General features: G+C 45.8%; 48 protein-coding genes (1 of these 48 running past the window's edge). 14 read left to right on the forward strand and 34 right to left on the reverse strand.

Annotation, left to right across the window (positions count from 1 at the left end; all coding sequences use genetic code 11):
• The 3 genes from C8D73_RS05110 to C8D73_RS05120 all read left to right on the forward strand — a co-directional run.
• Positions 1 to 285 (forward strand): DUF1659 domain-containing protein (locus C8D73_RS05110; protein WP_146739221.1); only part of this gene is annotated, 285 nt, incomplete at its 5' end.
• 42 nt (positions 286 to 327) lie between these two features.
• The gene (locus C8D73_RS05115) at positions 328 to 540 is read left to right on the forward strand and encodes a DUF2922 domain-containing protein (protein ID WP_021718644.1); all 213 of its coding nucleotides are present in this window, start codon (positions 328 to 330) and stop codon (positions 538 to 540) included.
• 5 nt (positions 541 to 545) lie between these two features.
• Positions 546 to 704, forward strand: a complete 159-nt coding sequence (locus tag C8D73_RS05120) for a YvrJ family protein (RefSeq protein ID WP_113077527.1) — start codon at positions 546 to 548, stop codon at positions 702 to 704.
• Between the two features lie 286 nt (positions 705 to 990).
• On the opposite strand, the gene C8D73_RS05125 is transcribed toward C8D73_RS05120, so the two are convergent.
• From C8D73_RS05125 to C8D73_RS05190, 14 genes are all read right to left on the reverse strand, one after another.
• A complete protein-coding gene (locus C8D73_RS05125; protein ID WP_170123173.1) occupies positions 991 to 3606 on the reverse strand; it encodes an autotransporter outer membrane beta-barrel domain-containing protein in 2616 nt (871 codons plus the stop codon).
• Positions 3607 to 4264: 658 nt separating this feature from the next.
• A complete protein-coding gene (locus C8D73_RS05130) occupies positions 4265 to 4768 on the reverse strand; it encodes a hypothetical protein (protein WP_113077529.1) in 504 nt (167 codons plus the stop codon).
• A 167-nt stretch (positions 4769 to 4935) separates the two neighbouring features.
• Positions 4936 to 5256 (reverse strand): helix-turn-helix domain-containing protein, encoded by a 321-nt coding sequence (locus C8D73_RS05135; RefSeq protein ID WP_049896948.1) that lies wholly within the window; start codon positions 5254 to 5256, stop codon positions 4936 to 4938.
• Between the two features lie 3 nt (positions 5257 to 5259).
• Positions 5260 to 6075, reverse strand: a complete 816-nt coding sequence (locus C8D73_RS05140) for a YadA C-terminal domain-containing protein (RefSeq protein ID WP_113077530.1) — start codon at positions 6073 to 6075, stop codon at positions 5260 to 5262.
• 586 nt (positions 6076 to 6661) lie between these two features.
• Positions 6662 to 7165 carry a PepSY domain-containing protein gene (locus C8D73_RS05145; RefSeq protein WP_021718649.1) on the reverse strand — a complete coding sequence of 168 codons (504 nt, stop codon included), beginning with the start codon at positions 7163 to 7165 and terminating at the stop codon, positions 6662 to 6664.
• A gap of 307 nt (positions 7166 to 7472) precedes the next feature.
• On the reverse strand, positions 7473 to 9917 hold the full coding sequence (locus tag C8D73_RS05150; protein ID WP_113077531.1) for a YadA-like family protein: 2445 nt from the start codon (positions 9915 to 9917) through the stop codon (positions 7473 to 7475).
• A 449-nt stretch (positions 9918 to 10366) separates the two neighbouring features.
• Positions 10367 to 10786 carry a hypothetical protein gene (locus C8D73_RS05155; RefSeq protein WP_113077532.1) on the reverse strand — a complete coding sequence of 140 codons (420 nt, stop codon included), beginning with the start codon at positions 10784 to 10786 and terminating at the stop codon, positions 10367 to 10369.
• A 71-nt stretch (positions 10787 to 10857) separates the two neighbouring features.
• Positions 10858 to 14508 carry a hypothetical protein gene (locus C8D73_RS05160; protein WP_113077533.1) on the reverse strand — a complete coding sequence of 1217 codons (3651 nt, stop codon included), beginning with the start codon at positions 14506 to 14508 and terminating at the stop codon, positions 10858 to 10860.
• A 695-nt stretch (positions 14509 to 15203) separates the two neighbouring features.
• Positions 15204 to 17246 (reverse strand): hybrid sensor histidine kinase/response regulator, encoded by a 2043-nt coding sequence (locus C8D73_RS05165; protein WP_113077534.1) that lies wholly within the window; start codon positions 17244 to 17246, stop codon positions 15204 to 15206.
• Positions 17247 to 17589: 343 nt separating this feature from the next.
• A complete protein-coding gene (locus C8D73_RS05170) occupies positions 17590 to 17811 on the reverse strand; it encodes a hypothetical protein (RefSeq protein WP_021718653.1) in 222 nt (73 codons plus the stop codon).
• 160 nt (positions 17812 to 17971) lie between these two features.
• On the reverse strand, positions 17972 to 19114 hold the full coding sequence (locus C8D73_RS05175) for a YibE/F family protein (protein ID WP_113077535.1): 1143 nt from the start codon (positions 19112 to 19114) through the stop codon (positions 17972 to 17974).
• Between the two features lie 43 nt (positions 19115 to 19157).
• A complete protein-coding gene (locus tag C8D73_RS05180) occupies positions 19158 to 19463 on the reverse strand; it encodes a hypothetical protein (RefSeq protein ID WP_113077536.1) in 306 nt (101 codons plus the stop codon).
• A 177-nt stretch (positions 19464 to 19640) separates the two neighbouring features.
• Positions 19641 to 19931: a helix-turn-helix transcriptional regulator gene (locus C8D73_RS05185; RefSeq protein WP_113077537.1), complete on the reverse strand. Its 291-nt coding sequence runs from the start codon at positions 19929 to 19931 to the stop codon at positions 19641 to 19643.
• A 41-nt stretch (positions 19932 to 19972) separates the two neighbouring features.
• Positions 19973 to 20239 carry a helix-turn-helix domain-containing protein gene (locus tag C8D73_RS05190; RefSeq protein WP_021718658.1) on the reverse strand — a complete coding sequence of 89 codons (267 nt, stop codon included), beginning with the start codon at positions 20237 to 20239 and terminating at the stop codon, positions 19973 to 19975.
• A 456-nt stretch (positions 20240 to 20695) separates the two neighbouring features.
• On the opposite strand from C8D73_RS05190, the gene C8D73_RS05195 reads away from it, so the two are divergent.
• Positions 20696 to 22168 carry a GntR family transcriptional regulator gene (locus tag C8D73_RS05195; protein WP_113077538.1) on the forward strand — a complete coding sequence of 491 codons (1473 nt, stop codon included), beginning with the start codon at positions 20696 to 20698 and terminating at the stop codon, positions 22166 to 22168.
• 273 nt (positions 22169 to 22441) lie between these two features.
• Here C8D73_RS05195 and C8D73_RS05200 read toward each other — a convergent pair whose 3' ends face one another.
• From C8D73_RS05200 to C8D73_RS05220, 5 genes are all read right to left on the reverse strand, one after another.
• The gene (locus tag C8D73_RS05200; RefSeq protein WP_113077539.1) at positions 22442 to 24322 is read right to left on the reverse strand and encodes a sensor domain-containing diguanylate cyclase; all 1881 of its coding nucleotides are present in this window, start codon (positions 24320 to 24322) and stop codon (positions 22442 to 22444) included.
• Positions 24323 to 24578: 256 nt separating this feature from the next.
• Entirely contained in the window at positions 24579 to 25013 is a 435-nt protein-coding gene (locus C8D73_RS05205) for a stalk domain-containing protein (protein WP_046430522.1), read from the reverse strand.
• 269 nt (positions 25014 to 25282) lie between these two features.
• Complete coding sequence (locus C8D73_RS05210; protein WP_021718662.1) at positions 25283 to 25552, reverse strand: hypothetical protein; 270 nt, start codon at positions 25550 to 25552, stop codon at positions 25283 to 25285.
• A gap of 206 nt (positions 25553 to 25758) precedes the next feature.
• On the reverse strand, positions 25759 to 27450 hold the full coding sequence (locus tag C8D73_RS11425; RefSeq protein WP_044492061.1) for an ammonium transporter: 1692 nt from the start codon (positions 27448 to 27450) through the stop codon (positions 25759 to 25761).
• A 105-nt stretch (positions 27451 to 27555) separates the two neighbouring features.
• Positions 27556 to 29643 carry a glutamine synthetase III family protein gene (locus C8D73_RS05220; protein WP_113077541.1) on the reverse strand — a complete coding sequence of 696 codons (2088 nt, stop codon included), beginning with the start codon at positions 29641 to 29643 and terminating at the stop codon, positions 27556 to 27558.
• 371 nt (positions 29644 to 30014) lie between these two features.
• Here C8D73_RS05220 and purC point away from each other — a divergent pair, with 371 nt between their 5' ends.
• Positions 30015 to 30719 (forward strand): phosphoribosylaminoimidazolesuccinocarboxamide synthase, encoded by a 705-nt coding sequence (purC, locus tag C8D73_RS05225; protein ID WP_021718665.1) that lies wholly within the window; start codon positions 30015 to 30017, stop codon positions 30717 to 30719.
• A 99-nt stretch (positions 30720 to 30818) separates the two neighbouring features.
• Positions 30819 to 31181 carry an MmcQ/YjbR family DNA-binding protein gene (locus C8D73_RS05230; RefSeq protein WP_113077635.1) on the forward strand — a complete coding sequence of 121 codons (363 nt, stop codon included), beginning with the start codon at positions 30819 to 30821 and terminating at the stop codon, positions 31179 to 31181.
• Between the two features lie 60 nt (positions 31182 to 31241).
• Here C8D73_RS05230 and C8D73_RS05235 read toward each other — a convergent pair whose 3' ends face one another.
• The 8 genes from C8D73_RS05235 to C8D73_RS05270 all read right to left on the reverse strand — a co-directional run bounded on the left by C8D73_RS05235 (position 31242) and on the right by C8D73_RS05270 (position 39329).
• A complete protein-coding gene (locus C8D73_RS05235) occupies positions 31242 to 33575 on the reverse strand; it encodes an autotransporter outer membrane beta-barrel domain-containing protein (RefSeq protein ID WP_113077542.1) in 2334 nt (777 codons plus the stop codon).
• A 414-nt stretch (positions 33576 to 33989) separates the two neighbouring features.
• The gene (locus tag C8D73_RS05240; RefSeq protein ID WP_021718668.1) at positions 33990 to 34310 is read right to left on the reverse strand and encodes a heavy metal-binding domain-containing protein; all 321 of its coding nucleotides are present in this window, start codon (positions 34308 to 34310) and stop codon (positions 33990 to 33992) included.
• Between the two features lie 14 nt (positions 34311 to 34324).
• The gene (locus C8D73_RS05245; RefSeq protein WP_113077543.1) at positions 34325 to 35458 is read right to left on the reverse strand and encodes a DUF362 domain-containing protein; all 1134 of its coding nucleotides are present in this window, start codon (positions 35456 to 35458) and stop codon (positions 34325 to 34327) included.
• Positions 35459 to 35472: 14 nt separating this feature from the next.
• Positions 35473 to 36288: a PHP domain-containing protein gene (locus tag C8D73_RS05250; RefSeq protein WP_113077544.1), complete on the reverse strand. Its 816-nt coding sequence runs from the start codon at positions 36286 to 36288 to the stop codon at positions 35473 to 35475.
• Positions 36278 to 37162, reverse strand: a complete 885-nt coding sequence (locus tag C8D73_RS05255) for a metal ABC transporter permease (protein WP_170123174.1) — start codon at positions 37160 to 37162, stop codon at positions 36278 to 36280. The genes C8D73_RS05250 and C8D73_RS05255 overlap by 11 nt, the downstream gene beginning before the upstream one ends.
• A gap of 11 nt (positions 37163 to 37173) precedes the next feature.
• Positions 37174 to 37893: a metal ABC transporter ATP-binding protein gene (locus tag C8D73_RS05260; protein WP_113077545.1), complete on the reverse strand. Its 720-nt coding sequence runs from the start codon at positions 37891 to 37893 to the stop codon at positions 37174 to 37176.
• Between the two features lie 11 nt (positions 37894 to 37904).
• A complete protein-coding gene (locus C8D73_RS05265; RefSeq protein ID WP_113077546.1) occupies positions 37905 to 38789 on the reverse strand; it encodes a metal ABC transporter solute-binding protein, Zn/Mn family in 885 nt (294 codons plus the stop codon).
• 132 nt (positions 38790 to 38921) lie between these two features.
• Positions 38922 to 39329: a Fur family transcriptional regulator gene (locus tag C8D73_RS05270; protein ID WP_021718674.1), complete on the reverse strand. Its 408-nt coding sequence runs from the start codon at positions 39327 to 39329 to the stop codon at positions 38922 to 38924.
• 168 nt (positions 39330 to 39497) lie between these two features.
• Here C8D73_RS05270 and C8D73_RS05275 point away from each other — a divergent pair, with 168 nt between their 5' ends.
• Positions 39498 to 40148 carry a nicotinamidase gene (locus C8D73_RS05275; protein WP_113077547.1) on the forward strand — a complete coding sequence of 217 codons (651 nt, stop codon included), beginning with the start codon at positions 39498 to 39500 and terminating at the stop codon, positions 40146 to 40148.
• Positions 40149 to 40200: 52 nt separating this feature from the next.
• Here C8D73_RS05275 and C8D73_RS05280 read toward each other — a convergent pair whose 3' ends face one another.
• A complete protein-coding gene (locus C8D73_RS05280; protein ID WP_046430537.1) occupies positions 40201 to 41607 on the reverse strand; it encodes an alanine/glycine:cation symporter family protein in 1407 nt (468 codons plus the stop codon).
• Between the two features lie 30 nt (positions 41608 to 41637).
• The gene (locus C8D73_RS05285) at positions 41638 to 42267 is read right to left on the reverse strand and encodes a YigZ family protein (protein WP_021718677.1); all 630 of its coding nucleotides are present in this window, start codon (positions 42265 to 42267) and stop codon (positions 41638 to 41640) included.
• Positions 42268 to 42490: 223 nt separating this feature from the next.
• Here C8D73_RS05285 and C8D73_RS05290 point away from each other — a divergent pair, with 223 nt between their 5' ends.
• Positions 42491 to 43480, forward strand: coding sequence for a bile acid:sodium symporter family protein (locus C8D73_RS05290; RefSeq protein ID WP_046430541.1), 990 nt, complete (start codon positions 42491 to 42493; stop codon positions 43478 to 43480).
• 182 nt (positions 43481 to 43662) lie between these two features.
• Complete coding sequence (locus tag C8D73_RS05295) at positions 43663 to 45963, forward strand: monovalent cation:proton antiporter family protein (RefSeq protein WP_113077548.1); 2301 nt, start codon at positions 43663 to 43665, stop codon at positions 45961 to 45963.
• Positions 45964 to 45994: 31 nt separating this feature from the next.
• Here the strand turns inward: C8D73_RS05295 and C8D73_RS05300 are convergent, their stop codons facing one another.
• A complete protein-coding gene (locus C8D73_RS05300) occupies positions 45995 to 46909 on the reverse strand; it encodes a GGDEF domain-containing protein (protein ID WP_113077549.1) in 915 nt (304 codons plus the stop codon).
• Positions 46910 to 47050: 141 nt separating this feature from the next.
• On the opposite strand from C8D73_RS05300, the gene hydE reads away from it, so the two are divergent.
• The 5 genes from hydE (at position 47051) to hcp (ending at position 52868) form a co-directional block, all read left to right on the forward strand.
• Positions 47051 to 48103: a [FeFe] hydrogenase H-cluster radical SAM maturase HydE gene (gene hydE, locus C8D73_RS05305; RefSeq protein WP_113077550.1), complete on the forward strand. Its 1053-nt coding sequence runs from the start codon at positions 47051 to 47053 to the stop codon at positions 48101 to 48103.
• Between the two features lie 2 nt (positions 48104 to 48105).
• Positions 48106 to 49668 (forward strand): ClC family H(+)/Cl(-) exchange transporter, encoded by a 1563-nt coding sequence (locus tag C8D73_RS05310; RefSeq protein WP_113077551.1) that lies wholly within the window; start codon positions 48106 to 48108, stop codon positions 49666 to 49668.
• 150 nt (positions 49669 to 49818) lie between these two features.
• Positions 49819 to 50457, forward strand: coding sequence for a nucleoside recognition domain-containing protein (locus tag C8D73_RS05315; RefSeq protein ID WP_021718683.1), 639 nt, complete (start codon positions 49819 to 49821; stop codon positions 50455 to 50457).
• Positions 50458 to 50459: 2 nt separating this feature from the next.
• Positions 50460 to 50987, forward strand: coding sequence for a YjiG family protein (locus C8D73_RS05320; RefSeq protein WP_021718684.1), 528 nt, complete (start codon positions 50460 to 50462; stop codon positions 50985 to 50987).
• A 237-nt stretch (positions 50988 to 51224) separates the two neighbouring features.
• Positions 51225 to 52868: a hydroxylamine reductase gene (hcp, locus tag C8D73_RS05325; protein ID WP_113077552.1), complete on the forward strand. Its 1644-nt coding sequence runs from the start codon at positions 51225 to 51227 to the stop codon at positions 52866 to 52868.
• A gap of 43 nt (positions 52869 to 52911) precedes the next feature.
• Here the strand turns inward: hcp and C8D73_RS05330 are convergent, their stop codons facing one another.
• The 4 genes from C8D73_RS05330 to C8D73_RS05345 all read right to left on the reverse strand — a co-directional run.
• Positions 52912 to 54069, reverse strand: coding sequence for a M20 family metallopeptidase (locus C8D73_RS05330; RefSeq protein WP_046430552.1), 1158 nt, complete (start codon positions 54067 to 54069; stop codon positions 52912 to 52914).
• Positions 54070 to 54245: 176 nt separating this feature from the next.
• A complete protein-coding gene (locus C8D73_RS05335) occupies positions 54246 to 55406 on the reverse strand; it encodes a M20 family metallopeptidase (RefSeq protein ID WP_113077554.1) in 1161 nt (386 codons plus the stop codon).
• 74 nt (positions 55407 to 55480) lie between these two features.
• Complete coding sequence (locus tag C8D73_RS05340) at positions 55481 to 56707, reverse strand: M24 family metallopeptidase (protein WP_113077555.1); 1227 nt, start codon at positions 56705 to 56707, stop codon at positions 55481 to 55483.
• A 96-nt stretch (positions 56708 to 56803) separates the two neighbouring features.
• On the reverse strand, positions 56804 to 57671 hold the 3' portion of the coding sequence (locus tag C8D73_RS05345) for a diaminopimelate decarboxylase (RefSeq protein WP_046430558.1). Its footprint extends 395 nt past the window's final position; the window shows 868 of its 1263 coding nt (coding positions 396–1263); the start codon falls outside the window, past its right edge; its stop codon occupies positions 56804 to 56806.

A 57671-nucleotide genomic window follows, 5' to 3' on the forward strand; every position in this document is an offset into this window, starting at 1 on the left:
GTAACCTCTGGTTACAAACCACAAAAACAAAACCAAATTATGAAAGGAGCTGAAAATATGACTGTCAGCAAAAATCCTACTTCCCTCAAACTTTCCATGGACGTAGAAAACGGCACCAACGCCCTTGGCGCCATGCAAACCAAAAGCACCTCTGTCGGCAGTGTCCGCCTGGACGCCGAAGCCGCCAAATGCCTCGCAGTTACCGAAGCCATCGGCGAACTTATGAGCCACGCCGTCGTTAACGTCTACGTTACCGAAAAAGCCGAACTCGACAAAGCAGAATAACACCCACCTGCAAACAAAAATCTAATGTAAAGGAGAACAAACATGGAAAAAACTTTAGAACTCATCTTCACCAAAAGCGACGGCGCTAAAAAAACTTTAAGCATCGCCGACCCGCGTGAAGACGTTACCTTAGCCGAAGCGCAGGCAGCAGCCGCCAAGATCATCGAAGCAGGCGTGCTGACCAGCGGCGGCCTGGGGCTGAATGAATTCGTCGAAGCCCGCATCAAGGTCGTTACCGTTACCGTGCTGGCTTAACCGCCATGGATACCAAAGAGATCTTCAGCGCTGTCGGCAACTTCGGCTTCCCGATGGTACTGAGCTGGTATCTGCTGCTGCGTATGGAGCAGCGGCTGGATAAGCTGACCAGCTGCCTGAACGAGCTGAGCCGGGCCATCATCAGCAAACACAGAGAACTGTAAAATAAACAGAGAAACTAGGTACGACATCAATAGCAAATACACAAAGCTCCTGCACTGGTTACGCCTTTTGGCTTACATCATAAGCAGAAAATAACAAACCAAATCAGCGATATGAAACTTACTTCATATCGCTGATTTTTTATATTGCTGAGCTTATTACTGTCGATTGCAACTAATTACAGAGAGGTTCACAGAAACAGCTCCCTATCCAGTCGTTATTTCTGCGGGCTTTCGGCAGTCCTGTTCTATGCTGCGCTGTCACTCGCACGTAACAGTGCCTCAATGTCTAGAAACTGCATCTCAACCCGGCGTTGACTTGCCATTTTTTCTGGAAGGTCCCGCCGAATGAACGCGCTATGCCAAAATACAAATTATTCTGCTTTCCTAACATCACATCTCCGCCAAGATCAACTTCATACCACGTATCTTTCATACTTTGTGATTCCACTAACTGTACATTATTACTGTCAGTCATATTTATATCGTAACTGCCTCCGAACTCATGCAGCCAGCTTCCACGTACATATATATTTCCGCCATTAGCAAAAGCACGCCCCAACGCAATACCGATTCCACAGCTGGCACTGTTAACACCGTCAGTCTGAACACGTACTCCATTATCCGTGCTGTAACCGGCTCCATTTAACCGCCCTAATGTTATTTCCAGCTGCGGATCAAGGTACCAGCCATACTCATCTAACAATATCCGTTTCCCATAAACAGCATCTAAAGAAATACCATTGTTTCTTAATTTACTGCCAACATGATCTCCTGTCAGCGTCCTGCTGGCAACATCATTTTCCATATGATTGACCTTTAGATTCAAGTCAAGATAATGACCAGATAACAAACGCCTTACACCATAAAGATTCAGCCCCAGATCTTGGTAATCACCAGTACCGCTGGCATAGTTCCCTTTTCCTTCTGTATATAAAACAGCCGCTCCCAACAGCCAGTTACCCTTACTATCATTAGTAACCTGACGGTCAAATCCAATCGCATAGGTATTATACTGGCTTTCGAAATAATTTCTGCCTCTGTAAGCGTCCTCTCCACGTTGCAGCTGTACCCAAATACCGCCATTATCTATTGGCTCGTGAAGCAATCGTTCTGCGTTCTTCATTATACCCATACCGCTGCGAACTTCTGGCACTCTATGCATTTTGGTCAGCCGCTGACGCACTATTGTATTGTTACGCCATCCATAATATATATGTGAACCGGCTGAACAAGCGCTTTTGACTGTGGTACTTGTATTATTTGCTTTATCTTCAACATCACCAGTTCCCAAACCAACTATCTTCCATTCATTTCTCCCACCTACAGTAATTTTAGTCAGCTGTGCCTGATAGTTATATAAAGCGCCTTCCATAATGCCACTGGTCAAATTGAAATTTCCCACCGGGGCATCAATTATTTTCTGCTCGAATTGTTTTCCAGACAGCGCCGAAGCTTCCGGATCATAGGTCAGTAGTTTGTAGTTACCCGCACCTGATGCATTAGAAATCGTTAAACGATCGCTTTCCCCCTTATTTAAATCTGTATTGATAATAAAAGTCCCGCTATCGCCATGCAGCCGGTCGATCTTCAGCTCTTGAAATGACCAGTCATTATGATACAAATCAACGATACCATTTTTTAACGTTAAATTACTTACTTCACTGCTATTTTTCAATGCATCTACTGCACTGTCACCGCATTCTACCCTGTCCAGCACCTGCCAGACAGCTCCATCTGCCAATGTCATATTTATACTTCCGCCATCTGTTAAGCTGGCACCCCGCAGATAAGAATCCCGATTCAGCAAATGCAGATTGATAGCTGAATTTTCCATATAACTTGCCAAATCACCTGTGATCCTGATCTTGTTTTCAGCATTTCCTGCTACATTGATATTAACCGACCCACCTGCAGCAACAACAGCATTATAATATCGTTCCACATCTGCTGTTAGGCTTGAGCTATCACCAATATTCTCGATCAGCAGATCTCCATTGACATTGATAACACCATTTCCCTCTGCTGCCAAAGCATACACATCTGCTTCTGATTTACCTATAGCATCCAAATTACGGATAACCGTACTGCCGTTAAGATTTATGGTAGCAGTCTGTTCCCGTTTATTATTGCCCGTATCCCCATACGTTGCTAAAACACCATAAGTAAAAGCAACTCCTGATTTGGACGTTGATTTAATATTTTCCAAAATTATTTTATCGTTATTGTCCGTACCAACAGTAATTAAAACATCAGCATCTTTGCTGCGTTCATCACTATCATTACCGTCGCAACTCCAACTGTCACTGTAAATACCTGCTGCAAAAGTCTGCCCTGCGCTGTCTGATATGCTTTCAGCCTGGAGTGAATTGATGATAAAATCATTACGGACTATGATCTCACTGCCATTATTAGCTTTCAGTCCATAATGCCAAAGATTAGCAGAACCATAACTGCAGACAGAATCAGATATCTTCAGAGAGCCATTGATATGCAGAGTATTCTTACCGCCCATCAGCGAGATGATCCTGCCATCATTATTATTTTGTATTTTATTGCTTATTTCCAAATCACCGTTGATCGTTATCGCCGCTTCAGCATAATTTGCCTTCTGATTATTAGAGCCAACATCGATCACCCCCCAAGGAGAGGTACTATCCAGTTTTAACTCTCCAGCATTTTCAATATTAATAATATAATTCTTAGGACTGCCAGAAGTATTGGAATTATTGAAACTTATCAATTCATCACCAGTACTTACTATTCCCTCATGAAAATTATACTCACCCGGAGCCGTCACAGTCTTGGCATAGATAAAATCCGATGCATTTACTGCTACAGGCAAACTTAACCCACATACTACTCCTAAAACAACTTTCTTATTAAGCCCTTTGCTCAACATCATAACACCCTTTCTCATCTTACAAGTTTTATATTTTCAAAGCCGCTGATTTAATACTGCAACTCATCTTCCACTTTAAAATCACTTACAGTCCCTACAGACAGCTTTTGCCTTACACAGTTCCATCCAAACTGTAAAACTCATAACCATCTCATTAAAAACAAACAATAACTGCATCTTTCTTTTATTTGAAATCAAAAATATTCGTTACGATAATATTACCAAGTATTATAGCACTTCTGTACCCCCCCGCAAGACACTTACTTTGAACATGTGTACAACGTCTGCGAGTCTTGCCCGGCGCATTACGCCAGCGGCTTTACAACTATCAGCGTCTGCGCGTTTTTTATGATTCTGTTACTTTTGCGTTTCGCCTAACCGCCGCGATCATTGCCGGAGCACAGCCCCTGTAAATCATACTAAAAATACAAAAAACGCCTGCTGTTGAGGCAGACGCTGCAAAACAATAAAAACCTCCTTTATTCAAATAATAGAAATAACAACTCATCTTTAAACGGGTTTAAGTATTTTTCTGTAAAATATATACTTGTAAGTTTTTTATAGATTATATAAAAAAACTGCCTTTTCAGACAGTTTTCTTACCATACGCAATAATACTCTCAATATTAAATTGGAAATAATTCGCAATCAAAAATCGCTATTATATCCTTCCATGCATCCAACTGGCAATTTCATCAGCTTTGCTTTGAGAAACTATCCCTTTATCAATATAACTTCTTAAAATTGCCACTAAGCTTGAGAAATCATTTTCCGTAAATTTCCTGTGAGCCTCAATAGCATACACTTCATCACAAAAAACCTTGCCTATCGCTTCATCAGATTGCCCAGAATCAAATAGTCTAATCAGATCATTTACCCATCCCTGAGCAATTTCACTTCTGCCAGTAGAGGTAATCCCTCCTCCGCTACCATCCACAGCATCTCTGTGTATAGCATAATCAAGCGCATAAGTCATAGAATCGCGATAAGTAACTCCGTGGCTCTGCAAAAATACTGAGCCACGGATAACAGCGCCTGGAATAACATGTTCCCATTCTCCTCTGCCATCCAATAAATCGCTGGCAGAACCTCCCTCCTTATAAATTTTTACACGACCACACCTTTCACCATGGTCACAATTTGGATCAGTACAAATAATACACATAACCAATACCTCCTTATATTTTAAGTTGATTTTAGAATAACATTAACCTGATTTACAATGGTGGAAAATGCCGCCTTCCGCAAAATAATAATTTAAATACTCAGACAAAAAAAGAGCAAACCAAAATGGTTTGCTCTTTTTTATGATAAACTTGCTGTCTGCCGGACTTACTTTTCTTCTATGCCCTTCAGCATTTTTATGACCCGCACAACTTCGTCGATCGTGATCTCGCTGTGCTTTTTTTCGTCGGTTTTTTCTGCGCCTCTGACCAGATAATCCAAGCTTACCTGCAGGATATCACAGACCCGGCACAGCATCTGCAAAGTGATCCCGCTGCGGCCATGCTCGATATTACTCAGGTGTGTCTGCGAAATACCCAGTTTAGAGGCGCATTCAGTCTGTGAAACCGCCAGCTTCAGCCGCATGATCCTGATCCTGGTGCCGATCTCTTTATAATCGATGCTGTTATCAAATGCTTTTCTGCCCATCTGCTATTCAGCTTTCGCTGTATCTTCAGCCAAAATCTGTTCTACACGATAGGAAACGGTTTTCTGTCTGGCGGCTGCGGCCTGGGCAGCCAGCTCCTGCTCGCGTTGTTTGTCTTCTATCACTTTACGGGCTTTTGATTCCGAGCTTCTGCCAAAGCGGAAGGTAGCGCCGACATTAGCTGCCTTCTCACTGCCGCTGATCGAAAAACCCACGCTCAAAAGTACGTCTTTATTAGGGTTGTGGAACAGACCTGCCGCAATAGCGCTTTCACCGCTGTAAGTACCTGCCGCCATCGAGAATTGAGTCGGGGCATCCGGGTCATATTCCAGCGGATGCAGGCCGGCCATAGCGACTGCCAAAGCTCCGACTTTATCAATGCGTCCATCCAGCTCGTCGATGCGGTTGCTTAAGCCGTCGATCCGCCCGTCTAAACGCTGTACTTCCTGGATGCGTTCTGTCCGTTCGGTAGTGATTGCCTGCGTATTTTTTTCGATATTTTCTTTATTGGTCACGATGCCTTGTTTATTAGTTTCAATATCCGCTGTGTTTTGTTCTATCGCCGTAGAATTTTCCGAAATCTTTTGACCCTGCTCACTTAAAGTCTTATCTTGTTCAGTATTTTTTTCTTGGGCCTGTTTGGCCTCTAAGTATGCTCCAGTAGCCTTTGAATGTGCGTCAGCAGCTTCCTTCTCTGCTGCCTCTGCAGTCTCTTTTGCAGTTTCCGCATCCCTATTTACTGCTTCCAAATCTTTTTGTGTTGCTAAGGCGCCGGCAGCTTTTATAGCATCTTTATCCGCTTTAACATCCGCATCATTCATGACATCTAAACCTGCATGTATTTCCAAACCAGTACCAATCGCAGCCGCATAGCCTTTTAAACAAAAGTCCCCCCCATATGTACTCCGCCCATTATCAGGCTCAAAACGACAGCCTTTACTAAAACCTTATTCATCCTTTTCATATTTTTTTACCCCCTTGAGATTTATTTAGCATCTTTCTAAAACATGCTAAATTTCACCGTATTTATTCAACATCCAGCAAAAAAATCCTGCTCTCTTTTTGCATATTGAAGCAATTACAAGGGATAAACTGGCCATTTTGTGTATATTAATATCATATTTTATAATATTAATTCATTTCGTTTCTTCGTCTGCCAGCATTTCTATTTTTTATGTTTATTTCTTATTTATATTATTTTCGATTATTTGCTTTTATTTCCTAACTTGCGAAATCAGAAAAAATTTTTATACATTTTACTTTTTTAAATGCCAGCTCAACAGCAAATAGTATTCTTATTACAAATATAACAACTTTCAGCACACTCTGGCCGCCGTACCCGAACCGCAGCTGTCAAATAAAAATAAGACCGGAAAATCCGGTCTTATCTTAATGTCCGCTTCTTGCTTAAAACACAGTATATTTTATTTCTTTTTCAATAACAGTGCCTGTTTCAGGGTTGAATTTCATTTCGCCCCGTACCTCCGGCGTGTAAAAATCTGCTTCATATTCATAAAGCCCGTCACCGCGGTCTAATTCTACTTTAGTAAAAACAGCATTCGGAAATTCCTTACGGACCAGATTTTGCACATCATTTACTGAAAGGACGATTTTAGGGCTGCCTAAAGCGGTCTGCGCTTCCATTTTAAACTCTCTTACCTTGCCGCCGTTTCTTAAAACTTCTATTTCATAGGCGGTATTGGTTTTATTATCATAGAATTTAACGTCATAATGAGGCACGAATTCAAAGCTTTCGTCCTTAGTCACCAGATGTGTGCTGCCTGCCGGTACCCATTGAGCAGCAATGCTGCGCGCCTGTTCCGCATTGATGAGTTCGGCAGCTAAAGCTGTAACTGTGATCGCCAAGGTGCAGAGAGCTGCTGCCAGCATAGCTATAGATTTTCTTTTCATATCCTTTACCTCCTTAACGGCCGTTACGTCGCCGGCCTTTGCTTTGTCTTTATTTTATAACGCCAAGATTAAAACCAGATTAAAAGCCGCATTACCTGCCAAGGCCTGCTGCGGCTGCCTTTTGAACCTAAAACATATAAACAGCTCCACTCTGTTCAAAAGATGATTTCCAGTAAATTTTTTTGAAATTTTAAAGCTGTTTCATTGTTTTTTTGTTGACTGCTTTTATGCAGATCATCAGCCGTGCTGTGCTGCTCCTATCCTCAGAATAAAACCCCTGTCTGCTTAGCAGACAGGGGTTTTGCTGTTAGTTTACTTTTGCTTTCAGTTCTTCTATTTCCCGGCTTTGTTCTTCCAGCTTAGCCAGCAGCAGTTTGATTTTTTCATCCTGCGCTGCCAAAGAGCTGTCTACCTCTTTACGGGTATAAACTATATCTCGTGCTTCTGCCTTACGGTCTCTAGAGCGATCCAGCGCAAAGTTGACGCCGAAGTTGCCCATTTTGCTGCCGCCTTCAGAAACACCCAGTCCCAGTGAGAACATTACTTTTTCATTAGGGGCGTAGAAGCCGCCGACTGCTAATGCGCTTTTACCTCCGTAACCGCCGTAAGCCATGGCCAGCTCGCCCTTGTTACCGTCCTGGAAGCGCGGATGCAGCCCTGCCATCGCTGCTGACAGCGCGCCGACCGTATCGATCTCATCACCCAGCTTATTGATATCTCTGTGGATATTGCCTATATCCTGCTGTACTGCATACAGCTGACTGCCGTTGATGGCGTCCATCGAGGTGGCGCTGACTTCGCCCGCCGCTACATTGCCGATCGTGGTGCCATTGCTGCCTTCCAGCGTGATTTTGTTTTTATTGATAGTGCCGCCGCTGTCCACATCGTATTTGATAGCGCTGTCAGAAACAGTTTTCAGCTGGTCTTCGGTCGCCGCCTGGCCGCTGGTGATATTCTCTGCGTCCCAGGCAGTATTGGTCAGACCGCCGATCGTGCCTGCACCGCCGTCGATAGTGATCTTATCGGCCGTAATAACGCCGTTGGTACCGTTCATATTGATATTACCGGTACTGATCGTACCGTTATTGCCGTCGATAGTGACTTTATTGGCGCCGCTGCCGATCTCGACTACTTCATTCAGCTTCAGCTCGTGATCGATGCCGCCGCTGTCATTAGTGGTTTTTGTGACGATAAAGTTACTGTCGCCTGTAGATACCGAGCTTTGCTGCGCGGCCAGCTCGACTGCTTCCGCCGCCGTATCGTAGATCGCTTTCAGCTGGTCTTCCGTTGCCGCCTGCCCGCTGGTGATATTATCCGGGTCCCAGGTAGTATTGGTCAGGCCGTTGATCGTGCCTGCATCATCTTTATTGATCGTCACGCCGCCGGCAGTTATCGAACCGTCGCTGCCGTCGATGACCACATTTCCGTTACCGACTTCGATCTTACCGTCGCCGGTGCCGTCTACTTTGACGCCCGTACCGATCTCCAGCTCATCAGCCAGCTTCACTTCGTAATCGGTACCGCCGCTGCTGTTGGTAGTTGACGTAACGACGACATTGCTGTCGCCTGCCGAAACAGTAGCCTGCTCAGCCGCTTTCTGCGCTACTTCATACAGCTGGCTGCCATTGACGGCATCGGTAGAAGTGGCGCTGACCTGCCCTGCCGCTACGTTTTGGATCTGACGGGTCGCCCCGGAGCTGCCTACGCTGACAACGCCCACAACATCGCTGACACCGGCCCATTTAGTATAACTGCTGTTGCCCGTAACGCTGTTGATCGCCGTCGCTGTAGAATTATTTCCCAAAGCTACACTGTCTTTTAAGCTGATACTGATATTATTTCCCAGCGCCGCCGAATTTTCTGCACCGGAGCTGATCGTATTGTTATTGCCGATAGCAGTGCTGTTTTCAGCGGCAACTTCATTGGCAGTGCCGACTGCGGTACTGCTGCTGCCGGAAACAGTATTTCCCGTTCCGAAAACATTGCTCTTGGAACCGCTGGCAATATTATTATAGCCAAAAGCATTGGCATTATCGCCGCTGGCAGTATTACTGAAACCAAAAGCGCTGGACGCCAGGCCGCCTGCAGTATTACCGTAACCAAAAGCACTGGCATTTTCATTCGTAGCCGTATTATTATAGCCGATCGTACTGGAACCTACGCCGCCGGCTGTATTATTGTAGCCAACTGCACTGGCAGCCAGAGCATTAGCATTATTGCCATAACCGACAGCGCTGGCATTCTCACTGGCCGCTTTATTCCTGAAACCAACTGCGCTGGACGCCAGGCCGCTCGCCTCATTGCTATAGCCAAAAGCACTGGCATAGTCCACTTTAGCAACATTGCTGAAACCAAAAGCACTGGACGCTACACCGCCGGCATTATTGCCATAACCGACAGCGCTGGCATTTTCATTGGCCGCTTTATTTCTGAAACCGAGCGCGCTGGACGCCAGGCCGCTCGCCTCGTTGACATAACCAAAAGCGCTGGCATTTTCGGCGCTGGCAGTATTGCTCCAGCCAAAAGCACTAGATGCCAGGCCCCCGGCAGTATTGAAATAACCAAAAGCACTGCTGGAATTAGCGGAAGCTGTATTATTGACACCGGCAACAGTGGAATCAGAAGCACTGCCACTGGAAAAAACGGGCGCCGCCTGCACATTACTCGCATACAGGCCTGAAAAAATAAATACACCGCTGCTTAAAAAAATCATAATTTTTTTCTCTAACTGAACTTTTCGGGATTTAGACAATTCCCCACCTCTTTTCCTTAAATAGTTACTTGCTTTGTATAGTATGCTGAAACAATAAATCTGCCCCGCATCTATTTTTTATAAAGCTGTTCTGTTTTTTAGGCTGACCTCTGCTTTCTCCATCGTCTTTTCATTCGTAATAATTTAAGTAATTTTAGTTTAATTAATTTATAAACCTTAATACTTAATATTATTTATATGGATTATTTTTGCTATATTAACATATTTTCTTTGCACCTTGCAAGATATTTTTATTACAATTAAGCACTTTTTTATAATTCTTATAATTTTTATAACTGTTACATTTAAAATTTCAAAAAATGATCCCTTATCTGCCGCTGTGGCAAAGGGATCATTTTTTGAAATCAGATGAGCAGCAGCAAGCTTTCTGCTGAAAATATCGCTGCTGCTTTCTATTTAAATGCTGTAAAACGGGAAAAACTGTACTGTTACTGCTGTTGTTCGCCTATGGGCTGAAAGGAAAACGCCCCTAGATCGTTCTGCTTATCGAAAACGAATATAAACAGCAGAGCTTTCTCCTTACTGTATTTAGCCAGATAAGCCAGGCGGTCGCCGTCAGCATACCGCTGATAGGCCAGGAACCTGTTTTCGCGCTGCTCGCCGTAGCTGCGGCGCAGATTATTTTTCACACTGCCGAAAGTTTTTTCATCCAGCTCTGTTTGCAGCTTCGCTGACATCAGCTGGCGTATGCCGGCATATTCCATCCCGTTCTGACCGTTTAAGGCGGCAAATACCTTAACTACTGCCTGCTGCTGTTTGTTCAGGTCAGCGCCGTCGCTGGCCAGGCAAACGCTGGTCATCGCCAGACTTATGACCAGACATAGGATAAAGCTCCAGATCTTTTTCATACTTACTGCTCCTCTGCTCAGAAAGTTTGCCCCAGCCTTGCAGGCCGGGGCAAGTATAGTATTTTCTGTATTTACTTTTCTACCTGTGCTCGCAGGTATTCGATTTCACGGCTTTGTTTTTCCATTTCTCTGCTTTGTTCTTCGACCTTGGCCAGCAGCAGCTGGATCTTTTCATCCTGCGCCGCTAAAGAATTATCTACTTCTTTACGGGTATAGATGATATCTCTCGGTTCTGCCTTGCGGTCTCTAGAGCGGTCCAGTGCAAAATTGACGCCGAAGTTGCCCATTTTACTGCCGCCTTCGGAAATGCCCAGCCCCAGTGAGAACATTACTTTTTCGTTGGGGGCGTAGAAGCCGCCGACTGCTAATGCGCTTTTGCCGCCGTAGCCGCCGTAGGCCATGGCCAGCTCGCCCTTGTTACCATCCTGGAAACGCGGATGCAGGCCTGCCATCGCTGCTGACAGAGCACCGACCGTATCGATCTCGTCACCCAGCTTGGTGATATCCTGATTGATATTATTGATGTCCTGCTTGACCTGATACAGCTGGCTGCCATTGACGGCGTCCATCGAGGTAGCGCTGACTTCGCCCGCCGCTACATTGCCGATCGTAGTGCCGCTGCTGCCTTCCAGCGTGATTTTACCGGTGTTGATATTACCGCCGCTGTCCACGTCATATTTGACTGCGGTATCATAAACGGTTTTCAGCTGATCTTCCGACGCAGCCTGCCCGGAAACGTAATTATCTGCGTCCCAGGTAGTATTGGTCAGACCGCCGATCGTGCCGGAACCGCCGTCGATAGTGATCTTATCGGCAGTTATCATGCCGTTGGTGCCGTTCATATTGATATTACCGGTGCTGACAGTGCCATTTGTACCGTCGATAGTGACTTTATTGGCGCCGCTGCCGATCTCAACGACATCATTCAATTTCAGTTCGTGATGGTCGCCGCCGTCAGCGTTAGTGCTTTTTTCGATCAGGATATTGTTGTCGACAGCTTCCATAGTTGTATGCTTAGCTGCCAGCTCGGCCGCTTCCGCAGCTTTATCATGGATCGCTTTCAGCTGGTCTTCGGTAGCTGCCTGCCCGGATACATAATTGTCCGGGTCCCAGGTAGTATTGGTCAGGCCGTTTATCGTGCCTTCATCATCTTTATTGATCGTCACGCCGCCGGCAGTTATCGAACCGTCGCTGCCGTCGATGACCACATTTCCGTTACCGACATCTATCTTGCCATCGCCGGTGCCGTCGACATTGACGCCAGTACCGATCTGCAGTTCGTCAGCCAGCTTCACTTCATAATCAGTGCCGCCGCTGCTGTTCGTGGTAGGCGTAACGACGACGTTGCTGTCGCCTGCCGAAACAGTAGCCTGCTGCGCTGCTTTCTGCGCTACTTCATACAGCTGGCTGCCGTTGACGGCATCGGTAGAAGTTGCGCTGACCTGCCCTGCCGCTACATTTTGGATCTGACGGGTCGACCCGGAGCTGCCTACGCTGACAACGCCCACGACGTCGCTGACGCCGGCCCATTTAGTATAGCTGCTGTTGCCCGTAACGCTGTTGATCGCCGTCGCTGCGGAATTACTGCCCAAAGCGACGCTGTTAGCCAGCGAGATACTGGTATCGTTACCAAGCGCGAAGGAATCATCAGCTCCGGTGCTGATCGTATTGCCGTTGCCGACAGCGGAACTGGAATTAGCAGCAATATTATTGCCATAGCCAAAAGCATGGGACGAATTGCCGCCTACATTATTAAAAAGGCCTACCGCCGTTGAATAATCGCCGCTGACAGCGTTATCATAACCCAGGGCATTGGAAACGTAGCCGCTGATATTATTGCTGTGGCCAAAAGCGCTGGCGAATTCAGCAGTCACCTCGTTATTGTTGCCGAAGGCACTGGAGGCGTAGCCGCTGACTCTGTTGCCGGCGCCGACAGCATTAGTGTATTCTTCTGATGCTGTATTTTCATTGCCGATAGCGTTGGATTTGACGCCGCTGGCTGTATTTTTATAGCCTACGGCGCTGGCATAACTGCCGGAAGCCGTATTCATACTGCCGATAGCGTTGCCGACATAGCCCGAGGCCGCATTGCCATAACCAAAAGCACTGGCATAATTAGCAGACGCGTTATTGCTGGCGCCCACAGCACTGCCGAGATAGCCGGCCGTTGTGTTCTGATAGCCCAGAGCACTGGCAAAGGACCCCGAAGCGTTATTGTTGACGCCGAAAGCGCTGGAGGAAGAACCCGACGCCTTGTTCAAAGCACCGAAAGCATTGGCATATTCGTTGCTCACTTCGTTGGAACGACCCACGGCGCTGGCCGAAACCGCGCTGGCCGTAGCCCTGTTCTGATAGCCGATCGCCGAAGCGGCAAAAGCCTGCGCCTGGTTATTATAGCCGATCGCGTTAGTATAATTGCCGCTGGCGGTATTATTATAGCCAAAAGCATTACTGATCTCGCCGCTGACGGTATTATTTGAACCTACGGCCGCACTGCGAATATTGCTGACCGTATTCTCCGTACCGAAAGCGCTGGCAAAATTACCGGCGATATTATTATTGTAGCCAGACGCGATAGCATGCTCGCCGCCGACCTTATTGCCGTAGCCAAAGGCACTGGCATAGCTGGCAGTAGCTTCATTATACACACCGTAAGCATTGGCATAGGCGCCGGAAGCCACATTCGAGGTACCGATGGCGTTGGCCAGATAGTTGGAAGCCGTATTATCATAACCGACCGCCGAACCGAAATCGCCTGTAACCACGTTTTTCACACCCAGCGCACTGCCCGCATAGGCCTTAGCCTCATTTTCATGCCCGAAAGCACTGGCATAACGCTCCGTCGCTTTGTTCTGCGCACCGAAGGCCTGGGAATCCTGAGCCGTAGCTTCGTTTAAATAACCGAAAGCCTGGGCATTATGGCCGCTGGCAGTATTGCTGATACCGACAGCGCCTGCCGAGATCCCTGAAGCCGTATTCTTATTTCCCAGCGCCGTAGCATCGTTAGCTGTAATATTGTTGCCGAGCCCGATCGCGCTGGAATTCTCTCCGATCGCATAGTTATCATTGCCGATCGCAGTAGAATACATCGCCATTGCCTGATTATTATTACCGATCGCACTGCCTCCGGTAGCGATCACCTGATTATTGCGTCCCATTGCTACGGCCTCTGCTGCCGAAATGGTATTGGTAAAACCAAACGCCACTGATTCATTGCCGCTGACATTATTCAAATAACCAAAGGCGCTCGTACCGATACCATCCGCCAGATTGCCGGTACCGAAAGCATTGGAATTATCCGAATTCGCCTTATTGGCAGTACCAAAAGCGTTACTGTCCAAGCCATTGGCCACATTATCCTTACCAATAGCATTAGACCCGATGCCATTAGTGATATTGCCGCTGCCGATCGCGTTCGATTCATTGGCATAAGTGTTGTTTTTACTGCCGATGGCATTGGAATCCTCGGCCAAAGCCTGGTTATTCGCGCCGATCGCATTGCTGTTATCAGAAATAGCATGATTGTTATAACCTACAGCATTGGTATTCTCACCGCTGGCGTTATTATTTACGCCGGCAACAGTTGAATTGGTCCCGGTTCCATCCGCAAAAACAGCCGCGGCATAAACGTCGCCTGCACAAAACCCCGAAATCGCAAACAAACTGCTGCTCAAAAAAACTATGATTTTTTTCTCTAACTGGTATCTTTTGGATTTAGACAACTGTCTCACTCCTTCATCATCAATTTTTACTTCAAATTTTTATCTTTTATCGCACAGGGTCAGCAGGCGTGTTACAGCCTGACTTCTAATGAAAATGATTGCCCTGGCTTTTGCCTTTCCCGCTCCTTTCTGTAAATTTTTCACGCTGATTGCAAGACCCCGATTATACATAAAGGGTTGTTTGGAAATAATATTTTAAACAAAGGAAGCGACTGTATTCCCTGTCTAAAAACGTTCATCAAAGCTGCGTCTTTAAAACGCAGCGTGTATTTGGGTTTGCCGCTCTGCTTTTTTCGCAAAGCGGCACTTATGGGGAAATATTTTCAAGCAAGACGGAGGGTCGCAACGTCTTGGTGAAAACCTTACTCATCCTGTCTACTTTCGCAATATTTTAATTAATTCTTGTTTTGATAATTTCTTATTCCTTATACTTAATAGTATCTATATAGATTATTTTTGATATAATACCATATTTGTCCCCCCCGCAAGACATTTTTGTTATAAGTGAATACGCCTGTCTGAAAGTCTTGCAACTGGTACCCGAACTGCAAAAAACCGCCTGCCCAGGCAGACGGTTTTGTTATTTGAATTATTTACTTGCCAGCCTTAGACAACAGCCTCTTTTCTTCTCAAACAAATAAAAAAACACCGTATGCAATCACACATACGGTGTCCCAGAACTTTTATTCTCTTTTTCAATGCTTCTGCAGCTGTTTATTTATTTCACGCACCAGCGTCGCTAAATTTAAAGGCTTGGCTAAATGGCTGTTCATACCTGCCTTTTTCGCTTCGATGATATCTTCGGCAAAAGCATCGGCTGTCATCGCCACGATCGGCACGGTTCTGGCATCGGACTTAGCAGAAGCGCGGATCTTCTGCGTGGCTTCATAGCCGTTCATCACAGGCATCTGCACATCCATCAGCAGCAGATCATAATATCCTGCCGGCTCCGCCGCAAATTTTGCCGCGCCTTCTGCGCCGTCACAGGCACTTTCTACCACAGCGCCGGCAGATTCCAGCATTTCCATCGCTATCTCACGGTTCAAGGCGTTATCTTCCACTAATAAAAAGCGTTTACCGCTGAAATCAGTTTTACTCTTCTGTTCATCGGCAGCTACTTGACCTAAAACATATCTCTGTAACGCCCGGCACAAAGTCGACATAAAAACAGGCTTCGTCATAAAACCGTTGACACCCGCCTGACGCGCCTTCGTTTCAACATCGGCCGAATCATATGCTGAAATCAAAATGATCGGCAGCGGTTCGCTGATGGCGCGGCGAATGATCGCCGCCGTTTCCACTCCGTCCTGATCCGGCATCCTGCAGTCCAATATCACCGCGTCGTAAGGCTCACCCGCCTGATGCGCCGCCAGGACCTTCTGCACCGCCCGCTGTCCACACGTTTCCCAGTCCGAACGAATGCCAATCTGCCGTAAAAGCTCCGTCGTATGCTCACAGACGATCACATCATCGTCGACTACGATGATCTTCAAATCGGGAAACTTAAAATTGCCCAATTCCAGTTCACTGATCGGCAGCGGCAGCCTGATCGTAAATTCAGTACCAGTACCAACCTCGCTGCTGACCTCGATCGTCCCGCCCATCAAATCGACGATTTTCTTCGAGATCGCCATCCCCAGACCACTGCCTTCAGTTTTATCGATCCGGCTGTCTTTTTCGCGGGTGAAGGGTTTAAAAATATCCCTCAAAAACTCCGGCTTGATTCCGATGCCGGTATCCCTGACTGTAAATTTGAACCAGGCTTTGGCCGCATTTTCTGACGCCGTTTCTTCGATATCGAAACTGACGGTACCGCCCGGCGGCGTAAACTTGGAAGCGTTGGAAAGCACATTGATCAGTACCTGCCGCAGACGCAGCGAATCGCAGCACAGCTGCTCGTGCCTGATATGCCGCAGGCGCACGTCAAAATGCTGATGCCTGGCCTTGACACTGCTCTGCATGATCGAAACGATAGTGTCCATCACCTCCGGCAGCTCGATCACTTCTTCCGCCAGAGTCATTTTTCCGCTTTCTATCTTCGACATATCCAGCACATCATTGATCAGGCCCAGAAGATGCTGACTCGAAAGCGAGATCTTCCGCAGACAGTCCTGTACCTTTTCCGGAGTGTCGATATGCGCGGAGGCAATATCTGTCATCCCCATAATAGCGTTCATCGGCGTCCTGATATCATGCGACATCCGGGAAAGAAAATCAGACTTTTCACGGTTAGCGACTTCTGCCGCCTGCAGTGCCGCCTGCAGCTCCTGTGAACGTTTTTCCAGCTGCTGCTGCAGTTCCTTTTGTTCAACGGCTTCAGTAACATCAATAAAGGTAGCGTAAATGACCGGGATATCGTTAACTTTTTGGTCGCTGAACATACCGCTGACTTTGATCCAGGAGCAGCTTCCATCTTTAAGCGGCATCCTGCAGATACATTCATAACCACTTTTCCCTTTCAGCAATGCCTGTTCAACTACCATCGCCATTTTTTCATACTCTTCCGGGTACTGCGCAAAATATTTGCGGCAGCTGTTATGATAGATCGCTTCATACTCTTGCTTTGTGTATAAAGTCTGCGAGTAAAAATAATCATTAGCCCAGACTACGGTAAAATTTTCGTCCATCAAGTGCTTGCTGACACTGACGTTCATCGCACTCATCAGCATATTGTAGTCATAGACCGTCTGCTCACTGCTTTGTTCGTTCAATTTAAGGCCGTAACTGTCAGCGTTCATGCTTTCACTTCTCTCATGATTTTAAATTTCTGCAAATTCTCTCATCAATTTAAGTTTTACAATTATTTTATTTAATATTTTCTAAACTATTCGTTATCTAATTAATATTGTAGTTATGCTTTTTGTAAAAAGCAATATTTTTTTGTAATATCATGTAATTTTACCCCTCTACAGGACAATCATACTGATTTACTTGCTCATGCTTTATAGGTTCCACATATGGGTGAATATATGTAAGCACTGCAAAAATATCATTCAACAAATCCTGCAAACTGCTTCCTGTCATCTATGCACGACAGCATAATAAAAGAACACCGTACAAAATGTACGGTGTTTTAGTGTTTTATAATTTATTTTTGGGATTCGGCCGCTGTTTAAAGCAGTGATAGCTGCAGTAATACTGCCGCCGGCGTCCGGCCAGTGCCGTATAGACATGATAGGTTTTATTGCAGGAAAATTCCTTGCCGCAGATCGGACATACCTCCAGCAGACTTTTTAAAGGACCGCTGGAACTGCTCCCGCCACCCGTTATTTCATTGCCGATAACATCATCTTCATTTTTCATAACAGTTGCTCCCATCCCGCTTATTTTTTAATTGCATCCCGTTTATTTTTTGTATTACCAGTTATACTTTTTATTATATAATTAATAAATTTATATAATTTTTCAGCACGGTTTATTATAATACATCAAATCAATTCCTGCAAGATTTTTGCCGTATAATTTATATTTTATTTTCCAAGCCTGACTTATGACGTCTTCCGGCCTTTTTTACATACAGCCTGCTGCAGATAAAAGAAGTAAACGGGATCGTAAACAGGATGCCAAAGCTGCCGATAACGGCCTGCAGGATCTCTACGACCACCATTTCCTTGTTCAGCAGATACAGCAGCGAATGGTTATAAGCAAAGAACAGCAAAACTATCGTCAGTGAACCGCCGATATATGCCAGGATCAGCGTATTGGACATCATGCCCAGGATATCGCGGCCGATATTATTGCCGGCCTGCAGCAGCATTTTCCTCGTAGGTTCAGCAGTAGTAGCCGCCAGCTCGTTCAGCGCCGAAGCAATATCCATCGCCACATCCATGATCGCTCCCAAAGCGCCGATAATGATCGCGCTGAATATGATTGCTTTCAGATCGACCGGGTCAGCAGGATTCAAAAACAGCAGGTACATGGAATCCTCGTCTACCAGCCCCGTAAGCTGCAAAAAACTGTCTGCAGACGCACTGATAAGCGCCGCAATGACAAGTCCGCCGATACAGCCCAAAATAGTCGCGACCGTTTTTCTGCTGATGCCATTCACCAGCAGCAGATTAGTCACGACAATAAAAGCACAGGTCAGGATCGTCCAGCAGTAAACGTTCTTGCCTGACAGTATCGCCGGTACAAAAACTGCAAAGATTGACAGGCAGCAAAAAATCAGAGAGATCAAAGTATTTACGCCCTGCATCCGTCCAAAAGCGATAATACTTAAAGCAAAAACAGCAAACAGCCACATCAGTACATTACTGCGCAGATGCTCGGCATAACTCCATTCCCCCTGACTGCTCTGTCCCGGCAGCAGCAGCACCTTATCGCCAACGGCTACGTCGCGCCCAACCGCAAAACTGCCGGCTTTATTCTGCGCAGCCGTCACTTTGACGCCTTCCTGCCTTCCTGACAATAATTCGGCTTCAAATCTTATCTGCTCAAATTTAGCCCCGGCTGCTGCCGGTAAAAGCTTCACTACCCTTGCCTCAACAACATCAGTAGGCGATTTCTCTTTAAAAAAGCTTAAACCCTGCACAGCAAAATAATGCCCCGCCGCAAGATACAGCACAGCCAGAACGATAGTAACGAGATAAACAAATTTATTTTTCAAGGTACGACCTCCAAAATTTATTTAAAATAAATTTTGGCAATTCTCAATTATCAAGACGCACTTTCAGCCCGATCAGCGTCAGCCTTGCCAGACTGGCAGGCAAAGCCCTGCTTCCAACACTTTCAGCCGGAACTGACAGACTCAGCAGCAATGGCAGCAGCGCCGGCAGAACATAATTAAGACAGCTGCCGATAACGCTGACCGTCAGACACACCTGGCAAGCTGTTCCGCTGCAGTCATGTCCGTGACTGGCCTCTACATATAGAGGGGCCCAGACTGCGCCGACAGCAATAACCAGTATCAGCAGTAAAGCTGTTATCGATTTATAATTACTTTGTTTTAAAGTCATGGCGTTCACTCTCAAAACAAGATTTTTCTGTTACTCTATTTATTAATATACCACAAAAATTTCCGCTGACTTGTGAACTTTTCACTACTGCTCACAGTACAGCCCAGCTACTTCAGACAGTAATAAAAAACAGGCCAGCCTTCTAAAAGCTGACCTGTTTTTTATTCATGCCTGCTATCAGGCATTTTCATAATATCTGATCACTTTTATACGCCGCATTCTTTTATCATTAGCTTTGACCGGCGCTTCATCACACTCCGGATCGACCAGATCCTCCAGCCTGCACCCGAAAATACTGCGCAGCTTCAACAGCAGTTTCAAACTGCCGGGGACTCTGCCATTTTCAATATTGCTCAGGTGGGTCTGCGTTATATCCAGCATTTCCGCCAAAGCTGTTTGCTGAATGCCCTGTTTTACTCTTCTGACTTTGATTTCATTGCCTATTTTTTTTAAATCGATACTTTGCATATTCGTCCCACCACTTTCTTTAAAAATCTTTTTGCTTAGCTTTAATCAAGGTAACGAATGACCCTGACTCTCTTTTTCCTGGGTTTGTTTTCATCTTCCAGACAAAGCAGTTCGTCGATCGTACAGCCTAAAATATTTTTCAGCTGCAGCAGCAGCTCCAGGCTAAGCATAGCGCGGCCAACTTCGACGTTGCTCATATGTGTCTGCGAGATCCCTAATTTTTCTGCCATCGCTGTCTGCGAGATCAGTTTCTGCATCCTTCTTACTTTGATATTCATCCCTATTTTTTTTCTGTCTAAAGTTTCCATTTTCCACTCCTTACTGTGTACGTATGCATATAGCTTCCTTTAAAAAAATATATCCTGCATTTCTACACGTTTTTCTATTTCAAATTTCATCATAATTGCAAACTGTACACCAACATTTTTAATGTTTAATTATTTTGCCAATTAAATTAAGTATAGTTTATTGTTTTTATTATAGCATTTATTAAAAACCAGCACAATATCTTATATAAAAATGTTGCTCCAAGCCGTTTTTAATCACATATTAAACTTTTTCATATTTTTAGCAGAAGTAGTTTTGTATTAATTAATAAAATTATATTTTTTATTCGTTTACATTTGTTATTTCATTCTTTAATAAAAATAAAGTATTTTTAAATTATATCTAATCGTTTTTTCAAATAACTAAATTTACTATATGTTTTACTATAAATGTTTATGTTATAATTTACTTGTAATATTTTCGAAGGGATATTGGCGATGTTAAGCAAAAATACGCTATTTGAATTTCTTTATCAAAATTTACACGACCAGATCACCTGCGGCCATCTGAAACCTGGCGATACTCTGCCTTCCATGCCGCAGCTTGCAGCCATTTATAATGTCGGTATCCGCACCGTCAAAGATGTTTTGGCCAGATTAAAAACAGAAGGCCTGATCCAAACGACAGAACGCAAACCGGCACGTGTCATTTACCGGGCTGAAAAAAACAGTGCTTCTCAAAGCTATGCTGTTGGTCTGCTGCGGCGTCAGGAGTCGCTGACAGAAGTTTATCAAACCATGGGGCTCATTTTACCGTCCATTTTTCATTTTTCTGCCGCACACTGCGATATCAAAAAGCTGCCCTCCTATCAGAAGCTGCTCAAAAAAAATAACTGTCAGGATACTGCAGCGCTCGATGCCGCTTTTTCAGCTCTGCTGAACGAACTGCTGCGCAGCTCCAACAATCTGCTCTATAACGATCTGTATAACAGTCTGAAAACTTATTCTAAGGTTACTTTAGCGGCACCTAAAAATATACTGTTTAAGTATGATCCGGAAACCTTCCGGCTGCTGCTGGCTGCTTTACAGAGTAATGATTACCAGCTTGTCAATAAGCGTTTCAATGATATGTATCTCAGCTTTTCTGTTTCAGTCAACAAATATATCCGGAAAGTATACAAAAAATACCAACAGGCAGAGATTCCCGAACCTGTTTATGATTATAACTGGAGCGCTGAAAAAGGACGCGACCATTACTATACCCAGATCGCCCGTGACCTGATCGATAAGATCGCCGCCAGCATCTATGAGCCCGGTACACTTTTACCTTATGAAGCTGTACTGGCCAGAAACTACAAAGTCTCTATTTCCACGATCCGCAAATCGCTGGCTCTGCTCAACGAGATCGGCTTCGCAGAAACCATCAATACCAAGGGCACTATTGTCAGGCTGCCGCCTACCTTCATCACCGCTAATTGTATGCAGAACGAGCGTTACAAAAAAGATACGCTGATCTATCTCAGCGCCTTGCAGCTAATGTCAGTTATTATCAAGCCTGTCGCTGTGGCTGCAGCCGGCAGGATCGATCCCCAGACACAGAAAGCCTGGCGGTCAGAATTTGGTCAGCCAGGTAAAGTACCCCTGGCCTTAATAGTCAATTCCCTGATCGAACTTACGGAGCTGCAGCCGCTGCGGGCGATACTGCAGGAAACCAATAAACTGCTGCACTGGGGTTATTATCTGGCTTTTCACCGCCAGAATCTTGCAGGAACGACGGATACTCTTTGCAAATATACATGGCAGGCTTATTTATACCTGGAAGCACGGGATATTGAAGGTTTCAGCACTTATCTGGCAATTTGTTTTTCCTATATCCTTGAAACGATCCGTGATTTTATTATACAGCATGGCCTGCAGGAAGCCGCAAAGCTTGCAACACCTTACAAGATACCAGATTTAAATATCAAATAAAAAAATAGACCTGCCCTAGGGCAGGTCTATTTTTGGGGAATATCTTCAAACAAGGTGGAGAGGGTTGCAATCTACCTTGCCGAAAATCGACTTCACAAATTTTAAATATTGCAATATTTAAATTCGCAATATTTTAATTTATGTTATTATAGCACATTCCCATTTTTTTCAAAATAGTTTTTCAGAAATTTATTTTTAAATCAAAAAGCAGCTTCTCCATTATTAAGATGAGAAGCTGCTTTTACATTTTTCCAGGAATATTCCCTGCTGTTCTCACAGCATATTTTCATCAAATACGACAAAAACATTTTTGCCTTTTCCCTTGGCTTTATACAAAGCGCTGTCCGCTTTCTGATACAGGTCGTCAAAAGCAGCGCCGTCGTCAGATTCACAGAACACCATCCCGATACTGCAGGATATCTTCAGTCCTTCTTTTGCCGCGCCTTTAGTGTACAGACTGCAGATCTGCCCGGCTTTCACCAGGGCATTTTCCATACTGGTGATATCACACATCAGCACCGCAAATTCATCGCCGCCGATACGGCCCAGCAGATCCGAACTGCGGAAGCTGCGCTCAAGATTGGCAGTAAGCTCACACAGCACCGTATCACCGAAGGCATGTCCCCTGCTGTCGTTAACATTTTTAAAATCATCAATATCCAGCAGGAAAAAGGCATGCTGCCGTTTCGAGCTGTCAGCTAAAACCTCATTGACATATTTTTCAAAAACAGCCCGGTTATAAATACCCGTCAAAGGATCTCGCTCAGCCTTATGCTGCATCCGTGCAAATTTATTCTGCGTATCGTTGATATCCAGAACATTACCTAAAACACGCTTGATCTGCCGCTTATCATCAAATACCACCGCCATATAAAAACGATACCAGTGATAATCGCCATCAGAAGTATGCAGGCGCCCCTGAAAAACTGTCCTGCCGGCCCTTTGCAATTCTGTCAGAGCCTTCTGCACGGCACTGCTGTCTTCCTCATGAAAATACTTATTTAAACTGCTGCTATTCTTTTCCGCAATAGTATCAGTAATAAAGCCGCCCAATTTTTCCAGTATCTGTTTTTCGGTATTATGCCCGGCCGCACCTTCACCGGTATTTTTAACGATCAGAAATTTACATGCTTTCAGATCAAATTCAAACATGCAGCCTTCCATCAGTCCAGCCGTCAGCCTCAGGCCCTCGATCTCCGCGTTGATCTGTTTTAAACGGTCTTTTTCGATCTGCCGCCAGATATAGATGATAACGAGAAAGCACAGACAAATGAGCAGGAAATATTTTCCCATCGTATCCCGGGCGATCTTGTTCAGCATCTGCTGGTCTGCTAAAAGATTCGTTCCCGACACGATCTGGAAGGTGTACCAGTCGTTAACTTCTACAGGCGCAAAGACTACATACTGTGTCTCGCCAAAGATATCAGTATAATAGAAAGCGCCGCTTTCTTTATTGGCAATAGCTTTTTCCAGGTCTTGCTCCGTCATCGAGCAGCCAATGGCTTCCTGCTCCAGGAATTTAAAGAAATTTCCCTGCTTGCCATTGCCGATGCCCATAATCACATCGCCCTTTTCATCTGCGATCATCGTAATGCGGTCCTGCTGCATATTCAGCACCGCCAGCAGCGTTTTCGTCGCATTGTCAAGATCATAGGCTTCATGGACAACGCCGATGACCTCTTCATCCTTATACAGTGGCTTAGCCAGAATAACTACTTTTCTGCCGCTGGACGGCAAAACGACCGGCCCTTCAACAACTTCTTCTCCCTCTAAGGCCCTTTTATAATAATCCTGATCCAGGATATTGATTTCCTCGCCATTGCTCATCAGGGTTTTCTGACCACGATAAGTAAGTCCAACAGTCGAAAAATGCCCTGTGTTGGAAACTGTACTCAAAAGATTGATCAAATTATCCTTCTGCCCTTCATATCGAGGAGCGTTTCTCAGCACGATATCCAGTAATTCATTCTGCCGCTGGATCTCGGTATGCAGAATAACCTTGGTATGATGGGCTGCGTCCAGCAAATAATCGTAAGTCTGGCGTTCCAGAATGTCCTTTTGACTGGCACTGAAATTGAATGCAAAAGAAACCGCCAGGATCAAAACTGAGATTATAGTTATGACGATCAGCTCACGATGCAGTTTTCCCCACATAAAGCTACCTCTTTCTATTTTTTACAAACGCTCTCTGAATTCTACAAAATAAAACAATTAGGTTATCCGCTATTAATTATAACCTATTTTTTATATTATAGCATTTTTACTTTTAGCAAATAAATACTTTTATCTTTATTTTTTAAGCCCGGCCGCTGTTTTTTACTGCCGCTGAAAAAAAGCAAAACACCGCTTTCTGTAAAAGCGGTGTTTTGCCTGTAGGAAACTATATATGAGATGTAATTGCCGTTAAGGCTTAAACATGGCTGTTGGAAACTTCAACAGTTTTGTTCATGACGTTGGTAAAGAATGTAACCGGCACCATAGTCTTGCCATTTACTAAAATCGGAGCGTTGTCCAAAGTAATGGTTTGGCCATTGCGTACATATTGGTTGCTGCCAATAGTCATAAAATAGGTCTGATCACCTTTTTCCATCGAAACATTTTGCATACCGGCATCCCAGAATACCTGGTAGTCCATTTTTTCCATCAGCGGACGCAGGGGCAGGTATACTGTATCTTCTTGAACCATGATGGCTTCATCAGGAGTTAATACCAGCTCTTGTTGATCCATAACGATGGTTCCTGCACCAAGATGGACTTTGATATCGGCGCTGTTGGCTTTAGCGATAGACCAGCCAAAAATGCCTACCAATAATAAGCAGACCACTACGATTACAGATTTTTTCATTTTCATTGACCTCTTTCCTTTCCTGCTGAGCAGGTTTTGTTTACGATTTTTATTATATACACTTTTTCATCTGTGTGAAGTTTTCAATATTTAAATATCAACTAGAAAAAAATTACAGTTTACTTACAAAAATACTTTTTCCGCCTTTTTTACAGGTCTGAATGGCGCATTTTAAAGCCCTTAACCCCCCTGAAACAGTAGAAGTAAATAAAAAAACGACCTTTGTAAGCGCAGTACCTGCAAAGGTCATTTTTGAGTATAAAAATTTTTTAATCCAAAGACTTGACGATCACCAGAACAGGAAACGCCGCATCGGGCAGATCGCTATGAGCACCGCCGCAGACCTTTTCTTCATAAGCGTCCCGGTCCAGCAAATCAAAATCTACAATAATATCGTCACTGTAATATTCCTGAGCCGGCTCAATATCTTCTTTGCGGATACCCTGCCAGGCAGCTTTCGGCACTTTTGCCGCAAAAAATTCCAAAGTCGATGATTTAGCATGATAAATCTGGATCGCGTCTTCTGCGGTATACAACATAACTTTCAACTCCTGTCTTTTCAAGATCAACGGCGCGCTGCCAATGAATGACAGCATCGCTTGTTGTTATTATCACTATATCACAGAAAGCAGCGACAGTCAAAAATCTTAATAATAATTATTAGTTGCATTATTTTCTAAAATATGATTACTAAAAAGCGGTACTGCCGCCATATCAGGACAGTACCGCCAGTCAGCTTTATTTATTATGCCTCGATCGGCTCGTCCTGCAGGGCTTCGTAGCCTTCCTCGCCAGTACGTATCTTAACGACGTTCTCTACATCATAGATAAAAATTTTACCGTCGCCATACTTACCGGTATAAAGCACTTTTTTCGCAGCGGCCACCACCGCAGCCACAGGAATAGCCGAAACAACAAGTTCTACTTTGACCTTGGGCAGCAGATGCACGCTTACTTCCGCACCGCGGTAATATTCGGTATTGCCTTTCTGCAGCCCGTAACCCAAAACCTTCGTTACCGTCATACCGGTAATACCAAGTTTATCCAAAGCTTCCTTCAAGATCTCAAAACGCAGCTGCGAAGTAATGATCACGATCTTCGTCATTTTCGGTCTGCCTGCTGACGGCAGAGCGGCAGTAACGTGAGTAACGGCAGCACCAGCCTCTGCTGCTTCCTGAGCAGTCACAGCACCATGGAAATCTTCTGCTGCCGGCATAAAATCGGCATAAGAGCTGGCCAGACCATGCTCTTCCATATCCAGCCCGGCGATTTCCTCACGCGTGCTGACCCGCAGTCCGATAGTTTTATCGAGGATTTGAAAAATCAGCGTCATCACGATACCGATATACGCCGCTACCGCTGCAACTCCTGTCGCCTGAATGATCAGCAGCTCACTGCCGCCGCCGTACAGCAGACCGCCGTCTACTGCAAAAACACCAACCAGCAGCGTGCCCAGCGCACCACAGACTCCATGTACCGAAATTGCGCCGACAGGATCGTCGATTCTGGCAATCTGGTCAAAAAATTCTACTGCAAAAACGATCACAAGCCCGGCAATGATACCGATCACAAAAGCTCCCGGAACACTGACTGCGTCACAGCCAGCAGTAATAGCGACCAATCCTGCCAGCGCGCCGTTCAAGGTCATCGATACATCAGGCTTGCCGTAACGCAGCCAGGTCAGGAACATCGTTGCCGTCGCGGCAGAGGCAGCGGCCATATTAGTAGTAACAAAGATCCTGCCCATTGATGTCAGGACATCGTCACCGGTCGCGCAAACTGTAGAGCCGCCGTTAAAGCCAAACCAGCCGAACCAGAGAATGAATACGCCCAAAGCGCCCAGCGTCAGGCTGTGTCCCGGTATGGCATTGACACTGCCGTCAGCATTATATTTTCCAATACGCGGACCAAGTATCTTGGCACCGACAAGCGCGGCTACACCACCGACCATATGGACCGCCGTAGAACCGGCAAAATCATGAAAACCCATGGCGCCGAGCCAGCCGCCGCCCCAGATCCAATGCCCCGAGACCGGATAAATAACCGCGCTGATCAAAATACTGTAGATACAGTAAACAGAAAACTTCGTCCGTTCGGCCATAGCACCTGATACAATAGTCGCCGCCGTAGCACAGAAAACAGTTTGAAAGATAAAAAAGGCCCAGGACGGATAAGACGCCCCATAATCGTTTTGCACAAAAAAATCAGGCGCACCGATCAAACCGCCGATATCCGTGCCAAACATCAGGCCAAAGCCAATGATCCAAAAAACGATACTGCCCAGACACAGGTCCATAAAATTTTTCATCACGATATTGCCGGCATTTTTAGCTCTGGTAAAACCGGTCTCGACCATGGCAAAACCCGGCTGCATAAAAAATACCATAAACGCGCCGATCAGTACCCACATCGTATCCGCTGCTGCGTATTTTTCCATCATCATAGTCCCCCCACATCCAATCATTTTAGCTCTATTTATAAAAAAGAAGCGTATCCTCAGCGGATACGCTTCTTCGCGTTGTCAGCTTCCCCAGGGCGTCCTTTAATTGTTGACGCCGTAAAGCAGCTTGCCGTAGGTCGGATACGGCAGATAGTCTTCACCGATCAGCTCTTCGGCAGCATCAGCATAGCTGCGCAGGAGCTCCATTTCTTTTAAAACCGTGTCATGATAATAGTTGGCCTCAGCTTTCATATCAACGCATTTTTCAGCACCTTTCAGCGCTTTGGCCAGCTTTTCACCGCTGTTATACATTTTAGCGGTCAACTCGGAAATCTTCGCCGCCAGATCAGCTTCAAAGCAGTTTTTGATCCCCAAGTCCTTTTTAGCCGCAGCATTGCCCAGCAGGTCATTAGTATAAGCCGCTGCCGCCGGCAGGATATCCTTATACAGCATATCCAGCATCGTCAAGGCTTCGATATTGATCGTTTTGGCATATTTTTCCAGCATGATCTCCACCCGGGAACGCACCTCGGTCGCTGTAAAAATACCGTGTTTAACAAACAATTCGATATTTTTTTCCGCTTCCATATAAGGCAGCGCTTCCGGTGTGGATTTAAGATTAAGAAGCCCCCTCGATTTGGCCTCTTCTACCCATGCGTCCGTATAACCGTCACCGTTGAACACGATACGTTTATGCTTGACGATGGTTTCTTTGATCAATTTCTTCATGGCAGCATCTTTATCGGCTGCTTTTTCTAATTTGTCTGCGAATTGATTCAAAGCTTCGGCAACGATAGTATTGAGAACGATATTAGGGCCGGCGATAGAAAACTCGCTGCCCAGCATTCTGAACTCGAACTTGTTGCCGGTGAAAGCGAACGGAGACGTACGGTTTCTGTCCGTATTATCCTTGGTCAGTGCCGGGATAACATCGCCGCTCAATTTCAATAACGCCGCCGCGTCAGGATTGTACTGCTTCCCTTTTTCGATAGCTTCCAGAATATTGGTCAGCTCCGTCCCCAGGAAAACAGATACTATCGCAGGAGGCGCTTCGTTCGCGCCGAGACGATGATCGTTACCGGCGCTGGCTACACTTACGCGCAGCAGATCCTGATATTCATCAACAGCTTTGATGATAGCTGCGAGAAACAGTAAGAAACGGGTATTTTTATGTGGTTCTTTACCGGGATTCAGTAAATTATCGCCTTCAGTAGTCGCAATAGACCAGTTATTATGCTTACCGCTGCCATTAACGCCAGCAAAGGGTTTCTCGTGCAGCAGGCATACCAGTCCGTGACGCAGGGCAACGCGCTTCATAAATTCCATTGTCAGCTGATTATGATCAGAAGCTACATTAGTAGTAGTAAAAATAGGTGCCAGCTCATGCTGGGCCGGAGCAACTTCGTTATGCTCCGTTTTAGCAAGCACACCCAGCTTCCACAGCTCCTCATCCAGCTCCTTCATAAAAGCCAGGACGCGCGGCTTGATGATGCCAAAATAATGGTCTTCCATCTCCTGCCCTTTCGGAACCTTGGCTCCGAACAGTGTACGCCCCGTATATACCAGATCCTTACGCTGCTCCCACATCTCCTTATCGACGAGGAAATATTCCTGCTCCGGCCCGACAGTAGTCACAACCTTCTCAGTCGCCTGCCCGAACAGCGCCAGTATACGTCTGGCAGCCTGGTCGACACAGCACATCGAGCGCAGCAGCGGCGCTTTTTTATCCAATACTTCGCCGGTATAGGAGCAAAACGCAGTCGGGATGCATAAACAGCCATCCTTGATAAACGCATAAGAGGTAGGGTCCCAAGCAGTGTAGCCGCGGGCTTCAAAAGTAGCGCGCAGACCGCCCGAAGGAAAGCTGGAAGCATCAGGCTCGCCCTGGATCAGTTCTTTCCCGGAGAAATCCATAATAACGCGGCCGTCTGCCGTCGGAGCGATAAAGCTTTCATGCTTTTCGGCAGTAATACCGGTCATCGGCTGGAACCAATGGGTAAAATGGGTCGCGCCATGTTCCAGCGCCCAGTCTTTCATCGCATTGGCGATGATGTTGGCAATCGGCAGATCCAGCGCTTCGCCTTTTAAGACAGCGTTTTTGAAAGTCTTGTAGGTAGCCGTTGGCAAACGGTCTTTCATAACCGTTTCATTAAATACCAGGCTGCCAAACATTTTCGGTACATTGCTCATAATTTTCTCCCCCTCACTGAAACTAAACAGAATAAAAAAAAGCAACGGCGAACTCAGGCCTTGGCCCGCAACTTCGCTGTTGCTTATGCTATGATTATAAATCACTTTTCAGGATTTGTAAAGAGTTTTAGCAAATATTTTTTCATGTTTTTATTTTAATGTTCGGATTTTTAGCATAAAAACGCCTTTTTTTACTATTTTTTATATTAAATGTTCCGAAAAATCATTGACAATGAAAAGCAAACAAGCTAAACTAACAATGTAAAAAATCCATCTACCAATATCAACACTTGCGATTTAGCAGGCGACGAGTGCCTTACATTCGCCGGCTCTACTAATAAATTTATTTAAAAGAAAGCAGGTTACAGACAATGGCAAAAATGTTGTATGAAGGCAAAGCCAAAAAAGTTTTTGAAACCGAGAACCCCAATGAAGTAATCATCTATTATAAAGATGACGCTACCGCCATGAACGGCCTCAAAAAAGGCACTATCGCAGATAAAGGCATTATGAATAATACGATCACCAGCTTTTTCTTTGACCTGCTTGCCAAGCACGGCATCCCCCATCACCAGATCAAAAAGCTCAGCGATCGTGAAGCGCTGTGTAAAAAAGTCAGTATCATCCCCATGGAAGTAGTTACCCGTAACATCGCCGCCGGCAGCCTGGCCAAAAAAATGGGCGTCGAAGAAGGCTATGTTATGAAACGCCCTATCGTAGAATTTTACTATAAAAACGACGATCTTGGCGATCCGATGATCAACGCTGATTATGCCGAAGCTTTTGGCTTGGCAACCGATGCACAGGTTGCAGAAATCAAAGCCTGCGCCCTGAAGATCAACGAAATCTTAAAGGCCTTTCTGGCTGAACGGAAAGTGCGCCTGATCGACTTCAAAATGGAATTTGGCGTCGATGCAGACGGAAAAGTGATCCTCGCCGACGAGATCACACCTGATACCAGCCGCTTATGGGACTGGGATACTAACGAAAAACTCGACAAAGACCGTTTCCGCCGTGATATGGGCAGCGTCGAAGAAGCCTATCAGGAAATAATCAAAAGACTGACAGGGAAATAATTAGCATATCACAAAATAAAAAGCCGACTGCGAGGTCGGCTTTTTTGTTATATAATTATGATAAAATTAATGCCGCCTGACGAAAGCGAGGTATCTGCCATGGAAAAACAAACCTTGATCGCTCATTGCCTTACTTATCCTAATGCTGTCGAAGATTATCCCTTTGCCGATAACGATCTCACTATTATGCGCCATCCATCCGGTGGTAAATGGTTTGCCTGTATTATGCATCTTCAAGGCAAGCTCTGCATAAATCTGAAATGTGATCCTGTCAGATCCGAATTTCTGCGCCGTACTTACAAAGGCGTTTACCCGGCCTGGCATATGAACAAAGAACATTGGAACACCGTCGAAGTAAACAGTGTACCCAAAGGCGAATTATTTGCCATGATCGCCCACAGCTTTGAACTGACCGCGCCCAAAATACCAAAAGCGAAGCCCATGAGAAAAACAGAGAAATAAAAAAGCACCGCTTTCAGGCGGTGCTTTTTTATTTCTCTTCTGTTCAGATTTCAATACTGCTTAGAAACTCCAGCGAGCACCCACATTCCACTGCCAAGGAGTTTTAATATCATCGCCAAATGTTTTAACTACATCAGCATAAACATAACTGTTGTCCGTAGTTTTGAAGTTGAAGCCCAGGCCTGCTTCATACCAGGTGCCGCCAATATCCTGACTGTAGCTGTTGCTGATACTATTCAGGTTCAGATAAGTATCGGCATTACCTGCAAATTCATGCAGCAATGAAGCTTTGGCATAAATGCTGCCTTTATCGCTGATAGTTTTACCCATTTCAAAGCCCACTCGTCCAACGCAGCTCTCCAGTGTATCCTGGTTGACTTTGATACCGTTATTAGTAGTATAATCCTCACCGCCGATACGCATCAATGTCAGCTGAGCCTGCGGCGTTACATACCAGCCGTTATCGAGGCCTACCTTCATACCATATTCACCGCTCAAAGAAGTTCCCCAAGCATCATAATCTCCATGAGTATGCCCTGCTGCCGCATAATTATCGTATTCGTTGGATAAACGACCCTGTTTTAAAACAATATCAGTATAATGTCCTCTGTCACCCAGCCAGGTTCCATAAAGTGACAGGGAGGTGCTCTTGTTTTCACCTTTACCGCTATCGTAAGTAGTTTTTCCGTCGTTATGGCTTATTGCCGCACCATAATGCCAGCTGCCAAAAGCTTTATCATAGCCCAATTGGAAGAAATTATACTGATTTTTATAAGCGCCGCTGTATTCAAATTCACCGCGGCTCATACGTGCCCAAATGCCTTGGTCTCCCTTGCTGTTACGCAATTCTCCTAACCGCTGGCTCAGCGTGCTGTCCTCCTGCCGCCATGAAACGATCGCAACACTGGCAATATTGCGCATAGAAGTCATAGTAGAACTTTCCTTATTTTGTTTGACGCTGTCAACCTTGACCGTACTGCCGCTGGCAGCAGTATCCAGATCAGCGCTTACCGAACCCTTTAACAAACCTTCTGCTACATTAGCCGTAGCTGTAAGACCAGTATTAGTACCTTCCGCAACACTAATATTTTTAGCTAAACCCCCTAAATCATCAGCCACATTGTTAAGATCGTCGGCGGTGATACCAGTGTAATTAATTGTAAGTTTAGGACCGGCCACCGCTTTGGCTTTGAGATCGATTTTATTTACAGCATCAGATTCTATCGTACCAATTGATAATTTGGCGGTTTTTAAATCGGAGCTCGTTAACATATTTACAGTGCCTCCACTGCCATTAATGTCACCAAGTTTAACTTCCTGCCCCTCACCGCCATTCACATTAATAATACCATCGTTAAAATTTAGTTTATTAACAAAGCTGTTCTCATCAGTATTCCATTGTGCACCGTTGGCAAGTCCTAAGGTCATGCCGCCAACCTCTTTTTTCCCGTCTGGCGGATAAGGATTACCGTTAACAAAGATATTGCCGTTAAAGACAGAGTCTTGTGTTGTTAAATTTAAATCAACAATTGCATCTACCGATGTTCCTGATGTCGGTTGGTCATAGTTAAAATTAATATCTCCGTTGATTTTAACTGTGCCCTTGCCATCTTTATTGATCTCTGTTGTTGCACCGCCGCGAGTGCTCAAAAAAGTTCCTGACTCTACTGTTAAATTACCGTTAATAATTACTTTAGCACCGCTATAATTAACAATGCCGATATTATTATATTCCCCTGCGGTTGGCACTTTATTACCAGAAGTTACGTTAATATATGTGTTATCAGCATCTATTTTCACAGTGGACGGATTGCCATCATTTACAGTCTTATTATTTTGTGCCCAAATACCAACAGCTAATCCTTCCGCCGAATTGGCTTCAATACTTACATTTTCACCTTTGACATTAATAATGCCCGGTTCAACCTCACTGTTGTTCGTTGAACGTATTGCATTCAGCCCCAGAGCATCTTTTTTCGCGTCAACCTTCACCGTGACATTTTTAGTTGTATCATCACCAAGGTTTAATGTCCCGCCATTTATAACATGCTTATCTTTATCAGTGAAAGCCCCCGCATATACTGCTCTTGCTTCACCTTCCGTATTAGTAACCGATATGTTTATATTTTCTGATGCCGCATTCAAAACGGCTTTATCCCCAACAAAAATTCCATATACACATTGCGTTTCACTGCGTTTAATATCTGCAGCAGTAAAATCTGCTTTCTTATCGCCCTCGCCGTGGTATATAAATTCCGCATTTGGCTTCACAGTAAGAGCATCGTAATCAACAATTGTCGCTGTATCCGCCGCTAAAGCTGTTCCTACCGGCAAAGCTAATACTAATCCCAGTGTTATTTTTAGTGCCAAATTTTTCTTAGTTTTACCCAACATTTTCTACACCTTCTTCAATAAATTTCAACACAGGCAAAATGAGTAACTATCTGTCCATACACCCTAAAATTCAGCACCATCCCCTTTTCTTGATCATTTAAGATCAAATAAAAATTTCTGACATAGGTCTTGAATTTCCGGATACAAAACAGCCGTTTTATTTAATATTTTTTAATTATTTTGTATCTCTTATGATATATTACCACATCTGTACCCCCCCGCAAGACATTTACGTTGGTATATTTCAAACGTTTTATGGTCTTGCACAAATTTTCGATTCAATTGTTATCAAAACACACAAAAAACTTAAAGGGCCTGTTGTCTGTAAAATACAGACAACAGGCCCTGATAGCGTTGAGCTCTATTTAATTATCCAACTTTCAAGTACCACTTCACGGTTTTAGTTATATACTCTCAGTCCAGTTTAACTGCGGTTCCGGAAACGCTGACCATCAGCATACCGTTAGTTTCGCCCAGCACTTCATAATCCACATCGACACCGACTACGGCATCGGCGCCCAATTTAGCGGCGCGCTCAGACATTTCCGCCAGCGCTTTTTCACGTGCTTCCTGCAGTTCCTTTTCATAGGTCCCGCTGCGGCCGCCGATCATATCCGTAATGCTGGAAAACATATCCTTGATAAAATTGACGCCGGAAACTACTTCCCCAAAAACAATACCTTTATAAGCAACGATTTTTCTGCCTTCTACAGCAGGTGTGGTCGTAACAATCATACTGTCAGCTCCTTTTATTTTACTGTTACCAGTTCATACGCGCGTGTTCCCATACCCAGCTTTTCGGCATGAGCAAGACAGGTTTTCCATTCAGATTCCGGTGTCAGGTTATGGAAATGATCATGTCCCTGACAGCCTTCCGGATTAGCTTTTAAATGATCGTCCAGCAGTGAGTTCACCATGACCGGCGCTGCATTGACCAGATCGGCACAGGCCTGATCCAGTGCCACCGGATCAAAAGATGCCAGCATACCGATATTAGGCACTACAGGTGCGTCATTTTCCGCATGACAATCACAGTAAGGAGATACGTCAACGATCAGGCTGATATGAAAATGCGGCCTGCCGTGCAAAATAGCCCAGGCATATTCCGCCATCTTTTTATTGAGCGCTTCCATGCTGGAACCATCAGCGGGCGGCTTCACCGCGTCCATCGGACAGGCACCGATACAACGTCCGCAGCCAACACATTTATCCAGATCGATATGCGCTTTTTTATTTTCGATGATCGGCGCACCATGCGCACAGATCCGCACACAGGCACCGCAGCCGATACATTTGCGTTCACTGATATGCGGTTTGCCGTCATGGTGCATTTCCATTTTGCCGGCACGAGAACCGCCGCCCATACCGATATTTTTAATAGCGCCGCCGAAACCAGTAGCTTCGTGACCTTTAAAATGGTTCAGGGAAATCACGATATCCGCATCCATCAATGCTTTGCCTATTTTCGCTTCTTGCACCAATTCGCCGCCCGGCACAGTTACATAAGCTTCGTCAGTACCCTTCAAGCCGTCGGCAATAATAATGTGACAGCCTGTTGAAAAAGGACTGAAACCATTTTCGTAAGCAGCTGTAATATGTTCCAGCGCATGCTTACGACGGCCTACATATAAAGTGTTGCAGTCTGTCAGAAACGGACGTCCTCCTTGTGCGGCAACGGTATCAACAACTACTTTGGCATAATTGGGACGCAGAAAAGAAAGATTGCCCGGTTCGCCGAAGTGGATCTTGATCGCCGCAAATTTATTCTGAAAATCAATATCTCCGATCCCGGCTGCTTCGATCAGCTTACCCAGCTTCTGCGGTAAACTCAACCCGCCATATCTGGTACGCATATCCGAAAAATAAACTTTTGCCTTCGTCATATTCCATTCCTCCCTTATAACAATCCCGGTAAATTCAGGTCGCTGCTGTCGATAACAGGCCGGCCCAGCGCACGTGACGGCACAAAACTGCCGTGGCAGTCACTGCCGCCGCTGACAAGAAGCTGATGCTGACGGCAATAAGTGAGCAGTGCCGCAGTATCTTCCCTGCTGTGTCCCGAATGGTAACATTCAAACCCGTCAAAATCCTCCTTCGCCAATTCCAGCAGTGTCGCTGCCAGCCCCGGCCCATGAAAACTGCTGGCTGCATGCGCGCATAAAGCTACGCCGCCGGCAGCATGGATGGCATCCACAACTTCTTTTATCGAAGGAAAAACCGGAAAACCAAGATCATGTTCTTTGGTAAAAATCCTGCTGAAAAAATCATTGACATCGCCGCAGAGCCCTTTATCCTGCAAGAAAGCCAGGGCTTTCCAGCCTCCGCGTCTTCTATCATAATCATACCGCAAAAACTCTTCAAAATCCAGCAGCCAGCCTCGTTCGATCAACATTTTTATACTTTCATCATCCTTGCTGTTCAAAAGCCGCTCATTATGCTCCAATAAATCCAGCAGCCGTTTGTTTGTGACATCGATACCATAACCCAGGATATGAAAACAGAAATCGTCTTTCGTCGAACAGATCTCCGCACCGGGAATAAATTTTAATCCTGCTGCGACGGCCAGCTCATGTGTCGCCGCCACATTGGCCACGCTGTCATGATCGGTAACAGCAATAGCTCCCAGCCCTGCTGCAAGCGCCGCTGCAACGACTTCCGGCGGAGTCCAGGTACCGTCAGAAGCGGTACTGTGGATATGCAGATCAACTTGCATCCGTCTGCTCCTCCTTCCTGCAGCGGCAGATCTTGCATTCTGCCGTCAGGTTCTCCTGTGCCTGCGGTTTCTGATAAAAACGTCTGCCAAATAAACAACTCAAAATAAACATACAGGTACCAGTCAGTACAATAGTGCCGCCCGGCGCTAAATTAGCATAATAAGATAAGGTCAGACCACCTGAAACGATAACGAGCCCATAAGCAATACCGCCGTAAATTGTCCCGGCAAAGCTGCGTGCCGTCTGCAGTGCGCAGGCTACCGGTATCACCATCATAGCGGAAACCAGCAGCAGGCCTACGATACGCATCGAAAGCGCAACTGTCAGCGCCGTCAGCACCGCCAGCCACATATTGAGTCGGTCAGCAGGCAAGCCTGCCACCCGTGCCGATGTTTCATCAAAGGTCAGATACTGCAGCGGCCGGTAAAAAAGTACCACAAAAATACAGGCAAAAATCCCCAGGCCGGCCACTATCCATAAATCGCTGCTGCTGATCGTCATCAGACTGCCGAATAAAATACTGCTTAAATTAAAACCGCCCATACGGTTCATACTTGTAAAAACAACTGCCAGCCCGATACCACTGTAAAAGAAAATTGCTAAAATCATCTCTGAAAAGGCCGCCAGCCTGGTCCGTACCCATTCTATCACGAGCGCCCCAAACACAGTGACCGCTGCTGCGCTCAAAACGGGCTGCCAGCCCATCAGCGCTCCACCCGCTACACCGGCGAAGGCGATATGTCCCAGGCCGTCACCGATCATCGACTGCCGCCGCAGCACTAAAAAACTGCCGATCAACGGGCAGATCACTGCCACGATCAAACCAGCCAGCCAGGCGCGCTGCATAAATTCTGTTTCAAACATTTCCAACATATAAGTACCTTCTATCTGTAAAAGTAACCGTGCTTATGACGATGCACCAGCGCCTGCTGTACGTCGCCCCAGAAGCAGACATCGTGGTCAAGGCACAAAGCATTATGCGCCACTTCGGCTGCCAGCTCCAAATCATGCGACACCATCACGATCGTCACACCCAGCTCACGGTTGATATCCCTAAGCATTCTGTACAGTTCGATCTTCGCATCCGGATCGACTCCGGTAGCCGGCTCGTCCAAAAGCAGCAGTTCAGGCTGCCGCACCATAGCGCGTGCCAAAAAGACACGCTGCTGCTGACCGCCTGATAACTCACCTATTTTACGATGCGCAAGCTCTTGAAGATAAAACCGTTCCAGCATCGTTTCTACTCTGGCTTTGCCAGCCCGGGAAATTTTCTGAAACATACTGCTGCCACACAAAAGGCCCAGCCCGATAACCTCTTTGACACTGATTGGGAAATCGCGATGCTGTTTAGCAGGATTCTGCGGTACATAACCGATTTTTTCCCAGGCCTCGAATTGCGGCAGCGGCGTTCCGTACAGCTCTATCTCGCCGGAAGTCGGCTGCAGAATGCCTGCTAAAAGACGCAGCAGCGTACTTTTCCCTGCCCCGTTAGGGCCAATAACGGCAACAAAATCTCCCTGGGCAATCTCCACCGAAAGATCGTGCAGAATCCAGCCTTCGCCATAATTATAGCCTAATTTGTTTATTTTAATGATATTTTCCATAGATCCACCGTTTATTTAACGCCCAATGCCAACTCCAGATTGTCGATATTCCGCGTCATGATTTTTAAATAATCGTCGCCGTTGTTTCTGCCTGCTTCACTCAAACCTTCCAGCGGATCAAGCACCAGCGTTTCAGCTCCGGAGGCTTCCGCAACAGTTTGAGCGATTCTGGGACTGACAAGAGTTTCAAAGAAAACATATTTTACCTGATTGTCTTTGATCGTACTGATCAGATTTTTCAAATCAGCCGGAGTTGGTTCCGCATCAGGAGAAATACCCATGATCGCAACCTGCTGCAGACCATAATCTTCAGCCAGATGACCAAAGGCGGCATGAGTCGTGACAAACAGCTTTTGCGGTGCTTTAGCCGCCAGCTCTGTCAAACGCTGGTCAAGCTGCAGCAGTTTTTCCTGATAGGCTTCGCTGTTCTTTTTATAAACAGCAGCATGTTCAGGATCAGCCTGCACCAAAGCAGCCGTTATTGCAGCAACTTCCAATACAGCTTTTCTCGGACTCAGCCAGACATGCGGATCTACATGAGTAGCTTTTTCGTCAAACAGCCCTTTGCCGGCCTCCACACTGGCTACCTGCTTGTCCTTTACAGCTTCTAAAGCAGGCCGGGCCCAGTTCTCGACCCCGCCGTTATAAACAAAAAGCCTGGCATTGCCTAATTTTGTTAAATCCTTGGCTGTCGGTTCCCAGTCATGCGGTTCCACACCGTCAGCGATCAATGTATCGACCTGCAGTAGATCTCCGCCGATCTGTCTGGTAAAATCAGCCATAGGATAAAAGCTTGCCACTACCGGCAGCTTGCCATCAGCCTGTTTCTGTTCACTGCCGCAGCCGACTGCCGCCAGTAAAACCATACCCAATATTACAACTAAAAACTTCTTCATTCTTACCTCCTACAAATTACCGCAGCTAAAATTTATTATTAAGCAGTAAGCCGCTTCACTTCTCCCCGGTGAGCCCTTGCCAGAACGCACCAACCTTATTTTTACTCTTTATCACCTCTTTCCTCAGACTGCTCAGTTATCACAATCTTCACAATAACCATATAAAATGCTGTGCTGCAGGCTTAAATTAAATTTATGCTTATGCAGTACATGCTCTGAAAACATATCTAAGTGCTCACAGCTCAGAGGAATGACTTTTCTGCATTTCAGGCACACCAGCTTCCCTCTTAAATCAGCCTGCGGACAGGGCAGACGCCAATACTGCGTTCCCGATCCATCAACCGGCTGGATTTTAATGACAGATCCTTCCAAAGCCTGCCGCTCCAGAAAACGGTACACCGTCGTCTGACCGATGTCGATCTGCAATTTTTGCAGGCTGCTCAGCAAATCTTTGACAGTTAAAAAATTATGTTTATCCTCTAAAAAATATTGCAGCATCGCTTCCTGCTGAGCTGTTTTATAAGGATTACGTTTTTTCATAAGGCACTCCCTAATTTGAAATTGAAATTCATATTCACATCTTACTCTGATTTAAAAACCTTGTCAAGCACACAGTCAATTACCTGCAATTTAAAGAAGCTCTATAATCACCTGCCAAAATAGAGTATAATACTGTTAACAAGCATCTTTTTTAAGGAGGATTTTGCCATGCTTACTAAATTACCCGCCCAAAATAAAATCGCCGCGTTCGATATCGACGCTCAAAATACCTTTACTCCGGTCTGTCCGGACGAACTTCCGGTTGCCGAAGGCGACCAGATCGTTGAGGAACTGAATGCTCAGGCAGCTCTAGCATCGCTGCGTATCGGCTCGCGTGACGCCCATTCCTCTCAGGCAGTCTGGATCGCAGGTAACGGACATCCTGTGCTCAGTCCCGTCAGCGGCTACCCCGATGTCGATGTATACTGGCCGGCTCATGCCATTGTTGGGACCAAAGGTTTTGAATTTATTACTGGTCTTGATCCTAAGAACTACGACTTTCAGGTCTACAAAGGTATTGAAATCGACAAACATCCCTATGGGGCCTGTTACCATGATTTAGCCAACACACTTTCTACCGGCGCGATCGAGTATCTGCGTGAACATGGCATCACTACAGTGATCTGCGGCGGCCTGGCTACTGACTACTGCGTAAAAAATACTGTTTTGCAATTACGTGCCGCAGGTTTCGAGGTCATCCTGAACCTTGCTGCCTGCCGCGGAATCGCTCCCGATACAGTTGCGGCGGCACTCGAAGAAATGCGTACCCACGACGTCACGATTGTCGAAAATACCGCAGAATTAAAGAAAATGCTGTAAGCACACAAACAAAAAGGACGAGCATGTGCTCGTCCTTTTTTCATTATTATAGTTATTCTTTTTTCCACACCTCAATACCACGCTGGCTTGGCAAGATCGCCGGATCGAACTCCGGCTCTACGATACCGGCACGTTTTTGATCCATATAATCATGCAAAGCAATATAAGCATACTTGCCTAAAATCGCGATCGCCACTAAATTCGTTATCGCCATCAGCGCCATAAACAGATCGGCCAGATCCCATACCAGGGCAACTTTAGCCACACTGCCAAACAGTACCATACCCACTACGAAAACACGGAACAACATCAGCGTCATATAATTTTTACTGATAAACCCGATATTGATCTCACCATAATAATAATTGCCTACAATAGAACTGAACGCAAACAGGCAGATCATTCCTGCCAGAAAACTCGGCGCCCAGGGTCCTAAATGCTGTGACAAGGATTGCTGCACCAATTCGATACCGGTCAGCTTACCTTCAGTATAACCATCGGACAACAGCACGATAAAAGCTGAAGCCGAGCATACCAGTAAAGTATCAACAAAAACGCCAAAAGCCTGGATCAGGCCCTGTTTTACGGGATGCGAAGCACTGGCAGTAGCAGCAGCATTCGGCACACTACCCATACCAGCCTCGTTTGAGAACAGGCCGCGCTTGATACCGGTCATCAGCGCCGCACCCATACCGCCTCCGGCAACAGCCTGCAGATCAAAGGCCGAACTGAAGATAGCGTTGAAAACCTGCGGCAGTTTCTCTATATTCATCAAGGTCACGCCTAAAGCTATTAAAAGATACAGACCGGCCATAATCGGCACCATCCATTCAGCGACCTTCGCAATACGCGCCACGCCGCCGAAAATGACAATACCGGTCAAAGCGGCAATTATACAGCCCATCACGAAACGATCCAGTCCAAAGGCAGCCTGCAGGGAAATTGTGATCGTATTCGCCTGTACCGAATTAAAAATCAAACCGAAGGTCACACTGATCAAAACGGCAAACAAGGCCGCCATTGGTTTGTTTCCCAGTACGTTCTTAATATAATAAGCAGGTCCGCCGCGGTAACCGCCGCCTTCACGCGGAACTTTGTAAATTTGCGCCAGCGTGCTTTCAATAAAGCCCGTAGCCGAACCTAAAATGGCGATGATCCACATCCAGAAAATCGCTCCGGGACCACCGCTGACGATAGCGATCGCAATGCCGGCAATATTACCAACACCAACACGGGAAGCAGTGCTGACACAAAATGCCTGGAAGGAAGAAATATGGTTATGTTCAGTCTTCTGTCCAACGCCTTCCTTTAAAAGACGTACCATTTCCTTCAGGCAGCGCACCTGTACAAATCGTGTCCGCAATGAAAACCAGATTCCCAGACCTACCAGCATCACAATCAGAACATATGACCATAAAATATCATTGGTAAAAGCAACAAAACTCTCTAAAAACTCCATTTTCTCTCTCCTTCATAATCAGACCTGTTATTACTTTTCTCTCTCGGCAGGTACCTCTACATATTCGCTACCGACCTGTTCCAGCTGCGTTGCCATATTAAGCGCCTCAGTCAGCCACCGCTCCGCCTCATCCTGCTGCTCTTGTTTCATATACAGCAAAATCCTGGCCTGCTGACCATATTCTACCGACGCCACTGTAAAAAGCTGCTGCTGATAGATAATATTCAGAAGTTTTCCTGCGTCCGCCGCGTCCGCACTTAAAGCAAAAGTACCCATTAAAATCTTCCGTGCCAGGCCGCAGCTTTGAACAGCTTTGGACACGCTGCCAGTATACGCGCGTACTAACCCGCCTGCACCAAGCTTGATCCCGCCGAAATACCTTGTCACTACCGCTGCAACGCCGCTCAGCTGATTTTTCCGCAGCACTTCAAGCATTGGCAGTCCTGCCGTTCCTGACGGTTCGCCGTCATCACTCGATCTTTGCGCCAGCTCATCAATAATATAAGCAGAACAATTATGCGTAGCATCCCAAAACTCTTTTTTTACAGCCTTGATGAAATCCTGCGCTTCTGTTTCACTGCTTACTTTTTTCAACGTGCAGATGAACCGCGATTTCTCAATAACTGTTTCGTCACGGTAATCGGTCCTGATAGTATACAATGCTTTTACTCCTTTTCCAATACGCTGTTTTTATTATAGCATAAGGCAATATTTACCGAAACTTTATCTTTAGCCTTTTAACTTTAAAATTTTTTTGTTATAATATTTGGAAGTATTAATAAAAATATGCAAACCTCTGCTGTTTTCCGCAGACAAAAATCTACACCATAAGGTGTTGATCTGATATATTTTATTTTTATTCAAGGGAAAGAGGTTTTACACAATGAAAACGTTTTGTCATCTGATAGGCAAATACTTTGGTATCATCGCCGTTGTATTTCTTATCCTGGGCATGACCGTACCCGACAGCTTTAAATGGGTAGTCGGTAATATCGGCGGCATCCCGGTTTTGAGTACCTTATTGGGCGTTATTATGTTCGGTATGGGCACCACACTCAATCTCCGTGATTTTGCTTTAGTTTTAAAGCGGCCTGTCGATGTTTTTGTCGGTGTCTGCGCCCAGTATCTTATCATGCCTTCACTGGCTTTTTTACTGGCTATGGCCTTTAATTTAGACCCGGCTCTAACTGCTGGCGTAGTTTTAGTTGGAACCTGCCCTGGCGGCACTTCCTCCAACGTCATTACCTTCATGTCCAAAGGCGACTTGGCCTTATCTGTAACTATGACCAGTGTTTCCACACTGCTTTCACCGATTCTTACTCCGCTCATCACTTATCAGCTTATCGGACAGAAAATCGCTTTTGACCCGCTGGGAATGTTCTGGAGCATCATTCAAATCGTTATTATACCGATCTGTCTTGGTCTGGCTGTTAAAGCGCTGCTGCCTAAACTTGCTGAACAGGCTACCGATTATCTGCCTGCTGTTTCGGCTATCGCTATCTCCCTGATCATTGCCGGCGTTATCGCCGTCAGCCGTGACAACATCGTCAAAACCTCCGGTATCATTCTGCTGGTCGTCATCTGCCACAACTGCCTGGGTTATCTGTTAGGCTTTATTTTAGCCCGGATCACCGGCATGAGCTGGAAAAAAGCCATTGCGCTTTCAGTTGAAGTAGGTATGCAGAATTCCGGTCTGGCTACAGGCCTGGCTAAAACTCATTTTACTTCCATGCCTATGGCTACCGTTCCTGGAGCTATTTTCTCAGCTTGGCACAATATATCAGGCGCACTGCTGGCCTGGATCTTTGTCAACTTCCTCAATCCCAAATATGCTCCTGCCGAAGAAGAAGAATCCGTATCATCTCAAGCTTAATATTACAGAGAGATAAAAATTAAGCAAGCGTCCGTTTCTTAAAAGAAGCGGACGCTTTTTTTATCCGAATAAACACTGCTTCTCAAACCACCGGCAACAGTGTATAATTCATTTTAGTAATATTTTTAAAATTTCCAGCAAAAATATCTGTTTAAACTGATATTTATAAAGGAGTTGCTACATTGTCCGAACTTGCTCCTCTTATCGAAGACCTTGCTTTTATCCTTGTACTTGCCGGTATCGTTACCATTTTCTGCAAAAAATTCAATCAGCCTTTGGTTTTAGGCTATATTTTGGCAGGCTTCTTTGCCAGCCCGCATTTTAACCTGCTGCCGAATGTAGTCGATACAGCCAATATTACAGTCTGGTCGGACATCGGCGTTATTTTTATTTTGTTCAACCTGGGACTTGATTTCAATTTTGCCAAAATCAAAAGTATCGGCGGCACAGCGCTGATCGCCGCTGTCACAGAACTGACAGGCATCACGCTGCTTGGCTATGCCTGTGCCAGACTGCTTGGCTGGCAGCCTATTGACAGTTTCTTTGCCGGAGCTATGCTTACCATGTCTTCTACAGCAGTCGTCAGTAAAACCTTTGAAGAGCTGGGACTCTTGAAAGAACGCTTCACGCAATTTACCTTCGGTATCCTGGTATTGGAAGATATTTCCGGTATCATTATGATGGTCATGCTCTCAACCATCGCCGCGGCAGGCGCTGCCATTTCCGGTACAGAAATGCTCGGCAGTATCGGCGAACTGGCCTTTTTTCTCATTATCTGCTTTGTCTGCGGTATTTTCTTCCTGCCTACCTTCTTCCGCAAAGTCAGCCGCTATCTGACTTCCGAAACACTGCTCATTTTCTCGCTGGGCCTTTGCCTGAGCATGGTAGTCCTGGCAACTAAAATGGGTTTTTCGTCGGCATTAGGCGCATTCCTTATGGGTTCACTGCTTTCCGGTACGGCTTTTACAGAAACCACAAAAAAACTTTTGACGCCGGTCAAAGATCTTTTTTCCGGGATCTTTTTCGTTTCTGTCGGAATGATGGTAGACCCCGCTCTGATCATTAAATATGCGCTGCCGATCGCTGTACTTACAGCAGCTTTGATCATCGGCAAAATTATTTTTTCATCACTGGGCGTCCTTCTGGCAGGCAAAGACCTACAGACAGCGCTGCGCTGCGGCTTCAGTTTGACGCAGCTGGGTGAAATAACCTTTATCGTAGCCTCTATCGGCGCTGCTCTCAAAGTCACCAGCGATTTTTTATATCCTGTTTTCGTAGCTGTTTCAGTTATCAGTATTTTTCTTACGCCTTCAATCCTGCGCCACGCCGATAAAATATCCGGCTGGCTTCTGCGTAATCTTCCCGCAAGACTGCTGCGGCTTTTACCTCAGCCTGATGAAGCTCCCGCCAGCGACGAGCAGCGCAGTGCCTGGAAAGAACTGCTGCAGAGTTACTTTACCCGCCTCACAGTTTTCTGTGTAATTCTCAGCTTCCTTGCCTATCTGGGACAAAGTAAGCTGCTTCCATATTGCCACAGGCTTTTTGACGGCTATACAGCTGATATTATTGCCGCAGTTATCCTGCTGTTGTGTATGGGGCCATTTTTAATGGCGGTCATGTTCCAGAGGGTTGCACATACAGACCTTATAGCAAGTCTGTGGTTCCAAAAACCCGCTAATCATCTGCCCATTTTTCTTCTGCTTTTTATTAAGATCGCTGTTGGTTTGTTTTTTATCCTGTCCGTATTTACAAGTATACTGGGTTTCAGCAAATTTATCGCGTTTGCTGCAGCCTGCATTCTGGCAAAATTCATCTATTCCTCAGAGTATTTCGTGGAACGCTATTTACAGATCGAGGCTCAGTTTATGATTAACCTGAATGCCAAAACTCTGGCAGCACAGAAAAAACACGCCGCCAACCATCCTGCCTGGCTCGATGAACAGCTGCATGTCAAACGCTACCGTGTAGCAGCGACTTCACTCTGCGGCGGTAAAAGCCTCAAAGAACTTAATCTGCATCGCCGTTATAATGTTTTCGTGCTTGAAATCCAAAACGGCAGCCAGATCCTGCCTATCCCCAGCGGCAGTGCCGCTATCTATGCCGGCTCTCAGCTGCTTTTAACAGGTACGCCCAGACAGCTGCAGAATTTTGAACTGGCAATCCAATCCTATGATATGCAGATTCTGCCGCTGGCTACTGATAACCAGCAGACACTGCACCAGTTTTTAGCTGATCCAAAGCATGGCAGCACATCCTACTTCTGTTACGCGATGCCGATCGACAGGCATTCGCCGCTCTGCGGCTCCACTCTCAAAAAAAGTTCTTACCTCGGCAAGGTCAATTGTCTGGCTTTAGGTTTGGAACGTGGTAATTATACGCATCTCAATCCTGATGCCTCCTTTGTCTTTCAAAAAGGCGACATCCTATGGATCATTGGTACTCAGGAAATGATGAACCAGCTTTTTATCAGCGAAACCATTTAAAAAGACAGCAGAGAAAATTCTCTGCTGTCTTTTACTGTTTTTTCTGCGCTTTATCTTCATACATCTTCATATCGACACGTTCCAAAAACTCTTCCAGGGTTTCTTGTCCGTCATAAGCCGCCACGCCGCAGCTGATTGCTATACTGTACTCACTGTGCCCCTTTTTAAAACGGTGACCTGTAATCGTTTCCGACATTTCCAGGCAAAGCCTTTCCACATAGTCTTTATCACTGAAAGGGCAGGCCAGTAAAAACTCATCGCCGCCGATCCTGGCTGCCCAGCCGCTGCACTGCTCATTAAGCGCATTTATTTTGTCAACTACATAAAGAATGACCTCATCGCCGCATAAATGCCCAAACCTGTCATTGACACTTTTAAAATGGTCGATATCGATCAGCGCCAGCGTCAGCTTTAACTGTTCTTTCTGAACAGCAAACATTTCCTGCAGCAGATTGTTCGCATGGCCTTTACTGTAAAGGCCCGTAAAACTGTCACGGGCCGCAAGTTCACTGTAACTGCTGATCAGTTCCCGCAGCTCACTGCTGTCTTCGCTGGTAGCATCATAAACGCTGAAAGAATTTGTCACATCGCGTCCCAGCTCCAGCACATATTCTTTACCATCTTGCTCCCAGGGCGTACTAAGAATCAAAATACTTTTATCTCCCAGATATTCCATTTTCATGATTTGCTTTTTCTGCTGGACAGCCCTTTCGGATGAACAATTCGGACAGGGCTTACTGCGATTCCACAGCTCATAACATTTGCGGCAGGGCTCACACATCTTGCCGTCATTATAATCGTGGACTAAGTGTGTCCTCATATCCACGAAGCGGTAAACATCAAATAATTTATCTATAGTTAAATTCCCTGCAAGCTCCTGATCGATTGCATCTATCGGATATATATTTTCTTCCAGTTCTATACTATCCATACCCTTTAAAGCCATTCAATTCTCACTTTCATATTTTTTATTAATTACTTATTGTTTTACAATTATAACAAATATAAATTGCCTTGGCAACGATTACTCGCTGCATTTGTACATATGCTATAATAAACATATATCATTAATTAGAGGTCACATATTATGGATATAAAACAATTGATACACACACTGCAGCACACACACCAGCTGCAGCCGGAACAAATGCAGACCTTGCTCACAGCCGCTTTCAGCGACGCTGTCATCCGTGCAGAACTGGCTCAGGCTGCACAGCAAACTGCTCAGGCTGTTTTCGGCAATAAAATCTATATTCGCGGGCTGATCGAATTCACCAATTACTGCAGAAATGACTGTTATTACTGCGGAATACGACGCAGCAACACAGAAGCTGTTCGTTACCGCCTGACCGAAGAACAAATCCTTTCCTGCTGTGAGCAGGGTTACGCCTTGGGCTTTAGGACCTTTGTTCTGCAGGGTGGCGAAGATCTTATCTACAGCGACACAGATCTGGCAGCTATCATCAGCGCCATAAAACAGGCTTATCCTGACTGTGCCGTTACACTTTCCATCGGCGAACGCAGACGTGAAGCCTATCAGCTTTGGAAAAAAGCAGGCGCAGACCGTTATCTGCTGCGCCACGAAACAGCAGATAACGAACATTATGCACGACTGCACCCGGCAGAACTCAAAGTGAGTAACCGCAAACGCTGCCTGCGCGATCTCAAAGAACTGGGTTATCAGGTCGGCACTGGCTTTATGGTAGGCTCGCCCTGGCAAACAATGGCTAATCTGCTCGAAGACCTGGCCTTTATCCGTGAACTGCAGCCGCAGATGATTGGTATCGGTCCCTTCATTCCCCACCATGCTACACCCTTTAAAAATTATCCCGCAGGAACGCTGGAACAGACCTTAACACTGCTGTCCGTCCTGCGCCTGATGTTTCCCAAGGTATTACTGCCTGCGACAACGGCTCTCGGCACCATCGTTCCCAACGGACGTGAGCTTGGTATTTTAGCAGGTGCCAATGTTGTAATGCCCAATCTTTCCCCGGCAGATGTCCGCCAAAATTATCTTCTTTATGATAATAAACTCTGTAGCGGAGCAGAAGCCGCCGAAACCAAGAATGACCTCGCCGCACGGCTGCATTCTATCGGCTATGAAATAGCCGAAGGCCGCGGTGATTATAAGGAGTCCTGAAAATGCTAGCAAAAGATCAAGTCATAAATACCTACCGTGCGCTCAATAACTGGCGCAGCTTCCGTCTGAAGCTGTTTATTGAAGGTATCATAATCGGTATCCTTTCAGGGCTGATCATCAGCTTTTTCCGCTGGTCCCTGCATCTGGTAGAAACTAACCGTGAACATATTTACACCTTTCTTAAAAACACAGACTGGTATTGGACCGCTTTTTGGTTCATCGCTTTAGCTGTAATAGCCTTCACTTTAGACAGACTGACAAAATATGAACCTCTGGCTGCCGGCAGCGGTATCCCTCAGGTCAAAGGCGCTATTTTAGGCTTCATTAAAATGCGCTGGCTGCGAATCCTCTGGGTCAAACTGCTCGCAGGTATCATCGGCATCGGAGCCGGTCTTTCCCTGGGGCGGGAAGGTCCTTCGATCCAGCTTGGCGCCGTAACCGCCCAGGGACTCAGCCGCCTGCTGAAACGTACCCGGCTCGAAGAACGTTACCTGCTTACAAGCGGTGCCAGTGCCGGCTTGGCGGCAGCCTTCAACGCTCCGTTAGCGGGCGTTATTTTTGCTTTAGAAGAACTGCACCGCAATTTTTCCGTAGTCGTCCTGCTGCCAGCCATGGCTGCCGCAATGACTGCAACGGTTATTTCACGTTTCTTCTTTGGTAACGACACTATTTTTGATTTTTTCGGTCTGCCTTTCCTGCCGCTGGAATATTACGGCTATGTGGCCCTTTTAAGCCTAGTCGTAGGTTTGGCAGGCGTAGTTTTTAACGCCGGACTTTTAAATATTCCCCGTTTCTACAAACTTTTCCCTACTCCGTTCAGCAAAATAGTCTTCGCATTATTCTGCGCCGGTATTTTAGGCTTTGTTTATCCGCAGGTGCTGGGCGGCGGCAACGAATTGATCAACAATATTGCCAAAACACCTTACACTCTGCAGGCTTTACTGTTGCTGCTGGCAGGTAAATTCATCTTTACAATGCTCAGCTACGGCAGCGGCGTCCCCGGCGGCTTCTTTCTGCCTATGCTTGTCATCGGAGCTCTCACAGGAAGCGTCATCAGCAATATCATGATCGCTTTAGGGCTTCTTGACCCTTTCTTTTACTCCAATATCATCGTCATCTCTATGGCGGCTTTCTTTTCCGCCTCGGTACGGGCTCCAATCACCGGTATCATCCTTATTATGGAAATGACCGGCTCCTTCCAGCATATGCTGGTTTTGTCCATTGCCTCAATCGTGGCCTTTATTGCCGCCGAGCTGTGCCGCAGCAAACCGATCTATGAAGAACTGCTGGCACGCAGTCTGCAGTCAGCCAATAAAAATGACGGCAGTCACTGTGAAAGACAGCGGAACGTCATTGAACTGGCAGTCTGCAGCGGCAGTCCTATCGACGGACGTCTGATCAAAGAAATCAACTGGCCTGAGCATACACTGCTCGTGGACGTCAAGCGCGGCGAAAGCGACCTGATACCTATAGGTGACACAAGATTGCGGGCAGGCGACTTCCTTTATGTCCTCACCGACGATACATTAGCCAAAGATCTTCGTAAAATGGCCGAGGGTGAGTAATCTTATTCTTTTATATTGCGAAATTTTACTGATAACTTATCAGTTTTCCCTTGTCAAATAGTTGTTTTTTAGATATAATGTAAAGCACATTCTGTTTCTTATCAGGATGGCAAACTTGCACTTATCTATAATTTGAGGAGGGGTTCCCACATGGACAAAGTTAAGGAAACCTTAAATAAGGTTCCGCTCTCCGGATATATTGTTTTGGTTATCGCCATTGCAATTTTCTCCGGTCTGTTTGCAAATGCCGGTCATGGTCTGAATATTTTCGACTTTGACACATTAAACGGTAAATTCGGTACAATGAAAAGCGCTAAAGCAACATTCTCAGGTCAAGGCGGCAGCGGTGCACGCGACGGCTTCCTGTTTGCTTTCGGTTTGGCTCCCGGCGTTATGCTGGCAATGGGCCTCATTGAAGTAGTTGAGCATTACGGCGGTCTTAAAGCAGCTCAAAAGCTGATGACTCCGATTCTGCGTCCGATCCTTGGTATTCCGGGTATCTGCGGTATCGCGCTCGTTTCTTCACTGCAAAGCACTGACGCCGGCGCAGGTATGACCAGACAATTACATTTGGAAAAACAGATCACTGATAATGAACTTTTGATTTTCAGTGCCTTCCAGTTTACAGCAGGCGGCCTGATCACTAATTATCTTTCTTCCGGTTCCGCACTGTTTGGATTCTTGACAGTACCTATTTCCATACCTCTGGCAGTACTGTTTGTTATGAAAATTTTCGGCGCTAATATGATGCGCGCCTATGTAAAAATATTCTGCAAGGAGGCCGCATAAGCATGAGTGAAGAAAAAATCAACCACGCTCCCGAAGACGCTGCAGCTGCGGCAGAGGCGGAACTTAACGCAAAATTAGCAAAACCTTCCTTAATGGATATCTTCGTTCGCGGTGCCCGCAAAGGCTGGAACATCGCTATTGATAATATTATCCCTAACGTTTTGATGGCTTATGTCTGCATCAAAATCTTAAACGTTACCGGACTCCTGACTCTGGCAGGCAAATTCTTCGCTCCTGTTATGGCCATCTGGGGTCTTCCCGGCGAAGCAATCATGGTACTGTTCAGTGCGCTCATGTCCATGGGCGGCGCTGTTGGTGTCTGCATGGCGCTTTATAACGACGGCGGCATCGATGAACGCTCGATTACCATCGTTATCCCCGCTATCTACCTCTTGGGTTCCAAGATCCAATATCTAGGCCGTTTGCTGGGTACTGCCGGCGTTCCTTCCAGACATTATCCGATCCTGCTCAGCATTTCTTTCCTGAATGCCGGTATCGCCATGTTCATCATGAAAATTTTGACCATGTAAAGCAGTCGTCAGTTTATTCTGAAATTAAACTCCATTCCAGTTATACTGGAATGGAGTTTTTTATTTAGAAACAACTATTTTCGCAATAAAGAAATCTCTTTTCCGTTGTAAATACAACTTACTTTAAACTGTAATTATAATATCATAAACATGGAAGAAGTATTTGTCTGCTCTGCCGTTATGGCAGCAACCACAATAACGGAGAAGGAAATCTCCATAATTATAAGGAGTGATATTATGGAACCGAAAATGTTTTGTTTTCAATGTCAGGAAACAGCCGGCAATAAAGGCTGTATGTTTGGAGGTGTCTGCGGTAAAAAACCTGAAACCGCCAATCTGCAGGACCTGCTGACTTATGTGACCAAGGGACTTTCCGAAATAACAACCCGCCTGCGCTCTGAAGGCAAAGAAATCCCAGCAGCCATCGACCGGCTGATCACTACTAACCTGTTCATGACCATCACTAACGCTAATTTTGACGATGACCGTTTTATCGACAGAATCAATGAAACTCTATCCAGCCGTGACGAACTGTTTGAACAGCTCCATGACGATACAGGACTGAGCGATGCCGCTTCTTGGCAATATCGTACCGCAGAAGAAAGGACCTTAAAAGCTGACAAGGTGGGAGTACTGGACACCGGGAATGAAGACTTACGCAGTCTGCGTGAGCTGACCCTCTACGGCTTAAAGGGTATGGCTGCTTACAACAAACACTCTAACGTTCTGGGTTACGCCGATACAGCTATCGATGCCTTTTTGCAGAAAGCTTTAGCAAAAACCTTAGATGACAGTCTGAGTACCGATGACCTGACATCCCTTGTCCTGGAAACAGGCAGCTTCGGCGTCAAAGTTATGGCACTGCTTGATACTGCCAACACTTCGACCTATGGCAACCCTGAGATCACAAAAGTTGAGCTTGATGTCAGAAACAATCCCGCGATTCTTATTTCCGGGCACGACCTGCGTGATTTAGAAATGCTGCTGGAACAGACTGCTAATACAGGCATCGACGTTTATACCCATTCTGAAATGCTGCCGGCACATTATTATCCGGCTTTCAAGAAATATCCTCATTTTGCAGGCAACTACGGCAACGCCTGGTGGAAACAAAAAGAAGAATTCGAAGCCTTCAATGGTCCGATCCTTCTGACTACCAATTGTCTAGTGCCGCCCAAAGAGAGCTACAAAGATCGTATCTACACTACAGGCTCGGTAGGTTTTTCCGGCTGTAAACATATTGATGGAGAAATCGGGGAAATAAAAGATTTCTCTGCTATCATTGAATACGCTAAAAAGTGCCCTCCTCCCACACAGCTGGAAAGCGGCGAACTTGTAGGAGGGTTTGCACATCACCAGGTCCTCACTCTGGCAGATAAAGTCGTTGACGCAGTCAAAAGCGGAGCCATCAAAAAATTTGTTGTTATGGCAGGCTGTGACGGACGCAGCCCGGCACGTAATTACTATACAGATTTCGCGAAAGCTCTGCCACAGGATACTGTTATCCTGACTGCCGGCTGTGCCAAATATAAATATAATAAGCTGCCGCTCGGCGATATCGGCGGCATCCCCCGTGTTTTAGACGCAGGTCAATGCAACGACTCCTATTCGCTGGCGCTGATCGCACTCAAGCTGAAAGAAGTTTTTGGCTTGGATGATATCAACCAGCTGCCTATTGTTTACAATATCGCCTGGTATGAACAAAAGGCCGTTATCGTTCTTCTGGCACTGCTTTCCCTGGGCGTTAAAAATATTCATCTCGGCCCTACTCTGCCAGCCTTCCTGTCGCCAAATGTTGTCAATGTCTTGATCGAAAACTTTGGTATTGCCGGAATCACTGATGTAGATACTGACCTGGAAATATTTTTTGGTAAAAATTAAACCTGCATAAAAAAGACGAGTCCGTTAGGACTCGTCTTTTTGCTTATAATTCATCCAGTTCCATAATACAGCTGGCCAAAAGCAGCGCTCTTTCAGTTAATGTAGCTACCTCTATATACTCACTGTCGCTGTGAGCCCCGGCGCCGCAGGGTCCTACACCGCACAGAGTGGGTGCACCTGTCATGGCCGGCCAGGCCGCGTCAGAAGCCCCGCCAACATATTGCTGACCCGGTTTTGCCAACCCGAGCTTTTCAGCCTGACTTGCATAGTGTTCGTACAGCCGCTGCACTCCGGGTGTAGTTTCAAATGGCATAAATTTAATCACATTGCCAGTTACCGTAGTCTTAGTATGAGGAACATAATTCGTTTCTACAATCCGCTGCACATCGGCAATAGACTTTTCTGCTTCGACAATAGTTTTAAAGCGCACATCAACCTCGCCAACGGCCTTATCAGCAACAATATTAGCCATAGTACCGCCGCTGACAACACCAACATTATATGTAGTCCCAACAGCAAAATTATTGAGAGCATGGATAGCTACTGTTTTCTGTGCCAGTTCCAAAATCGCACTGGCGCCTTTTTCAGGTTCATTCCCCGCATGTGAAGCGATCCCCTCTACTACCAGCGTTGGCCTGGTAGTTCCCTTCCGGCCCGTAACGACGCTGCCGTCAACGCGTCCAAATTCCAGATTAAAAACAGCATCCTTCCCTGCGCCCGCTTTTTTGAACTGTGCCACCGCATCAGTAAAAGGATGTGACATTTCTTCATCACCGCACAGTAAAACGGTCATATCCGTCTCCTGCCAGCCATTCTCCAGCAAGGCCCTGATTACATATAAAGCCATAACCAGCCCGCCTTTCATATCCAGTACGCCTGGGCCGTAAGCCCGTCCGTTTTCAACCTTGAATGGGCGAACCGCCGCTGTACCTTGATTGAACACCGTATCCATATGCCCTGAAAACAGTACCTGCTTTTTACCGGGCTGCGCTTTCCTAGCAAGCAGCTGTACAGGAGCACCATCAGTTTCCAGATATTCTACAGTAAATCCCAGCACTTCTAAGAACGCTCCTATTCTCTGTGCCACCGCATTTATACCGGCCAAAGCATCTGCTCCTGAATCAATATTCACCAATTCTTCCAGTAATTGCAGCATCCCCTGCTCTGATCCTCTGATCTGATCTAAAATTTTCGTTTTCATCCAAACTCTCCTCTGCATAAATACAAGTATAATTCTTATATTATTCGCTTACTATGCTTTTTTTCCTGCTTTTTGCTCATAAAAAATCATATTTTCAGAAAATTTATAAATGAATTCTAAAATAAAAAACAGTATGAGATTTAATCCCATACTGTTTTTTTATGCTTAACCGCTTATTACTGCATTTCATCCAGATACATGATACACATCGCCAGGAGCTGCGCTCTTTCAGTCATCGACGGCACGAATAAATACTCATTATTACTATGAGCACCTACAGCCTGCGGACCCATCCCGCATAAAGTCGGCGCACCGACCATGGCCGTCCAGGCAGAATCAGCACTGCCGCCGACATATAAAGCTCCCGGGACTGGCAGCCCCAGCTTTTCAGCCTGTTTAGACAAATGACCATACAGCTTTTGCACGCCGTCAGTAGTTTCCAGCGGCATAAACTCGATCCTGTTTTCTGTTACAGTAGTTGTTGTATTGGCCACATAAGTTTTTGCCGCTATTGCTTCCACACTTTTTATTGCTTTTTCAGCTTCTTCAGCTGTTTTAAATCTGATATCGACACGTGCCTCTGCGTGATCGGCGACAATATTTGCCAGGCTCCCGCCATTAAAAACGCCTACGTTATAGGTAGTTCCGACTTCTAAATCAGTTAACGCATGTAAAGCAATAGTTTTATGGCAAAGTTCTAAAACAGCGCTGGCGCCTTTTTCAGGTTCGTTTCCGGCATGGGCAGCGATACCTTTTACAGTCAGCACCGGGCGAATAACGCCTTTACGCCCGATAACTACACTGCCGTCTGCGCGTCCTGGTTCCATATTGAAAACAGCATCTTTGCCCAGACCTTCTTTTTTAAACCATTCTACAGCATCTGTCAATGGGTGCGCCGGTTCTTCATCTCCGCAGAAGAAAAGCGTCAGGTCAGTATCATCCCAGCCATTATCCAGCAATGCCTTAACTGTATAAAGTGAAATCGCTATCCCTGCCTTCATATCCATAACACCGGGACCATAAGCCTTGCCATCTTCGATCCTGAACGGTCTGGCAGCCGCCGTCCCCTTAGGAAAAACCGTATCCATATGTCCCATCAGCATAACTTTTTTCTTGCCCGGACGCGGACGTTTAGCAAGTACATGTGTAGGCGCATTCGGTGTTTCGATATACTGCACCTCAAACCCATACGGCGTTAAAAAGTCGCCTATGATATGAGCAACCTCATCGATCCCCTCCAAAGCATCATAGCCTGAATCGATATTAACGATCTGCGCCAAAGTATCCAGCATGGCAGTTTCTGATTTTTTGATCTGTTCTAAAATTTTATTTTCCATTTTTCTGCTCCTGTTTTCAATAATATCTTTATCTTATTCGCTCTTCTTCCGCTTTTTCCTGCCAATAGCAATACTTATAAAATACAGCGCAGCGGCTGAGGTTTCCCTGTCAGTGATTTCGCACCGCCTGCCGTTACCAGATACGTATTCTCTGTACCGACCATACCGATTCCCGGTAAAGCTATCTTAGGCTCGACAGCAAAAACCATACCCGCCTCCAGTTTCCCTTTGAAACCGTTTGCCAGCGCAGGAGATTCGTCCATCACCAACCCGATACTGTGTCCTAAAAATTTGCCGCCGTTCATAAACCCGTTTTCATACTGTGGATCAAACTGTTCCATTACCTGCCGGTAGATATTTTCGATCACCATGCCCGGCTGCAGCAGCGATGCTGTCAGTTCTTCCAGAAAAACACAGTGCTCATAAGCAGCCCTGATTTTATCACTGAAAGGATCCTGATCTAAATCTCCATAATAATACACCACTGTTTTATCAGTATGATAACCATCCACACCGCAGGGTATATCCAGATATACTAAACGCCCAGCCTGCAGCTTACGAAAAGCAGAGCCGATCGACTGTACAGCGACACAAGTGCCGCCTGTACCACCGGGGCCGTCAAAAGCTGTTTTAACCAGACCGCTTTTGCCAAAAGAAGCCAGACCCACAACATCCTCACCTAAAGGCAAATTAAAACGCGCTACCCCGTGCGAACCTCGACGCAGCATTTCTGCATACAGGTTGACTGCCAGTTCTGCCTCGCTCACACCTTGGACAATAAACCGCGGCGCCAGTTCATCTAAAACATTGCGATGAATAGAACCTGATTTTCTCATCAGTGCCAGTTCATAAGGGCTTTTTATCAGTCGCAGCTCACTTATCACACTGTCCATCCCTGCCTCAGAGGCAAAAGGCAGATATTTATACAACAGCTGCTGCCATTCCAGCGTCGCTGTTTTATTTTCCAAGTATACCTTAGCAGGCAGCGGCTGATAAAACTCAGCCAAAGTACGAAAACTTTTCATCGGACGGATATCCTGCAGCAACGATTCATTGCAGGCACGTTCATAACTGCTCCTGACCCATAAAATCTCGTCCTGCGGCCTGATTACCAGTACACCGTCCTGCATTGTACCGGCAAAATAATACATATTGACTTTATGGTTGACGATGGCTATTTCCCAGCCGGGAAATTCTCTGTCCATAACGGCTCTGAATTTATTCAGGCGTGCCTGCAGCTCATCAGCAGGTACGCGCCGCAGCTGCTCTGTCATCATGATCTCATGCTCTAAAATAGTCATTGTTTCACTCCTTTAAAAAAGTATTTTCTATTATCTTACCATAAATAATGAAACAGGGCCGATATTAAATATCAGCCCTGTTTCCCCTCATTCAGCCTATATATTTTTAAATAATCCTGTAAAATCAAAAGTAGCAAAGTAATCTGCCGGAGTCTCCGCACGGCGAATCAATTCCGTACTGCCGTCCTCCTTCAGCAGCACTTCCGCACTGCGCAGTTTACCATTATAATTGTAGCCCATGGCAAAACCATGTGCTCCCGCATCATGAATAAAGAGCAGATCACCGATATTGATTTCCGGCAGCATCCTGTCGATAGCAAATTTGTCGTTATTCTCGCACAAACCGCCGGTAATATCATATTTATGATCGCAGGGCGCATCCTCCTTACCCATTACGGTAATGTGATGATAGGACCCGTACATGGCTGGACGCATCAGATTAGCAGCGCAGGCATCCAGTCCGATATACTCTTTATAGGTATGTTTAACGTGGATGGCTTTAGCAACAAGCGCCCCATAGGGAGCCAGCATATAACGGCCCATCTCTGTAAAAATTTTTACGTCTCCCATTCCTGCAGGCACCAGGATATCCTCAAAAGCCTGACGTACGCCTTCGCCGATAACCATAATATCATTGCCCTCCTGATCGGGACGATAAGGAATACCGACACCGCCGGACAGATTGATGAACTCAATATGCGCTCCTGTCTCTTCCTTCAATTCCACAGCGACCTGGAACAATATCCGTGCCAGTTCCGGATAATAATCATTAGTCACAGTATTGCTGGCCAGAAAAGCGTGCATTCCAAAATGTTTAACACCCTTGCTTAAAAGAATTTTATAAGCTTCTGTCATCTGCTCTCTGGTCATACCATATTTGGCGTCACCGGGATTATCCATAATATTGTTGGCAATGGCAAAATGCCCGCCTGGATTGTAACGGCAGCTGACCGTATCCGGGATA

Origin of the sequence: Phascolarctobacterium faecium DSM 14760 (assembly GCF_003269275.1) — a bacterium.
GTDB classification, from domain to species: Bacteria; Bacillota; Negativicutes; order Acidaminococcales; family Acidaminococcaceae; genus Phascolarctobacterium; species Phascolarctobacterium faecium.

Excerpts from the sequence above, each read along its gene's own strand:
- C8D73_RS05115 (WP_021718644.1), top strand. The coding sequence starts at position 328 with ATGGAAAAAACTTTAGAACTCATCTTCACCAAAAGCGACGGCGCTAAA.
- C8D73_RS05120 (WP_113077527.1), top strand. The coding sequence starts at position 546 with ATGGATACCAAAGAGATCTTCAGCGCTGTCGGCAACTTCGGCTTCCCG.
- C8D73_RS05125 (WP_170123173.1), bottom strand. The coding sequence starts at position 3,606 with ATGATGTTGAGCAAAGGGCTTAATAAGAAAGTTGTTTTAGGAGTAGTA.
- C8D73_RS05130 (WP_113077529.1), bottom strand. The coding sequence starts at position 4,768 with ATGTGTATTATTTGTACTGATCCAAATTGTGACCATGGTGAAAGGTGT.
- C8D73_RS05135 (WP_049896948.1), bottom strand. The coding sequence starts at position 5,256 with ATGGGCAGAAAAGCATTTGATAACAGCATCGATTATAAAGAGATCGGC.
- C8D73_RS05140 (WP_113077530.1), bottom strand. The coding sequence starts at position 6,075 with ATGAATGATGCGGATGTTAAAGCGGATAAAGATGCTATAAAAGCTGCC.
- C8D73_RS05145 (WP_021718649.1), bottom strand. The coding sequence starts at position 7,165 with ATGAAAAGAAAATCTATAGCTATGCTGGCAGCAGCTCTCTGCACCTTG.
- C8D73_RS05155 (WP_113077532.1), bottom strand. The coding sequence starts at position 10,786 with ATGAAAAAGATCTGGAGCTTTATCCTATGTCTGGTCATAAGTCTGGCG.
- C8D73_RS05165 (WP_113077534.1), bottom strand. The coding sequence starts at position 17,246 with ATGAACGCTGACAGTTACGGCCTTAAATTGAACGAACAAAGCAGTGAG.
- C8D73_RS05170 (WP_021718653.1), bottom strand. The coding sequence starts at position 17,811 with ATGAAAAATGAAGATGATGTTATCGGCAATGAAATAACGGGTGGCGGG.
- C8D73_RS05180 (WP_113077536.1), bottom strand. The coding sequence starts at position 19,463 with ATGACTTTAAAACAAAGTAATTATAAATCGATAACAGCTTTACTGCTG.
- C8D73_RS05185 (WP_113077537.1), bottom strand. The coding sequence starts at position 19,931 with ATGCAAAGTATCGATTTAAAAAAAATAGGCAATGAAATCAAAGTCAGA.
- C8D73_RS05190 (WP_021718658.1), bottom strand. The coding sequence starts at position 20,239 with ATGGAAACTTTAGACAGAAAAAAAATAGGGATGAATATCAAAGTAAGA.
- C8D73_RS05195 (WP_113077538.1), top strand. The coding sequence starts at position 20,696 with ATGTTAAGCAAAAATACGCTATTTGAATTTCTTTATCAAAATTTACAC.
- C8D73_RS05200 (WP_113077539.1), bottom strand. The coding sequence starts at position 24,322 with ATGTGGGGAAAACTGCATCGTGAGCTGATCGTCATAACTATAATCTCA.
- C8D73_RS05205 (WP_046430522.1), bottom strand. The coding sequence starts at position 25,013 with ATGAAAAAATCTGTAATCGTAGTGGTCTGCTTATTATTGGTAGGCATT.
- C8D73_RS05210 (WP_021718662.1), bottom strand. The coding sequence starts at position 25,552 with ATGTTGTATACCGCAGAAGACGCGATCCAGATTTATCATGCTAAATCA.
- C8D73_RS11425 (WP_044492061.1), bottom strand. The coding sequence starts at position 27,450 with ATGGAAAAATACGCAGCAGCGGATACGATGTGGGTACTGATCGGCGCG.
- C8D73_RS05220 (WP_113077541.1), bottom strand. The coding sequence starts at position 29,643 with ATGAGCAATGTACCGAAAATGTTTGGCAGCCTGGTATTTAATGAAACG.
- purC (WP_021718665.1), top strand. The coding sequence starts at position 30,015 with ATGGCAAAAATGTTGTATGAAGGCAAAGCCAAAAAAGTTTTTGAAACC.
- C8D73_RS05230 (WP_113077635.1), top strand. The coding sequence starts at position 30,819 with ATGGAAAAACAAACCTTGATCGCTCATTGCCTTACTTATCCTAATGCT.
- C8D73_RS05235 (WP_113077542.1), bottom strand. The coding sequence starts at position 33,575 with ATGTTGGGTAAAACTAAGAAAAATTTGGCACTAAAAATAACACTGGGA.
- C8D73_RS05240 (WP_021718668.1), bottom strand. The coding sequence starts at position 34,310 with ATGATTGTTACGACCACACCTGCTGTAGAAGGCAGAAAAATCGTTGCT.
- C8D73_RS05245 (WP_113077543.1), bottom strand. The coding sequence starts at position 35,458 with ATGACGAAGGCAAAAGTTTATTTTTCGGATATGCGTACCAGATATGGC.
- C8D73_RS05250 (WP_113077544.1), bottom strand. The coding sequence starts at position 36,288 with ATGCAAGTTGATCTGCATATCCACAGTACCGCTTCTGACGGTACCTGG.
- C8D73_RS05255 (WP_170123174.1), bottom strand. The coding sequence starts at position 37,162 with ATGTTGGAAATGTTTGAAACAGAATTTATGCAGCGCGCCTGGCTGGCT.
- C8D73_RS05260 (WP_113077545.1), bottom strand. The coding sequence starts at position 37,893 with ATGGAAAATATCATTAAAATAAACAAATTAGGCTATAATTATGGCGAA.
- C8D73_RS05265 (WP_113077546.1), bottom strand. The coding sequence starts at position 38,789 with ATGAAGAAGTTTTTAGTTGTAATATTGGGTATGGTTTTACTGGCGGCA.
- C8D73_RS05270 (WP_021718674.1), bottom strand. The coding sequence starts at position 39,329 with ATGAAAAAACGTAATCCTTATAAAACAGCTCAGCAGGAAGCGATGCTG.
- C8D73_RS05275 (WP_113077547.1), top strand. The coding sequence starts at position 39,498 with ATGCTTACTAAATTACCCGCCCAAAATAAAATCGCCGCGTTCGATATC.
- C8D73_RS05280 (WP_046430537.1), bottom strand. The coding sequence starts at position 41,607 with ATGGAGTTTTTAGAGAGTTTTGTTGCTTTTACCAATGATATTTTATGG.
- C8D73_RS05290 (WP_046430541.1), top strand. The coding sequence starts at position 42,491 with ATGAAAACGTTTTGTCATCTGATAGGCAAATACTTTGGTATCATCGCC.
- C8D73_RS05300 (WP_113077549.1), bottom strand. The coding sequence starts at position 46,909 with ATGGCTTTAAAGGGTATGGATAGTATAGAACTGGAAGAAAATATATAT.
- hydE (WP_113077550.1), top strand. The coding sequence starts at position 47,051 with ATGGATATAAAACAATTGATACACACACTGCAGCACACACACCAGCTG.
- C8D73_RS05310 (WP_113077551.1), top strand. The coding sequence starts at position 48,106 with ATGCTAGCAAAAGATCAAGTCATAAATACCTACCGTGCGCTCAATAAC.
- C8D73_RS05315 (WP_021718683.1), top strand. The coding sequence starts at position 49,819 with ATGGACAAAGTTAAGGAAACCTTAAATAAGGTTCCGCTCTCCGGATAT.
- C8D73_RS05320 (WP_021718684.1), top strand. The coding sequence starts at position 50,460 with ATGAGTGAAGAAAAAATCAACCACGCTCCCGAAGACGCTGCAGCTGCG.
- hcp (WP_113077552.1), top strand. The coding sequence starts at position 51,225 with ATGGAACCGAAAATGTTTTGTTTTCAATGTCAGGAAACAGCCGGCAAT.
- C8D73_RS05330 (WP_046430552.1), bottom strand. The coding sequence starts at position 54,069 with ATGAAAACGAAAATTTTAGATCAGATCAGAGGATCAGAGCAGGGGATG.
- C8D73_RS05335 (WP_113077554.1), bottom strand. The coding sequence starts at position 55,406 with ATGGAAAATAAAATTTTAGAACAGATCAAAAAATCAGAAACTGCCATG.
- C8D73_RS05340 (WP_113077555.1), bottom strand. The coding sequence starts at position 56,707 with ATGACTATTTTAGAGCATGAGATCATGATGACAGAGCAGCTGCGGCGC.